Genomic DNA, 57,671 nt, shown 5'->3' with positions numbered 1-57,671 from the left:
TACTTGTTCCCTTTTACTTCCCTCCGTACGAGTTTTGAGACCCTAATCCTTTCTCTAACATCCAGATAACTGCTTGGCTCATCGAAAATATAGACATCTACGTCTTTGCTTAGTACTGCTGCTATCAACAGCTTCTGGAGTTCTCCCCCACTAATTTTCCTTATATTTCTGTCCCAGATAGGCTTAAAACCAAGTTCTTGGGCTAAATCTTGCGATATTCCCCTCTCATCAGCTTTTCGGAGTAGCTGACCAACTGTTCCCTTCAGATATTTCGCTAGAAGATCAACATACTGTATCTTGTGAGCAACCCTCAGTTTTCCTTCTGAAATTCTCTCAAGATAGTTTTGGAGTTCAGAGCCTCTAAACCTTTTTATAACTTCATCCCAATCAGGCGGATTCTCCACCCGGCCTAGGTTAGGCTTGATTTCACCAGCAAGTATTTTTATGGCTGTTGTTTTACCTGTCCCGTTCTTGCCTATGAGTCCTAGAACCTGACCTGCTTTAGGTACAGGTAGTTTGAACAGTTTGAAGCTGTTTACATCATACCTATGAACAGCATCTTCTTCGAGTTCAGCAGGTAGGTTGATTATGGATATAGCCTTAAAAGGACATTTTCTAACACATATACCGCATCCTATACAAGTGTCTTCATATATTACAGGTTTATTCTTCAGCTCCGGCTTAGCTTCGATAGCTTTGGTCTTCCCTGTTCTGTTTATAGGACAAAACGCTATGCACTCCTGGTGACATTTAGTGGGTTTACATGAATCATAATCCACAACTGCTATTCTGGCTGTTTTTCCCGGCATTATCCTTATACCTCTGTCCTTCTAGATTGGAGTCGTGGGGAAAATAACTGGTTTTTTGTCAGTTGGTTTATTACTCACATTTATCTATAAACTTGTGTGAGGCGATGAAATGTGGTGACGGCACTGAAGGATGTGATGAGAGGACATGATCCTGAGCCTCGTTATTTATATTGTTGATAAGTAATTAGCAGTAACGGACTCTAGCTTATTTAGAACATCACCTATTAGTTCAAGCTCATTACATTTCAATGGTTCCCCAGGAGGTTCTGGAAGATACTCAGGACCCGGATGCTTTTGTTCATATAATATACAAATATTATATGAACCTACTTTCATTACTTCGTTTCTTAATCGAGAGAGAAGCCTTCCTATTTGCTTGTCTCCATAGATAATGATAAGTGCTTCTAGATCTAGTGTTCTAGCTTTGTTTCTTGACAACCTAAAAGCATCTAAAGTGTGAATGTAGGTTGCATAACATACTAAAGGATCTATTTTTTCAGGTGTAACAACTACTAATGTATCATTTCTTCTTTTCAATCTCCTTAACTTCTTGGTAAACACATCGTAGTCTTCTCGACTAAGATTCACTACCCACCGTATAATATATATAGGATGTTGAAACGAGTCTATCTTTGTACATTCCGCTTTCATTTTATTTCCCTTTCCACCTCATTCTTTTCCCAAGGAAATACAATCCACTTTGTAGCACTTGTACCATAATAGTCTGGAATAAATGTTGTCCAAGGTTTAATATACAATGCCGCTGTCTTTATTTGGGATGGTCCGTAGAGCGTTATAGCGCTTAGAGCTACTTGTAGGCTTTTACCCGTATCCGAAACGTCATCTACTATTAAAACGTTTTTATCTGATATGTCAAGTGTTAGCGGTTGCCGTATGACAGGTTTATGTCTGGTTTCACCTGGGCGCTGATAGAACATAACTTCTATTGTACCCAAATTTCTTACTCCAAGATAATCCGCTATTATTCTTGCTGGAACTATTCCTCCCCTCATTATCCCTATTATAGCATCGGCTCTATACCCGTCATTATACACTTTTCCAGCTATCATCCTAGAATAATTCTCTATATCTTTCCATGCTACATAGTAGAGCTCTACTCCGCCGTGACTTATAGGTATAAATGTCATTTCTACGGTATCCGATAACAGGTGATCCTCCGTATAGACTCTATAGTCTCTGCCGTTAACGAATAAAATTATATCATACCTAGGGCCCTTCCCATTAAAATACTGAGATAATTCTCGTGTTTTACTTACAGTGTTAATAAGATCTAAGAGTGTTATTCTAGAATTCTCAATCTCCAGAGTTAATTCCTCTCTTCCAGCTGAATGTTTAAGTTGACCTAATAACTTGACTTTTATGTGCATAAGTGCACCCCAATACTCGAAGAATTAATTGCTTGTTTATTGTTGATTTGTATAGGAAACTAGTGGTAATTAATTATTCTGATCTACTGTTCTTTCTTCCTTATAACCTTAATTAAATGAGTTATATACCCAGCAACCCTGTTTCTAACTCTCTTGGATTGGTACTCAATTAACTGATCCACTATTTTCTTGTTCTCCTCAAAATTATCTGTAAATACACTAGGATACCTTAAGAGAAGCTTCCTTGCAGTCCTCTTAACTATCGTAGGCCTTACTTTGCCCATCACCTACACCTCATTGTCCGCCTATTGACGTATGTGGTTTTTATTTATTAGTGTCTGATTCTTAGGGCAGTTATCTGTTATCATTATGGGAAAACTTTATATAGAAGCCATTTTACATGGTTTTACGTGAAGCACAAGTAGGAAGGGGTGACAGAATATGGCAACAGAACCAACCGGAATACCGGTAATTATCCTTAAAGAAGGAACCCAGAGAACAGCTGGAAAAGATGCTTTAAGAGCAAACATTATGGCAGTTAGAGCGATCTCCGAAATGCTGAAAACAACATATGGGCCCAAAGGCATGGACAAAATGCTTGTAGACAGCCTAGGAGATATAACTATAACTAACGATGGCGCTACAATACTTGATAAAATGGACATACAGCATCCTGCAGCTAAGATGATAGTTCAAATATCAAAGGGCCAAGATGAAGAGGCAGGAGACGGTACTAAAACGGCTGTTATATTAGCCGGAGAGCTACTTAAGCAAGGCGAACTCCTCCTAGAGAAAGGAATTCACCCTACTGTAATAGTTTCCGGGTACAAGAAAGCTCTAGAAGAAGCTGTTAAGGCTATCAACGAAACAGCTGAGAAAATAGGTTTTGAAGACGATGAAAAACTACTTCTCATAGCTAAAACAAGCCTTAACAGTAAAGCTGTTCACGGTGCAAGGGAACACCTAGCCAAGATAGCACTTGAAGCTGTCAAGAAAGTAGCTGAGAAGAGAGGGGAAGATGGATACTGGTATGTTGATCTCGATAACATACAGATAATTAAGAAGCATGGAGGAGGAATACTAGACACCGAACTTATTCACGGAATAGTCATAGATAAAGAAGTAGTACATCCTGGCATGCCTAGAAGAGTAGAGAAAGCTAAGATAGCACTGCTTGACGCTCCTTTAGAGGTAGAAAAACCTGAAATTGATGCTGAGATAAGAATCAACGACCCTACGCTCTTCGATAAGTTCTTTGAGGAAGAAGAGAAAATACTAAAGGAAATGGTTGACAAAATAGCTGCAACAGGTGCAAATGTAGTTATAACCCAGAAGGGTATTGATGATGTTGCACAGCACTTCCTAGCCAAGAAGGGCGTTATGGCCGTAAGAAGAGTTAAGAGAAGCGATATAGAAAAGATAGCAAGAGCAACTGGTGCAAGGATAGTAAGCAATATAGAAGACTTGAAACCGGAGGATCTGGGGGAAGCAGAGCTCGTAGAGGAAAAGAAGATCGGGGACGATAAGATGATATTCGTAGAAGATGCAAAGAACCCCAAGAGTGTAACGATACTTATAAGAGCGGGTCTTGAGAGAATGGTTGAAGAAGCCCACAGAGCTATTCACGACGCTTTAAGCTCAGTAGCAGACGCCATAAGGGACGGTAAAATAGTAGCTGGTGCTGGTGCAATAGAAATAGAAATAGCTAAGAGGCTCAGGGAGCTAGCTCCTAAGATCGGCGGTAAAGAACAGCTAGCCATTGAATACTTCGCCAGAGCCGTGGAGTCACTCCCAGCAGTTCTAGCAGAGAATGCTGGTCTTGATCCGATAGAAACACTGATGAAACTGAGGGCAGCCCATGAAGATCCGTCAAAGAAGTTCTATGGAATAGACATAAAGTCCGGAGAAATCATAGATGTTGCCAATACAGGCATAATAGAGCCCGCTAGAATAAAAGCCAATGCATTGAAAGCAGCTACTGAAGCATCTACACTTGTCACGAGAATAGACGATGTGATCGCTGCTAGTAGAACTAAAGAAGAAGAAAGCAAGAAACCGAGGGGAAGCGGTGAAGAAGAAGAGTAACCAGCTTAATCCCTCCTGTAAATTCTTTAACTCCATTATCAAACCCAAGTTTTTAACTTACCTAACCAATTCTTTACAACAAGTTGGGAATTCTAAGCAATTACCGGGTTTATATTATGATCATAATAATAACTGGTACACCAGGAACGGGGAAAACAAGTATATCCACCCTAGTCTCAGGGGAACTAGAGTGTATACACATTGATGTATCACAACTCGTTAACCAAATGAAACTAGGTAAAAACGATCCCACCGGCAGGCAAACATTGGTTTTATCAAGTCCTCAAAAAGTGATTCAACACATAGAGGAAGTTCATAAAAAAAGTAAATGCATTATAATAGACACACACTATCCTAGCATATTTTCCTCGCTGGCAAGGGATGTTATTGCAGTCTTTGTTCTAAGAACTCATCCTAAGACTATAATCAAGAGATTAGCAAGAAGAGGATGGATTAAAAATAAGGTTATTGAGAATGCTGAGGCGGAATTAATAGGAGTTATTGATAATGAGGCGAGAGAGCAATTTGATTGTGTTTTCTCCATAGACACTACTAGTAAAACTGTATCAGAAACGGCCTTGCTCATAAAGAAATTGATAGATAAAATTGGTCAAGAACCTTGCCTCGGGCAAGGAAGATTTATAGACTGGCTAGATGATGAGTCTGCTATTGCTGCTGTTTTAAGTATAGAAACGGGTCAATCTTAACTAGTATCGGTTTTCTATATAAGTGTGATTGCAAGAGAACTTCACCATTCCCTAACTTGTCTAAGATTTGAATATATTCACGTGGAAGACTCATGGATTCCTGGATAACTTTTTTATCGACCCCAGATCTTATAGCATGTACTATTTTGGTGTTCATATTTGCAGTTATTTCCTTGGGAAGCATGGAAGGATTCTGTGTTGACACTATCAATCCTAAACCGAATTTCCTTCCCTCAACAACAATAGTATTAACCAGGTTTGAGGGAGAATTCCCAATAAGGCTCTGAGCTTCATCTAATAATAGAATAATGCCCATCTCTTTTTCTCTAGCAATATAATACAGATTTGATATAACTGTGAAGGCAATAAGTCTTCGTAGATTCGTATTTTTAATTCTAAATAGATCAAAAATCAATACATTTTCCTGCGACGTCCTTAATAGATGTTCGAGATTTCCACAGGGAGCTGTAAATAATTTATCATATTTTGACTGATGGATAAAGTATAACTTACGGAGAACCGCCTGTTTTATTTCTCTAGACCAATAGCCTTCAGTAAAAGAGTTATCCAAATATTCTATAAGATTTTTTATACTAGTAGGCTTTTGCTCATGAATTACCTTTGTTAGAAACACGACCTGAGGATCACTTAAAGATAGCGCCTCTGATAAAAGTTCAGCTACACCTTCGAAACCCATTCTAGGATAACAAAAAACACCTAAATGAAGGTCTCGACTGGAGAAATCTATTATTCTATAACTCCTAAATCCCATGCTACCTAAAAGACTAGGATACTCAGAATGCCAGTCTATAACAATTATTTTGAAGCGATGTTTAATATGACTTAATGAAAGGCCTGTAATTATTAATGCTGCTGTAGTAGATTTACCGGTACCGGTAGAACCAAAAATACCTATTCTATTAATTATATCACTATACGTCAAGATAACTTTACGGGGTTCGTTGCTATTCAACGAGTAACCTATATCGATAAGAGCTTCCTCCTGGTATGCATTGAATTCTCCATTACCATCATCCCTGCTTATAGGATAGGGATAATACTTAGGCAAAACAAAGTCAAATTCTCTTGAGCCCCAGATTTTTAACTTATTAAAGGGAGCACTAACACCTACTATTCTCTCAAGGAAAGAAACTATTTTCGGTGAGTAATCAATATTCCGCACAGAGACCCTAAACCCTGTACATGCAGCATTTAACGTCGTTCTAATAACTTCTTTCTCTATCTCAACCCTGTCACTTCTTCCACCTAAAACAACAGTGACCGAGGAATAACCATTTGGAGAAGATGAAACTATATAATAATACTGAACATTTGGAGAAGCCATTCTTTCTTTTAATATTCGCCTAACACACTCCCATGCCTCTTCATTTGCTTGAAGATCGAATGCGATAATATTTTCATTTCCAGTAAAATTCAATGATTTGAATCTATAGGATATACTATAGATTAGTATGACAATAAATGAAAATGCTACCATCAGCCAAAACAAAACTAATCTATTAAACACCAGTTCTCCTTCCATCGTGTAAACTATGAGTAAAATGCTGATGATTATACCAATTATTCCCGGTGAATAATTTCTATGCAATATGTGCCCTGAAAATCAAGCATGATTTTAAAGAGGGAGGAAACATACTATTCCTATGTTTTTATACACATGTAAAATTCCTGAGGAACCCTATCCTTACCTAGCACCTCATTAGGTTCTATTATTTTCACCATAAATCCTCCAATAGAGTATATCATAGAACCGTCATTGCTTCTATCGACAAATCTAGCTTTCCCGCAGAAAGGGAATGATTCCAAATCCCCAGGCTTTTCATCAGTTACTAGGACGTTAATCTTTCTTCCAGTACCTAGATAAATAACATCCTCAAGCATATCAAATGTTATATAAGCGTTCTTTAAACCTGTTATTTTACATCTATATATCCTAGTTCTCGGAAGTTCTGATTTTTCAACCCTAGATACCCTACACTCAAAGCTTCTAGCAACAGCCATCTAGTCCACCCTTATTCACGATATACTCGAACTCCCCTTTAAAACAATATTTAAGGGAAGCCGTAATACTTATTGACAAAATGGTAATCAGGTGGTTAGGATGAGTGTAATCGACGCTCAAAGAAAACTTGTCACAAAACTAAACACGCTTCTTGGTAGAAAGATAAGCATACGGCTCATCAACGAGCAATCATATACAGGAACCTTGGAAGGATTCGATCACCCGCATTTCAACTTACTCATAACCGATGCAGTAGATAAAGATGGGAATTCCTTTTCTTCAGTAATTATCAGAGGAGAGGTTGTCTCTGAAATAGTAGAAGTCGAGCAAAAACTATTTGACCCTATAGAGTTCAAGGAGTTCTTGATAAAGAGACTCAACCTTAAGCCTTATGATGTTACAGTAATAGAAGAAGCAGGTTCTGTTGTTGTACTGAAAAAGATCACAGTTTCTGAGAAAGGTGTAGAAGGAGTCGGCCCTATGGTTAACAGTATTCATGCAGTCTTCCAAGATTATATGAAGTCTAAAAAGAAAAGATAACTTCATTATGTTCCTGTGGGAACCTTTCTTAATTACCTTATAAACCCATTGTTATTTTATTAAGGTCGATAAGATTGTTTGAAATAAAATACACCGACCTAGGTGGTAGAATAGGTGTATTAGAGACAAAGCATGGTAAAATAGAGACCCCTACATTATTTCCGGTTATAGATATACATAGGCAAGAGCTAAGTATAGATGATATAAAGAAAGCGGGATTCAATCAAATAATAACCAATTCATACTTGATCTATAAGAGATATGGTTCTAAGATAGAGTCTATACATAAGTTATTGGATTTCAACGGAGTGGTTATGACTGATTCCGGTGCATATCAACTCCTTCAATACGGGGACATAGGCGTCGATCAAGAAACTATTCTAAACTACCAGAAACAGTTGAATGTTGATATCGGAGTTATACTTGATGTTCCAACAGGAAATTCCAATCGCATAGAAGCAATGAAAACTGTAGACATGACCTTACACCGAGCTCAGAAGGCTTTAGATGTTATAGATCCTGTTTCAGATAAAACTATATGGGTTCTACCAATACAAGGAGGACGATATCTTGGTTTAATAGAAGAATCCTGTAGAACTGCAGTGAAATTGCCTTATAGAATGTACAGCATAGGCAGCCCTACTGTTTTCCTCGAAAAATATAAGTATGACATAATTGGGGACATGGTTTATACTGCGAGAAAAATGCTTCCTTGGGGGAGGCCTCTTCATTTATTTGGTGCAGGGCACCCACTTATAATACCATTTATGACAGCATTAGGAGTAGATACTTTCGATTCAGCATCATATATTCTATATGCTAGAGATAACAGAATAATGACAGATAAGGGAGCTTATAAATTAGACTCCTTAGATTACATGCCATGTAATACAGATATTTGCAATAAATTTACACCCAGAGATCTCCTTGAGCTTCCTATAAATGAAAGAACTCGGTTATTAGCGCTCCATAATTTGCAGGTACTGGCATCAACCATCAGAGAGACTAAACAAGCTATAAAGGAAGGCAGGCTTTGGGAGCTGTTGCTTGCCTACTCTAGAAATCATAAATCTACATGGGACATATTCCGTAAGTTCAGAAAATATCATGGATTAATAGAAGCCCATACGCCTATCACTATTGCTAATCCTAAAGGACACAGACTTTTAGGCTCAGAGAACTTTTGGAACCCGATAATAGTAAGACACTTGAAATACTTATTTACCCAGCACAAGTCTGGAGTTAAAGAAATAAAACTATATCCACTGGAATATGAGCTTTGTGGAAGTATAGGAAGCGTGGGAGATTATATAGTCACCCCATTTTTCGGTTTGATACCACTAGCATTATGCAGATCCTATCCATATTCCCAACATGCTATTGGAAGCATTGTAGAAGACGAGGTATGTAGAAAAACAGCAATGATTGTAGAGACCTTTGCTTTGAAGAACAACATTAACCGCATAACTATCTACTATCCGAGTAGGATAGCTTGCTATGATTACATATACATGAAAATAAGTAAACTTAGAAATCTGAAAATACTCCAAGTAGATTAACGGGCTTTTACTCTAACTCTAACAGCTTCTCCTTTTAAACTAGTTTTCATAGCAGCACAAGACATTCTGGCTTTACCAACGCCTACTAATTTCCCTTCTACGTCAACAATAACTACTTCATTGCCTGGACGGATGTTATCATCGCAATCAACTACACCAGGGACTAGAAGAGAGCCCTTCAAGTCTACGTCTTTTTCGCTGATCACTTTATGCTTTTTCCCTTCACACAAGTTAATGATAGCATTAGCAAAATCTAGTGAAACCGTAAACCATCCGTCGCTAGCTCTTAGTGTAAGTATTCGTTTGCCATCGGCGAAAACATATCTTATCCTACCAGTTTTAGGTGATAACTGTATTTCAAGGGAGCTTATATTAGCTACATAGTCAGCTAGCCTTTCGCCAAATTGTCTCTCTATCATTATCCTTATTGCTTCACGTACATTATCATCTGCTGGAATCCTGTGAACATGTTTAACCATGCCTTTTCCCTAGAAATAAGACTGTTAGATAAGCATCTTAAAACAATAAATACCTACCGAATAGAATAGAGTTTAGAGTATGCTAAATCCTTGTTCCTTATCATCATCTCCGATACCACGGGATTCGAATGCACTACTCTTTTTAACAAAGTCTATAGCGTCTATAAAATCCTTCATCCTAACAGACCTCCTATTAGCTCTCAATGCATTATAGCCAGCCTCTGTACACGCCGCCTTAATATCAGCTCCAGTGAATCCTTCTGTTATCTCAGCAAGTTTCCTATAATCAACATCTTTAGACAATTTCATCTTCCTTGTGTGTATCCTAAATATTTCTATTCTACCATCCAGGTTAGGAGAGGGGATCTCTATTACTCTATCAAACCTTCCAGGCCTCAGTAAAGCTGGATCTAGAATGTCTATCCTATTAGTTGCTGCTATTATTCTAACATCATAAAGCTCGTTAAAACCATCCATTTCAGCTAGTAGCTGCATTAGCGTCCTCTGTACCTCTCGCTCACCACTGGTCCCTATATCGAGCCTTTTCGCTCCAATAGCATCCAACTCGTCAATGAATATTATCGCAGGTACCTTTTTACGAGCTAACCGGAATACCTCTCGAACTATTCTTGCTCCTTCTCCAATGAACTTCTGAACAAACTCTGATGCTACTACCCGGATAAACGTTGCATTGGATTCTCGAGCTACTGCTTTAGCTAGAAGTGTTTTACCTGTCCCGGGAGGTCCATACAGTAGTATTCCTTTAGGTGGTTCAATTCCCAGTTCCTTAAATAACTCTGGTTTAGTCAAGGGCAATTCTACCACTTCTTTAATCAAACGGATCTCCCGGGACAAACCTCCAATATCCTTATATGATACCAAGGGACGCTCTATTACTTCCATAGCTTGAGCTACAGGGTCTTCACGTTCATTTAATATTTCAACAACCGTTGATCCACGCTGATTTAATGCAACTCTAAGACCAGGCTTGAGGCTCTTCCTGTCAATTTTGCTGTCAATCTTAACTACCAAATTAGGGCCTGTAGTACTTTTCACGACTGCTCTCTCTCCTTCGTCAAGAACTTCTAGTACTATAGCTTCTATGAGAGGAGGTGACACCAGTTTTTCCACTTCTTTTTTATAGTATTGGAGTTCAGCTGATAAATTAGCATTTTGTCTCATCAATATTTCCAGTTGAGATCTGAGACTAGCATTCTCTGCTTCTAGTTCCTTCATCTGCCTAATTATAGTACTTTCAGTTATCGTTACTTCATCATCATTAGTCATTGACAAGCACTGCTCACCAATGGATTCTTTATCCTTCGAGCTTTATTAAAGGGTCGACCTGTTAATGATTAAGTATAACTGCTGTATCAATAGGGTGTTAATAACTTAATACCACCGGATAAACTTCATCCATTAACGGAGGAGGGCCCATGGTTAAAAGCTTTCAAACCTGTGAGCTCTGTGGTAGGCCTATCTACGGTAAAGCATACAAAGTAGTGGTGGAAGGCGTGGAACTCACAGTCTGTGCTTCCTGTTATCTCAAGCTTTTGAAGGATAAGGGCCTAGTTAAAAAAGCCAAGAGGAATGGTCAAAATAAAGGAGAACCGGCTAGGCCTAGGAAGAGTATAAGCGTGCTTAATAAGAGGAGGCTTGTTGAAAATTATGATGTAGTAGAAGATTATGCTAGAATAATAAGAGATGCTAGAGAGCAGGCAGGGTTAACTAGAGCTGAATTAGCAAGAAGAGTACAGGAAAGAGAGGTTACTTTGGGTAAAATAGAAACTGGCAGGTTGATGCCAACAATAGATCTTGCCCGTAGACTTGAAAGAGTATTAAAGATAAGGTTACTTGAGCCTGTTGTGGATAACGAGGAAGAGCAAGAGATTACGGGGAAAACACCCGGCAAATCCGTTCTAACACTGGGAGATATTGCTGTATTAAAGAAAGATGAAGAAAGATGAAGAAAGCCCTTCTACTAATTACTAGGGAAGAGAAGAAAAATATAGAAGAAACCTTATGTTTACTTGAAACAGCTGGATATGAGCCTACTATTATAATCCCGGTTAGATCAGACCGTTATTTATCAAGGATTAAACTAAATGAGATCGAGTACAATATAGAGGAAAACGCAGCTGACATAATAATATTCTTCGGTAACCCTAAGCCTTCTATTGTTTCTAGAATTATGAAAACTACAGGAAAGGAAGTAATGGACAGAACACTCCTCATCCTAGAAATATTCGATCAACATGCTGGTTCAAAGGAAGCTCGGCTTCAAATAGAGCTGGCTAGGCTAAAGCACATAACCCCTCTAGTTAGAGAAATGGTAAGACGTAAAAGAATGGGAGAAATGCCAGGGTTCATGGGACCGGGAATGTACGGTGTCGAACGATACTACAGGCATATAAAAAGTAGAACATCCCGTCTTCGAAGAGAACTAGAATATATAAAGAAAAGGAGGGGGAATATGAGGAAAACCCGCAGTGGGATTCCTCACACATCTATAGTTGGCTATGCGAGCGCCGGGAAAACTAGTCTTTTCAATAAAATAACAGGAGAATCCAAACCAGTAGGAGAAGAATATTTCACAACACTGCAACCCAAGCACAAAGCAATTCTCTACAGGAGAGAGAAAATAGTCTTTATAGACACAGTAGGTTTCATAAGAGATATCCCCCCTGAAATTATAGAGGCCTTTCATGCGACACTAGAAGAAACAGTGTTTTCTGATCTCATAATTTTCGTTTTAGATGTCTCGGAGAACTATGAAATAGTCATGCAGAAGCTAGATGCAGGCCTCTCGATTCTTTCTAGGATAGAAGCAGATGTTAATCCTATAGTACTGGCTTTGAATAAGATAGATAAGGCTCGTGAAAATGTTGTGAGTAGGATAGAGGAAGAAGTAGCTAGCAACCTATATAGCGATATATATAACATAAGAGGTATAGTTAGAGTATCTGCTGTAACAGGTTATAACATACCGCGTCTGATCGAAGTTGTACACAATCTCATATCCTCATCCGAGAATCCTTCAGAGGATGAAGCTCTTGTCACTGAGCTATAGGGTTTGTATTCTTAAACTTGATCATCGACCTGAACGTGACAAAAGAGTAACAACTCATGCTGCATTAGTAGCTAGAGCATTCGGGGCGGATGGCTTCTATTTATCAGGTATTTGTGATAGAAATATTCGATTAAACTTATTTGACATAGCAAGACGGTGGGGTGGAGAAATAGAATTCTCTTGCATTAATAACCCAGTTAAATTCAGTAAGAAATGGAGGGAAGAAGGTGGAGAACTTATTCATCTTACTATGTATGGCTTACAGGTTGATGATGTCATAGATAGCATTAGAGCAAGTCTGAAAGATAAGTTGGTAATCATAGGAGGATCGAAAGTAGATCCCGTCTATTATGAGTTAGCTGATTATAATGTTGCAATAGGAAACCAGCCTCATTCTGAAATAGCGGCCCTTGCTGTTTTTCTCGACAGGCTATTTAAGGGTAGAGAGCTATATCTAGAATTTAGTGGAGGGACAACGAGAATAATACCCTCACCGAGGGGCAAACGTGTTGGATGGAAAAAGTAGCAAGAACAAAGTTGATGAAAAGGAAATACTGAAGGAATTAGATGTTCTCATAAAATTATTGTTCTACAAGGAGAAAGTTTATAAACGATCGCCCATCCTAGCCAATATAACGCCTGAAGAAGCTTCTCTTATATTTAGAATATTATACGAGAAAGCTGAAACCAAAGGCTTGAGCGATGAAGAGTTAGAGCAAATTACTGGAATGAGAGAAACCCAAATAAGGAGAATACTACTCTTACTATTGGAAAACAAACTTGTTACCTATCAGCGTGGTAGAACAAAAACAGGAGAAACAAGGTTCTTCTGGAGGATCAATAAAAGCACACTAAACCTCATATTACTAAGCCGCAAAAAGAATGTTCTAGGAAAACTAAAAACTCGATATCAGTTCGAGGAAGAAAATGAAATCTACGTGTGCCCTAAATGTGGTGCACGATATACTTTTCCAGAAGCATTTGAGTATGAGTTTGTATGTCCTAGATGTGGTGGAGAACTTGAACTGGATGAGGACAGAGAGATCAACCTAAAGATATTGAAAAGAATAATTGAGAACCTTCAGAGGGAAATTAAGCGGGATGAAACTCAACTATAGACTTATTGACCTGTTTTCGGGAGCAGGAGGTTTCTCCCGAGGATTCGAAGAAGCTGGGTTCAAGAGTGTATTAGCAGTAGAAAATCACCCAGCTGCTTCTAAAACATACAAGGAAAATTTCCCTCATTCCATAGTTCTATCAGAAGATATTAAGAAAATAACCTTCGATACTATTTTAGAATACGTTGGATGCCGTGACAATACAGATGTAATAATAGCTAGCCCACCTTGTGAACCGTTTACTGGAGCAAATCCTAAAAGGCAGAAGCACCCTATTGATAGACTGTATCGTGACCCTTCCGGCCAGTTATTCCTTCACGCTATACGAATAATAGGTGAGGTACAGCCCAAAATCTTCTTCATAGAAAATGTTAAAGGTATCCTAGTAAATGAAATTAAAGACTCCATAAGGAGAGAACTCGTCAGATACGGCTACAAGAACGTGTATTTTAACATTATCAAAGCAGAGGATTACGGTGTTCCGAGCAGAAGAACACGCGTCTTCATATCTAATATAAGAATAGAACTAGGAAAAAACCCTCATATAACGGTTGAAGAAGCTCTGCAAGGACTACCCCCTCCAAGCTCTCCATACCCGCCTAACCACGAATACACTACCCTATCACCAAGCAAATTGAAGAAACTCAAATATCTTAAATGGGGTAAAGGCTTAATCAAATATACAGGTGCTGGAGGAAGAAAGCTTCCTAATTTAATTAGGCTGAATCCCAAGCACATAGCACCTACAGTTCTAGGATCCTCGCAATTTATACATCCATATGAGAACAGACTTTTAACTGTCCGAGAGCAAGCCAGGCTAATGGGTTTCCCAGATTATCATATATTTCTTGGAAGCAAAGACGTTCAATACAATCAGATCGGAGAAGCAGTGCCTCCTCCTCTATCATTTAGAATAGCATTAAAAACCATTAATTTCCTAGAGGAGCAAATTCCAAACCCTTTAAACTCTCCTTATCAGAGATGATCATTCGGATCGGTGGTAGTGGTGTTACCTAAAAACGTGATGCTTGTACTGAACAATACATCGAGTCCGAGCCGCGTTATGGACTTCATTAAAATAGGTTCAACTATGGGGGTAAAAGAGATTGTTTACACTAAGATTTACGGGGCGGCTGCTCAGACGGGTATACCTGACGCGTTTAAATACGCTTACAAAAACGGTTTATCCCTATTAGTCATGCCTACCCTCGAGGATTTTGTTGAGACTGTTAAACCAAGTTTAACCATACTGTTTACAGGAACTGGACAAGAGCTCGGTGAGATTCTAGGAAAACATAACACCTCTGAATCATCGACAGCTCTCGTTTTCGACGGCTCAGATGCAGGTTTTGATCCCTTGGAGAAAAAACTGGGAGTTCAAACATACCTAAAAGATGTTCCCGGAAAACTTCCCGTAGTAGCGGAAGTGTCCCTTTCCCTGTATATACTTGGCAAAAACGGTGAAAATTACATTGAAGACTGACACCATACGTGATATACTGCAGGAAGCCAAAGATTATTCAAGCATAGCACTAGACCTATCCTTCTACAGTCTAATATGGAATGATAAACGTGCAGCGCTAGAAGTTTCTAACATAGAGAAAATAATAGATAAAATGTGGAGAAAGCTCCTCTATAAAACAATGCTTGCAGCTAGATCTCCCTCACAAGCAAAGTACATGGTCTCCCTAGCCAATCTCGGAGTAGCATTCGATAGAATAAGTAATGCTGCAGGAGATATTGCAGGAGTAGTTCTTCAAGGATTAAGTATTAGCCAAGCAGTTAAAAACTCCCTTTTACGTGGAGAAGAAACTGTAGCACTTATAAAAGCAATGAAAATGGTGAGAGAAGAAATCTCCATATCAGATATAGAGGAGAATGTTTCACGTATCGATGCTTTAATTGTGAGAAGGGACAATGACTACAATATTGCCCCTGATCCCTCATTTGTAATTAAAAAAGGTGATATACTCATAGTTAGAGGTACCCTTGATGAGATAGAAGATCTAGCAAGATTCCTAGGTGATAATGGAACATTAAGGTTAGTTACCAGTATAGAAAAGACCGTGGAAGAGGATCCTCTAGCAGAACAAGCCTTAGAGACTTACAATCTAGCCTCTCTCATGATGGATCTTGCATTCCATTCTATATTCAACATGGACAAGACTGCAGCAGTAGAAATTGTTAACATGGAAGAGGATATTGACCAGATGTATGTTGACCTGCTCTCTACATCATACAAGGAATACAGAAACAAGCCCGAATACGGGCCAGCCATAGCTATTCTAGCTAAAAGCCTTGAGAGTTTGGGGGATGCAGCCAAACTGCTGGCGTTAACAGTCCTAGAAGGCGCTGTTCACTTTATAGTCGAGGAGGCTGGGGAGGAAAGTAGAGAAACGGTTATTAGAGTGAGATATGAAGGAGGAGAGAAACCTCTCGAGGAGCTATCATTATCTGATATGGGCGGACTAGTCCTAGCAGTTAATAGATCAAGGAAATGGATACCTCTACCCCCAGACACGTTTCTTCTCAAAGAGGGAGATGAATTACTAGTAAAGTTCTATATATTAACAGATGAAACTGAAGATAAAATATATAGCGAACTCGAATCTAAGTCACTTAAACTAATAGAGGACTAGGGGTGACTAGGATAAACCCCTCATTATGCGCTAAATGCAAGGGGTATAAACGGCTTTGCGGCCTCCCATACTGCCCGCTTCTAGAGAGATATAAATGGCAGGTTCATGGAGTTCAGTTAATTAAAGACAACGATGTGGAGGCACCTACCCCGCCATCAGTGCTAGTAGGAGAACACGGTTACCCATATGTAAGACTTTACTATACAACTACTCCGGGATCCACTAATCCATCCATCCACGATGACCCCCTAACATGGGCTAATAAAGAGTACTCACTGCGAAGAATAATCGCTTTACGATCTCAAACCATATCAGGCATTATTAGGATAGAAGCAATACATCCTTGGGAATTGTATAACAAAGAGCTCTCCCTAGCAGCTGTCTCTATTAAACCTGTATCCTCGGAGGTCATATTAGAGAGAAAACCCAAGCCTTCCCTTGTATTTAACGGAACAACTAAACCCATGGGTCCAGCATCTCCGGCAAGAAAGGTTACTATTGAAGAAAACCCCTGTATTCCAAAGCCTATCGAGAAGATTCTTACAGACGACATAAAATCCAGTAAAGCAGTTTGGTATCTATATAGGCATGGCATCAATATTTACAATATTATCAAGGCATTCACTCTAGGAATGACCGGTACATTGAGGAATAGGAAAATAGTTCCTACTAGATGGGGAATAACTGCCGTAGACTCTATCATAGCCGATAGAATGATACGTGAAATAAGATCATATTCCATTATCAATGAAGCCCAGCTATACTATAGATATTACATTGGAAACTCCTATACGATTATTTTCCTACCAGAATTATATGAAGCGGAATGGATAGAAATATGGTACCCCTCAACGCCATGGGTTCCAAGCTATGATAAGCCAGCCATAGTTAAGGTCCAAGAAGATCATAGAGGTAAATTTGATAAAATTGATGGAGGCTATCTGGCTGCTAGATTATCAGTAGTAGAGAAACTATACAGTCTTCATCGCCAAGCTGCTGTTTTGATTATAAGAGAAGTATTCCCCTCATACTATGCTCCTGTTGGTAACTGGCAAATCCGTGAGACTGTGAGAAAAGCGCTTGTTCACCCTCCAGTTAACAAACCAAGAACTATACAAGAACTTATAGAAGCCTTAAACAAATATGTTAGATATGATGTTAAGAAACTAGTTAAGGAAAGCTATCTTATCAGAAAGGCATGCCTACAATCCAGACTAGATAAATGGTTACCCTGAAGATTAACTGGGGAGTTAACGAAGACAATAAAAGACAAAGTAATACCGAGAAGATCCTCATATTCTTGTCTCAAATCCAATATACTTCAAGGGGTAGATGTGAACGACTACAGGAATTTGCTTGAATACATTGCAGAAGAGGTAGCTAAGTCAACAAAGACCCGGGGAGGTCCTAGGAGCAAAATTATAGAAGCTGCACTAGTCCTCCTACTATCCAAACCCATGAGAGCTGCTGAGATCGCTCAGGTTGTTGGGGTTGAAACAAAATACGTATCAAGCTACCTATCGTACTGGAGAACTAGAGGATACCTAGAATATAGTAACGGTTTGTGGTATCTGACTCCAAAGGGGGAAGACTATGCTAAAAGCATTGTGGAAAGAACCCTTGCAACTAGATTCAGTGAGTATGTAGCTATAGCCAAACAGCTTCTAGGAGAAAATAAACATCAGACAAAAAACCACAAGAAAAAACCTTTAAGATCCCAGGAAACAAGTGAATTGTTGTCATTCATTGTTAATCAAACCAAACAATCAGACAATAAACCACAAAAAATTCGGGTACAATTAGGAAACATTGACCCTCAATGCGTATTTAACATACTAAAACAGAGGTTAAATGAAGAAGAACTAGAAGTGCTTCAAATATTAGTAGACAACTTAGCCAATTGGGGATCATCATATATGTATCTAGATCAAATCCAGGAAAAGCTTCATGCAGAACTACCGTTTATCCTCAAGGTTACAAGGGATTTGCAAACAAAGCAGATCGTTTATATATATAATGATCGTAGGCTAGGCATCCGAGTAGGATTTACCCGTAGAGTAAAGGCATACATAGAGGATATGTGCAGAAAAGAGAATTCTACTATAGCATAATCCACTACATCTACCTCAGTAGATATTATCGTAACTATCAATATAATCTGATATATGCCTTTATATGAGTATTACGACAGGTTTTTGTATAATGATCAAATTTCATCTTACAATAATACTTGATGTATTACACTTTTTATAATTATTTCATCTTACAATAATTAGAGCTCTTTGGAAGTAGTAGGTTATACTTTTAAACTAATAGTTTGTTAACTCCCCGGTTAACATTTTTGAGTTAACATAAAGACAAGAAGAATGAAAATATTCCGTCTAGGCACTTAGAGAGGCTATCCCTCGGGAAAAACACAAAAACTCCTTGATCATTATATAGTCCTAGATTAGATGATTCCTCAATACATTTTCTGATACTATTAAGATAACGTATGTCTACACCAGGGGCGTACAGTTTCTTTGGAGTGTAACCTCCTATAAGGGATATATTACATCCTGATCTAACTAGATAGTCTCTTACAACATAGACTTCTACCATTTCTTTTGGAGGAGGTATACTTGGTATAAGTGTTAGGAGATCATTCTCACTAGTTGGATTACAGGTAGCCCTGTATATTCTTATTTGGGACACTAGCTTCGTGGCAATTCGCATTCCTTTCTCTGTTACCATGGACCCTGAGTGTTTGCTAGTTTCGATCAAACCTTCCTCTTTTAACCGTTTGATCAGTGTTTTAACAGATGCTTCGCCGATATCTAGATTTTTCTCTAGGAAAAGCCTGCTTTTAGGAGACTGCGAGACCCATGTTATGGCTAGGAAGACGTGTGCCTTATTAAAGCCTGGGTAAATGTTTCTCCGAGGTTCAGCTATCTTGGCTAGGTTTCGGATTAGTTGACAGACCTCTTCTAGGCTGGACATCCCAAGCCCCTTCATTTGGTTGTATATCATGGTCCATTAATAGTATGGCCATATCTTGCGGTTTGATATCCGTTGATTTCAGGGTTGCTCTTTTTAGGTTACTCCATTTTTTCCGTCCAGCATGCACTCCGAAGTCCTCATATAACCATTCAACCACGTCATCTATGGGGATATTCTCTTCCACTTGTTGGAATAAAGCTTCCTTGACAGATCTATCAGCCATTTTTCTAGCATATGACAATATCTTCCACCGTGGAGGAATTGCTTGGTAGAGTGTTAATAAATGCAAGCAGGTCCACATACAAATGCGGGTGTAGACTATGTCATTATATGACTTGGAAGGCAAAGACTTCCTATGTTTGAGGGATTTCCAGGGAGAAGAGATCTTTCAGTTAATACAGCTGGGATTAGACCTTAAGAGAAGATCTTATATGGGCGAGAGGAAGCTTAGGGTGCTTGAAGGTAGAAGTATAGGTCTCTTGTTCCAGAAGCCTAGTACTAGGACTAGGATAAGCTTCGACATTGCTGCTTATCAATTAGGTGCCCATCCACTCTATCTAGGCTGGAATGAACTTCAGTTAGGACGGGGAGAGACGATAGCTGATACTGCCAGGGTATTGTCAAGGTATCTAGATGGTATTGTAGCAAGAGTGAATTCCCATAAAGACCTTGAAGAACTGGCAGCCTATTCTGATTCACCCGTAATTAATGCTTTGAGTGATCTCTCGCATCCGGCTCAGATAATGGCTGATCTAATGACTATATACGAGAAACTTGGGAGACTGAAGGGCGTTAAGATCACGTTTGTAGGTGATGGAACTGATAATGTATTAAATAGTCTTATGATAGCAGCATCTAAGCTTGGCATGGTATTAATGATAGCATCTCCGAAGGAGCTTTATCCAAATAGGGAACTCCTAGGATATTCTCTCTCTACTGCTGAAGAGACTGGCGGATTCATTGATGTTATTGAGGATCCTGTTGAGGCGGTGAGAGGAGCTGATGTGGTCTATACTGATGTTTGGGTTAGTATGGGACAAGAGGAAAAGGCTGAAGAGAAAGAGGCTATCTTGAGAAACTATCAGGTTAATGCTTCTCTAATGAGGCATGCTTCTAGAGCTTTATTCATGCATTGTCTTCCAGCCCATAGAGGTGAAGAGGTTACTGACGACGTAATTGATGGGCCAATGAGTATTGTATGGGATCAGGCTGAGAATAGGCTTCACGCACAAAAGGCTATACTTTCGGTTTTCATTAAGTAGCTGGAAGTAGCCTTATATATCAGCCATTGTTTCTGGTGCAGGTAACGGGAATCCTGCCGGGCCAAGTACACTTTTCCCCTTTATTACGTCAAAGATGGCATTAATCAGTTCATCAACCCCAGGTATTCTGCCTTCTACTAAGATTTCACCATTTACAGCTACTTTTGGAAGCCTGTTATACTCAATTGTTGGGACCTCTATGACATCTAGTTTTATATCCAACTCGTATTCTTTGCTAATTGTGATGATTAGATCCTTAACTAACCTCCATGTAATAGTGCTGTTTGAGTCTAAGCCTTTATATACGGTTATTTCGATCAAGTAGTTGTGCACCCATAGAAATGTTTAGTGTTTTTATGTCATTGTAATAAGGATGGCTTGGTATTACGGTAATAATACTCCTTTTCTGAGGATTTTAAGAGTGTTATCTTCTATCATAACTACTGTCGAAGCAGGGCCGAATCTTGGACCCGCATCTATATATAGTTCTATGGTATCTCTAAAGATTTCATATATCTTCCTTACTGTAGAAGGAGTAGGACTACCGGAAACATTTGCTGATGTACCTATAATATAGCCGCCGGCAAGCCTGGCGAGTTCTCTTGCAATACAACTATCAGGTAGACGGACTCCGATATAACCCCAATCTTTTAAGGGATCAGGCGCATTTTCAGATGCTTTTGCAACTATAGTCAATGGGCCGGGCCAGTATTTTACTGCTAAATCCCAAAGGAGATCGCTAGGTTCAACTAGTTTGAGGGCTATATGTGTTTCGCTTATCAATATGGGAGGTTTCGTATTTCCAGGACGTAGCTTAACTGTAAATACATTCCTTAGCCCTGTGCTAGTGATTCTCGTTCCAAGACCGTACAGAGTATCTGTAGGGTATACTAAGAGCCCATCTTTGGCTAGTATTTGATTAGCAAGTTTCTTGACAGCGGCTGGTAAGCAAGTGTCTTCTGATATTGATACTATTTGTGCCATGACACTCATCCTTCTAATTAAAAAACAGGGTATACCTCACTTAACTTTAAACATGGTTTTATAGATATTGAAATAATAGGGTGTGCGGTTTGGAGAAGGTTGAAACTAGGCTTCAAGCAACTAAAAGGGATTTACAAGACATTATAAGAGAATTGAAGAAATGGAAAGAACCAGCAACAGTATTATTAAGTCTTTACATCCCTCCCGGGAGACCGTTAAGTGATGTAATGAACATGCTTAGACAAGAGTTGTCGATAACTGATAATATTAAGCTTAAGAGAACACGTGATGCGGTTCAACGAGCATTGTCTGCTGCCATGGATCGTTTGTCGAAGATACCTAAGGTACCACCTAACGGGCTGGCGCTCTTTTGCGGAGAAAACATGGAGACAGGTGATTTTATCTGTTACGTGTTCTCTCCACCGGGCAAGGTTCCAGTATACTTCTATAGGACAGATAAAGAATTCCACTTAGAGTTTCTAGAGGATATGCTAGAGGAGAAAGATGTTATAGGTATCATTATAGTTGAAAGAGATGAAGCAACTCTAGGTATACTTCAAGGGTCTAGTTTGGAGGTTATAGAGGAGGTCTCTGACTATATTCCAGGGAAACATAAGATGGGAGGCCAAAGTCAGAGGAGATATGATAGGATTATCGAACAAATGGTCTCTGAGTTCTTTAAACGGGTAGCTGAGAGGGCTAACAAGTATTTCCTCCCATATCTTGACCAGGGAAGACTTAAGGGATTGATTATTGCTGGGCCAGGATATGCTAAGGCAGACTTTTTGGAGACTGGTAATCTTGACTATCGTTTAAGGAAGCTGATATCAAAGCAATTGATTGATGTTGCATATCAGGGCATTCAAGGGTTAAAGGAGACTGTTTTGAAAGCGGAAGGTGTTATAGAGACGCAGAGATATAGAGACGCGATCAACGCTCTAGAGGAATTTAAACTCCATCTAGCTAAAGATACTGGTATGGCTGTTTATGGAGAAAAAGAAGTTATAGTGGCATTGAATAATGGCATGCTTAAATATCTATTAATTCACGAAGAGAGGGAGGATATTGATTCACTGGTTGAGAAGGCTAATAGCATGAGTACTAAGCCTGTGATTATACCTAAGAGCATTCCTGAGGCAGAATGGTTAAAGATGACATTTAATGGTTTGGCTGGAGTTTTACGGTTTAAGACTAAGTAATGATTAGTCTTCCATTGTTATCTCTCTTATCCTCTGGACTCCCCCAATCTCCTCTATATATTCAGGTATTCCAGGCGGTACTAGTTTTTTCCATAGTAAGTTACCTTTTGCTATCAATTCCCGTATATATGTCCCCCGATACTCTTGTCTATTGAAAAGCGGGGGATACTCTACCTTATAGCCAGCGTCTTTGAATATTCTTGTTATTATAGGGTTCCTTGTTATTATAGCGTCTATTTTAGGCACATAGCTGAGTACATAGTAGGTACACCCTATGTTCGTCTCAAGTGTGGGAACAGCTGATGTAACGATTCTTTCTAATCCTATGTCAGTGGTTTCTGCAGCTATACGTATCATTTCAAGTCTTTCTCCAGCTGTAAACGGGTTTCTCGGAGTATAATTCTCGGAAGCCATTCCGATAAGGAGGACAACTTCATTGTATCCCAGTTTTAAAGCCCATTTAATCAGTTCTAGATGGCCGTTGTGTAATGGTTGGAATCTCCCGAAAATCATCGCTCTTCGTTTCAATGGAATTTGCACCACACATGAACTCTCTACATGAAGTATATAGGATTAGCATGGTTGATTATTAATTATATAGGGATACCTGGTGAGAATAGGATTTCTAATTAACCCTATATCAGGAACAGGGGGACTTGTTGGATTAAGAGGTACTGACGGGTTTTTCATGGAAGCAGTTAAAAGAGGGGGAGTTCCCATTTCCTATAGAAAAGCCCTCTCTTTTCTGAGGAGTTTCACTTTACTGGAATGCGGAGGATCCAGGTATATAGAGATAATAACGCCTCCTAGATATATGGGTTATAGTATTGCTCAATATGCTCTTGGCAAATGTGATAATATTATTTTACGGAGGATCTCATCTATAAGGTTAAATTCTTTCCCTTCGACAAGAAATCATACTATCCGTGCTGTTAGAGAGATGCTTAAGAGAGGTGTAGATTTACTAGCCTTTGTAGGAGGTGATGGAACTGCTAGGGATATTCTCAAAGCGGTGGGAGAAAAAAGCATTCCGGTACTAGGGATACCTGCCGGAGTTAAGGTTTACAGCGCAGTCTTTGCATATACACCTAGAGATGCTGCAGAGGTTCTAAGCGAGTTCGTGAAGAGCTCTAGCACTGTTAAGATGGACTTAAGGGAAGTAGTCGACTGGGTCTCCTTGGAAAATACAAGGTTTAAGGTCTTCGGCTATCTTCCTGTAGTATATTCTGACGGGTTAATACAGCCATCAAAAACTCTGAGCTGTTATAGTGGTTTAGAAGGGGCGGTAGAATATATCGTTGAGATAATGGGAATGAAACCCGACGCATTATTCCTTACAGGTCCTGGTAGGACAGTGAAGTATATTCACGAGTATCTTCATTTACCTTATACTCTGCTTGGAGTAGACGCTATCTATAGTGGTGGAATAGTTGGACTGAATTTAAGTTACCAGCAACTATTAAGAATGGTAAGTTCCTATGAAGATTACTCGATAATAATTACACCTATAGGAGGCCAAGGTGTCTTATTCGGTAGAGGGAATCATCAATTTGGAAGGAAGATCTTAGAAAAACTTGACCCGGGGAACTTATTTATTATCGCGAGTGAATGTAAGATGCAGAATATTAAAAAAATGAGAGTCGACACAGGATATCCAGAGATTGATGATAAATTCAAGGGTTATAGAAGGGTTATAGTTGGTTATATGGAGGAGAGGGTGATATCTGTTGAATGAAACATACTATGAAGTAGACTATTCCAAGAGCTCGAAGAGGAGTATAATAAATAAAATATACAGTGAGCCAGGGTCTTGGTTCCTGGGAATATTCTCTATAGCTTTTGCATTCCTAGGAATCAATATGTTCAGAATGGGGACTTATCTAAATCTTTACAATGATGGTCTTTTAATGGGTCTTATAGTAGGGATGGTTATTCACGAGTCTGCTCATAAATACGCAGGAAGAAGAAATGGGTGTCTATCAATGTATGTGACTACTGCGTGGGGTGTTTTAGTGACAATTGCATCAGGTTTTTCTCCAATCAAACTATTGATACCTGGATTTACTAGTTTAATATGTTTCAGCAGGGTCAGTAGTGAAGGGGAATTCGAGATATCCAGCTGGGGCCCACTAACTAATATTGTTCTAGCAATAGTCGCGATAGCGATTTATTACGCAGGAATTCACTCGGTTTTCCTACAGGGATTTCTAGTTATTAATGTGTGGCTTGCAGTGTTTAATTTACTTCCTATCCCTCCTCTTGACGGATGGAAGATGGTGAAAATAAGCCCTCTAAAGTGGGGAGTAATATTCACGGTTAGCATATTATTATTCTTCACTCCACTTTAGAGATTTTAAACAAATATTATTGAACTACTCAATATTTCCGGTTTTTAGGGGTTATTCGAGGTTTAACTTCTAGGGGTTCATATTTTATAATATCGTCACTGTTTTTGAGGTTCTCTTCTATTGGATCATTCGAAGGGATAAGTTTCCTCAGTTTGGCATATTCGATCAGTATATATGGCGGTAGAGACTTTGTAGAGGGGACTTCCATGGAATCGAACCTTTCCCGGTACCATTTAATGAAGTCTTCAATTAATCCTGCGGAGGCTATGATGTCGACTAGTTCCGAAGTATTAAAATCCTTGGCCAACATGGCCACCTCGTTCTAGGTGATTTATTACAGAAATAGTGGGTTGACCACCTTCTGTATATTTATACCGTTGGTAGTTTAAAAGGGTTAGTGATACGTTTAATCAATTATTTAGTCCTTTTGGCCTATATGATTATATCTTAGAAGGATCTCAGGAGGTGTTGAATTTTTGCCAAAAATTAACGATTTCGATTCTATGATTTCAGGGGAAACTGGGGAAAAAGAGCTAGACGCCAAGAATAGATGGGTTAATAAGATGCTAAATAATGCAAAAAGAAAACACAGACTATGCCCATACTATGACAAGAAAACTCAAGCATGCTTTCTTATGCTTACTCTCAAAGGTACCGAGGGGAAATGTGATAGAGATGGGCGTTTCGATAACTGCCCTATATTTATAGAATACCTAGAGAAAGCATATCAACACTATGTTGAGAAAAAGAAACCGCTACCTGCGGATTTCCAAGATCTAGTTAATCCATGGCTAGTCATATAGATTTGAGGTACCACCTACCTCTTCTAGGTACATGGAACCTTTGAAGTCTTCTTCATCAATATATTCAGCAAGAAAATATCTACCTTGTTTGTCATAGTCGACTTTCCTCTCTTCAATAAGAGTGTTCAAGGCTCTTCTGATCTTATCCTCGCTAGCTAGGCCTGATAAATAGGAATGCAACTGACGGATCGTTTGTGGGCCTTCTTTTAGGAGCCTCAAAAGAATGTCACGTAGCTCGTCTTCATTGGGAGCAGTCATAACAACCAAATCTGTATCTTCATATAAAATTGAGAGGTTTATATCCTCTTGTTCCACATTATTTCTGAACTCCATACCTTAACACCTACTTACGCTATAGGATACTGTGCTTATAGAGGTGTATGCCGATATGGATAAACTTTTTGTCTCAAAAATATCTTGGACTAACCTCTTAAATAAGCCTTTACAGGAATAAAGACATCGCTTTCCCCAAAGTCGCGGGGGTATCTATATGTGTATTACAGGCCTACAGAAAAACAAAATTAGTGTAATAAAGAAAATGCTTGTAGATCTTCTTATGAGGTACTCGGTTTTATTGAACAGCGGACGACTTTCCGAGGAGGGGAAACTAAAAATCCTTAGATACATTGACATAGTAAACAATATTATGCAAGAGGTTAACAAGTTTACTATTACTATCAAAAGTAATAATAATAAACTGATTTGCAGTGATTCTATATTATTACTAGAAAAAACGAGGCATATATATATAGATTTATCTTATGATGAGCCTGCCTTGCTGCTACGGGCTTATATTTACCAGTTCATAGATAGTCTGAAAGAAATAAATTCAGAGTGTTGCGTAAAGCTTCCAGAAATTGCTAAGTAAGAGAATAATGATCTCGGCGATTTCAGGTAAATAAATCCTTTAGAAAATCTCCGTACCGCTTGAAGGGGCATTTCTCCCAGTACTCCTCGCATAATCTCGCTTCATGCCTAGTAAGAGCTCTTCCCTGAACTCTACATATAGCTATATAACCGTCTCCTTCTTCATGCACTTCGAAAAAAGGGCACTCAGATTCGGGTTTTATCTCAAGTAAGTTTGCTATTCTAGTATGTTTTACATCTGTCTTCCTTTGGTAAGGAGATGCGTCTTTTGTAAAACTCAAATTAATACACCCTAAGGTCTAACTGTTATAAAAGTACTGGTAAAAAGAGTTAAAAGATGTTTATCAGTCACTAAAAGCCAAGTTTGCTTTTTGTTTGAGAAAGGAAGTCTTCTACGATATCCTTTATTGTAGGTCCCTCAACAACTTCTATGCGATATGTTACTTTCACAGTAGTCTTGTCTATGTTGATTAACCTAGTAATGTCTGCGGGCGTTCCTAGTATAACAGTGTCTGCGGGCGTTTTCCTTATCGTTTCTTCTAGATCTCTAAGTTGCTCGGGAGAATATCCGGTGCTTGGTAATACGGGTCCCATGTGGGTATATTTCCCGTACATCTTCTTTATTACACCTACAGCATAAGGCCTAGGATCTACTATTTCTTTTGCCCCATACTTCTTTGCCGCTACATATCCTGCTGCATATGGTAATCCTCCATGAGTTACTGTGGGGGAGTCTTCAACTACTATTACTTGTTTTCCTTCGACTAGTTCTGGAGCATCTAGTTCTACAACGCTTTTTGCAACGGTTATCGTTGCATTAGGATTAGCTTTCTTAGCGTTCTCCTTTATCATGGAGAGAGCTTCAGGCTTTGCTTGATCAGCTTTGTTTATTACGATATGATCAGCTATCCTGAAGTTTACTTCTCCAGGGAAGCTTTCTAATTCGTGCCCGGGTCTCATAGCATCTGTTACGACTATTAGTTTATCTGGCTGATAAAACGGCCAGTCATTGTTGCCTCCATCCCAGTGAATTATATCAGCTTCTCTTTCAGCAAGCTCTAGTATTTTCCCATAGTCAACTCCTGCGTATACTGTTTGGCCCATACGTATGTATTGCTCGTATTCTTCTCTTTCCTCTACTGTTACATTGTATTTCTCTAAGTCTTCTTCTGTTAAGAATTTTTGAACAGTCATTCTTTCCAAGTCTCCATAGGCCATAGGGTGTCTTATTACTGCGGTCTTATAGCCTTTGCTTGTCAAGTACTCGACTATGGCTTTTGAAACAGTACTTTTACCAGCACCAGTTCTGATGGCTGTTACAGCTATTACTGGTTTGGAGCTGGGAATCATAGTGTCTCTAGGCCCTAGTATTTTGAAAGACGCTCCACTTGCCAGTGCTCTGCTTATTTTCTCCCCAACGTCTTTGTATAAGAGATCACTGTACGCTAGGACCACAAGGTCTACACTGTTTTTCTTTACTATATCCTCCAGGTCATCTTCTGGTAGTATAGGTATCCCAGAAGGGTATAGTTTGCCTGCCAGTGTTGCAGGATATCGCCTGCCAATTATTCCTGGTATTTGGGCTGCAGTGAATGCCACAACCTCATACTTGGGGTTGTCACGAAAATACAAGTTATAGTTGTGGAAATCTCTTCCACCAGCACCCATTATAACTACTTTAACTCTATCCGCCATAGGATTTCACCTTGATGGATTCATATTTTATAGTAGGTTAAATTACTATCCGTAGAGTGAAGTGAATAACAATGAATAAGCCTGTTATACTTGTATCAAACGATGATGGGGTCTACTCACCTGGACTGAAGGTATTGTACGAAGCTGTGAACGATCTAGGTGAGACTTATGTTATTGCCCCAGAAACTCCGAAAAGCTCGAGTGGGTTGGGATTAACACTTCATAAACCTTTGAGAATCGAAGAGATGCACGTATGGGGGGTTAATGTATATGCAATAAATGGTACACCTAGTGATGTTATTCATCTAGCTTCGAATGTTTTAACAAATAAAATAGATTTAGCGGTATCTGGAGTTAACATCGGAGACAATACTAGTGTACAGGTAATTTTATCTAGTGGAACAATCGGGGTTGCTGCACAAGCGGGTTTACTTGGTATTCCATCTATAGCATTCTCGGCTGCCGTGGATAACCATGAAGCTTTTGAAGATGATATATATGTATCTATTATACGCAAGGTTGTCAGAGAATTTTCATGGCGTGTAATTAAAAACGGATTACCTGTGGGAGTTGATGTATTGAACATTAATTTTCCATGTGAAGTGACTTTGGAGACGGAAATAAAACTGGCTCGACCTGCTAGAATGAGATTCTTAGAATATATGGAGGAAAGGGGAGATCCTAGGGGTAAGAAGTACTACTGGTTGTATGGTAAACCTGTTGAACCTGAAGAAGGAACGGACGTGTATGTTGTAATTAAAGAAGGGAACATAGCAGTTACTCCTATTTCATTTAACCTTTATCCAAAGAGAACTGAATCTATCGAGGAGACAGTAAAGCTTATTGACGCGGTTAGTTGGAGAATTAAGCAAAGGTTTAAACATCTGCGGTAATACATTCAAGTTGATGGGTTGAAGGGGTAGTCCTAAATGGCGAAGTCTTCTAGGGACAGAAAGTCTAAAGCCAGAAAAAAGAAGAGTAAAGGCTCACACGAAATGGGCAGTATCTCTATTAAAATTCTAGATGTCATAGTTGGCTATAGGAAAATTCTAACAGTTTTAACTTTAACAGTTGTAACAATACTAGCATTCTATGTTAGATATTTACCCGCGACTAAGTATGGACTGGAACTAGATGCCAACGACCCTTGGATAGCATACTGGATATCAGAATATTTCCATCAACATGGACTGTTTGCATTTAAGGGACTAGAACATGTAACCGAGTTCTGGTGGCCTTGGGGGAGGAACTTTCTAAGCACTGAGTACATAGGCGTGTCATGGTTTGCCGCGGCAACCTACCCTATAGCAGTTGCTTTAGGCTTGTCTCTCAAAGGCTGGGTAGCTCTAATGCCAGTTTTAGCTGGAACTACAGCAGTAGTGATAGGATTCTACCTAGTATATAGGCTTACAAATAGCATGTTGGGCGGTCTAGTGTCAGCAATGCTCTTTGCAATGCTACCTGGTGCAATTACTAGAACTATAGTCGGGTTCGTTGAGAAAACCGGTATAGCGATACCGAACCTACTCTTATTCTTATTATTTGCTCATATGATGTTCGAGGCAAAAAACGAGAAGAGAAGCATAACATACGGTATATTAGCTGGCGTCTTTGGTGGTAGCATAGGATGGATATGGGGCGGTGTACATTTCATTACAGCGTTATTCGCGTTAATAGTAATTGTTACACCAATTGTTAGGAGGCAAATGGAGGAATGGAAATTCAAAGCTCTTCTAGCAAGCTATTTAACATACGGTATAATAGCCTCAATATACCCTAAGGTAGGATTATTCTATTTCGTTAAAGGAGTGGGAGCTGTCGTCACACTATCTATTATCCTCTATTATATAGCGTACTGGTTGTACAAGAAGGGATACACTATTGAGCACTACCTAGTAGTTTTGTCAGCAGTAATATTGGTCGGAGGAGTAGCAGTTTTCTCTGGGTATTTACCAGTGGGAGGGAGAATTCTGGCAGCACTAGGTGTCAATAAACTTTCACCGCTATTAACATCTGTCCAAGAGAATCAGGGTGCTAGTATTAACTATATAGTGAATCAGTATGGGATAGCGCTAATAGTGGCGGTTATTGGTGTTTTCTACGAGCTTTACCTGATAATGGCAAAGAAGAAGCAGAACCCGGTAACAGCTACCATTTTCCTGGCAGTTATACTATTACTATATGGAAACATGAATTTATCCTATCTAACGCAGATGTCGGCAACAATATCTTCTATAGCAGCAGGAATATTTGTTGGGGACATCGTTAAGTTCGCATTCCTGTCTGAAGGAGGATCTCTAGGTAAACTGAACCTCAAAAAGAGCTCTGCTTCACTAGATCCTCTTCCCGTGATAATAGCTGGAACTCTTGTTATAATAGTAGTTTCAGGGGCTCTATTACAGTTCTCTGACTCACTTACAATGGCTAAATTCCATGCTCCGCAAATAGAAACATCAGGTCTTTCACCTTTCAAAATAAACAATACAGTAGTTGTACCTATAAATAATGCATGGAAGGAAGCATTACAATACATAAACCAGTCGACCCCTAAGGATGCTCTAATAGTAGCATGGTGGGATTATGGATATTGGATAACAGTTAACACGGGAAGAAGGACTGTTGCGGACGGTGCTACGTTGAACTCCACACAGATTATGTTATTGGCTAGAATAATGACAGGTACTGACGGTGAAGCATCAGCGCTTCTCAGGCAACTTGGCGCCAAGCCTAATGAAACATATATACTTGCATATGAAGTATTCTACTTCTTCAAAAATAATAATACTTTGATTGTGATGCCAGCTTATAATATGCCTTCATCGGATATTGAAGAGGCTATTTATAGACAGAAGGGTTATTATGTGATAAGTCAAGGACAGGCGGATTGGGCTAAGAGCTTCCAAATGCTAAGAATAGGTAGAAGAGTGAACATTGATCCAAGGCTTACACCTTTTGATACTAACTATAGTAGTGTATATTACGCGTGGAAGAACTTCCCAGGCCTGGTAGGGGTTCCAGTATCAGTAGTTGATAAAGTAAGGAATACCTTGATATACCAGTTGATGATTGATGGAGCCTACAACCTTTTAGATCATAGGATAGGATGTAATGATCCATTATTCAGTAATGTGACTGGCGTTCAGTTCATAGTACGAGCGATGGGTTCAGGATTGGGAGGACAAGGATTTGTACCAGTTCCAAAACCAGCTACAGTCATGGGTTTCGCTCCGGAAAAAGTTTTTGTTGGATGCCCATATGTAACACCTGACCATACACAAGCGACTGCTGTGATGATAATACTTTATAAGTGGACAGGATGAAGTTACATAGAATTATATTCTTAAATCCTAATTTTTACCAAATGCTAGGGTGATTCGAAGATTTTATGGTTTCTATATAATAATTTTATAGACCGCGTTAGAGGGAGCGGTAGTGGATAAAAATAGCCAGAGAAAGTTATACAATGCTATTTCAGCAATAAGGAAGACGCAGATGAAAATAAGACTGCATATAAACAGGTTAGAACGAAGGCTTCACTCGAAAAGAACTACAAGAGAAGAGAAAGGTATTCTGTTAAACATGCTTAGAACACTATACTATATTGACTATGTTTTGGAATGGATGATAACCCGGGCGGAAACACTGTTGATCACTGGTTTAATGTCCAGTAGAGACTTAGAGTTGGTTAAGGAGGTATTTAACAGGGCACATAGCGAATTTAGTGGTATTGAACAGGATCTAATAGTTTCCCTCTCAGAGATAGAGGATTTAATTGCTTCCATACATATAGAGACATCTGCTCCTGTAGAAACCTTGGAATCCACTGATTTATCATTTACTACACTGGATAAAGAAAAGGAGGTTAATATCATATTAAATGAAGCTCACCACTATGCAGATGATAAAATAAAAACGTTCATGGAGAAAGGAGTAACGTGATAGTAGAAGGTAGGTTACGATGAGTGACGAGAAGCTGAAGGAAAAGCTCACTATATTTTTGGATCAAGACCCGAGAAAGTGGGTTAAATCAGCATTCTATTCTGATCCTGCTGTGGTGCAAATGATAGACAATTTATATTGTAGATGGGAAGACACTGGAAGGCAAGGTTTACCTGTTGACTATGCCTCACATGAAGAACTTGTCTTGCTATGGAATACGGCTTCCAAATATTTAGGTATGAGTGATAATATGGCCCGAGCTTTAGTATTCAATAGAATGAACGGAATAGATGATAAGACCCTGGTAAGAAAGAAGGGGGTGTTCTCTAGGTTATTTGGGAGGGCTTAGCCTGTTGTTTTCTTTTTTACCTTAGGTGAAGTGATTTTTTTAGCGGGATGAATATAATCTTTAGGAGCGGCTTTATATGCCTCCAGATATTTCCTGAGGACCTGAGGTATAGTAATAGTTCCATCTTTATTTTGGTAGTTCTCTAATATAGCTGTAATAGTTCTAGTTGATGCTATTGCTGTACTGTTTAAGGTATGTACATAAGACCTTTCCATGCCCTTCCTACGTATAAGCCGTATTTTTAGCCTATATGCTTGCCAGTCAGTACAGTTGCTAGCACTTACCATTTCACGGAACTTTCCTTGCGCAGGCATCCATACTTCAAGGTCATATTTCTTTACGGCACATGCGCCGAGGTCTCCTGAAGCGATATTAATTATTCTATAAGGTAAACCTAGCCCTTGAAAGATATCCTCTGCATTTTTGATTATTTCTTCATGTATCCCCTTGCTCTCTTCAGGTAGAGAGTAAACGAACTGTTCAACCTTGTGGAACTGGTGAACACGGAATATTCCTTTTAAATCTCTGTTTCCTGCTCCAGCTTCTTTCCTGAAACATGGACTTATACCTACAAGCTTGAGAGGAAGCTCGCCATCGTATAATTCTTCCTCTGAGTATAAAGCTGCTAACGGGTGCTCAGCTGTCGCAATGAGGTACAGGTCTTCATTTTCTATCTTATAAATGGCGTCTTTGAATGTTTCCAAGTCTATAACTCTTTTAATTATTTTCCCACGTAGCATATAGGGCGGCATTACTAAAGTGTATCCTTTAGATGTCATCTTATCTATAGCATATGCAAGTAACGCTGTTTCTAGCCAGATTATGTCCTGGAATAAGTAGAAAAACCTAGATCCCGCTACTTCACCTGCTTTCAAGGTATCTCCGAGTTTTAGAACCTGTTCTAACATATCAGCATGTCCGGTTGGTTTCTCTTCAAGCGCGTCATAATCAACAGCAAACCCGTATTTTTTTGTCTGTTCTAGGAAGATATTGATATATCCTATCCATACCTTTGGCTTGCCCCAAAACCGGATGGGTATACTGGCATCCTCCTCTCCTATGGGAACATCATCTTCGACTATGTTAGGTAGTGCAAGAAGTAATTCTCTCCTCTTCTCTTCAATAACCTGCAACTTTTCTTCTTCTCTCTTAATACTATTTGCCAGCTCTCTAGCTTGTTGTATAAGCAGTTGCCTCTCAGAGGAATCCTGAACCTCTTTCAAAGATCTACTCAGTTTATTATGTTGGCTACGCATATTGTTCAAACCAGTTAAAGCTTTTCTCCATGCTTCATCTATTTTCTTAGCTTCATCTACTAGCTTTGAATCCATAAGTCGCCGTTTTACTTGTTCCTTGAGTAGCTCAGGGTTTTCTCTCAGCAATGCAAGAATAGACCAGCTCAACACTAACACCTGTCATTAACATGGAATAGACAAGGGTTATATAACGGATTGGTGGCATAGAAGGGGCTCTGAAGTTCGTGGTCCGCTCTTCATTAAGTCTGACTGGCTAGGATTCATCACTGCCCCCGTATGATAGGAGTTCACTATTTTGTATAAAATTAAAGATTTTCAAGCAGTGGTAGGTTGTTGCTCCATACGCTTCTTCCATTCTTCGACAACGTCGTATCCGAACATGGCTTTGAGTAATTCTCTTCCTTCAGGTGTTACTCTATCAGGAGTCCAAGGCGGATCCCAAGTAATCTCTATTTCAACATTCTTATCTCTTAACTCGGCTATACCGTCCTTAAGAGCCTCTTCTACATAATGAACTATTAACCCTGCTACAGGGCATCCTATTGCTGTCATAGTCATCAATATATGCACATTACCTTCATCATCTATGTCTATATCATATATCAATCCTAGGTTCCATACATCGATAGGAATTTCAGGATCATACACTTCTTTGAGTACTTCTATTATATTCTTTCTCAGTTCCTCTTTTTCCTTCACGGTTAGTGCCATTCACTCCACCTTCTTCAAAAATAAACATGGATAGTTTATAATTATTTGATATTACTGGTCTTATATCGTTTCAGTGTAATATAAAATGATATGAGGGGCGATATTGTTACCAGTGCTAAACCTAAGATCACTATAGCATTTACAGTTTCTCTTCCAAGAAGGTATCCTAGCATAGATATTACTAACCCGGAAATGATAATTTTTATAGTCAATAGAAACTGTATTCTAAATAGTTCTTCCGCTTTCGACAATTGTCCCCCCCAATCTTTTTACATTTTCAATAATTTTGTTAGCTACTGATTGGGCTTTTTCTTCCGCGTCAATTAATGATTTCTTGCTTGGTGCAAATACACGTATATCTAGGATAGGATTGCTTGTTTCATGTCCCTTAGGGTGCGATTTTAAGTATATATTCTTGTGTTCCTTTGACAACTGATTTATTACTGGGGCTAGACTGGATTCTGGAACACCTTTAACAATTACATAGTATTCTACTAGGTATATGTGAGATGCATACTTTTCTCTAAGATACTTCTCAACATATGTTTCAAAGATCTCTTTCATTTCGTTTGGTACCCCTGGTAGAACGACGATAGTTTTCCCCCCAATCTCTATGATATATGCCGGAGCAGCACCAACAGGATTTTCTATTATAGTAGCATCTTCAGGTACATATGCCATTTTTACTCTCTCGGGAGTTAGCTCCATGTTTTTGTTATTGTAGAATTTTTCGACAAGTTTAAGAGCTCTATTGTCTAACACTATTTTCCTGTTGACTGCATGGGCGACAGCATCTGTAGTCATGTCATCATATGTAGGTCCTAAACCTCCTGTTGTTATAGTGACTTCAGCCTTTGAAAGCGATCTTCTCAGTTCTTCAATTATATCATCCTTGTTGTCTGGTACAACTATTATTCTTTCTACATTGAACCCTAGGAATACTAGTTTTTTAGCTAGCCATGAGGCATTGGTGTTAACTATCCTACCTATAAGCAATTCATTTCCGATAGATATTATCCAGGCTTTCATGGGGGTCAATCTCCTCTAAAAAGAATGGCTTGTTGTTTATTGTTATTACATTTTTAGGCTGTATTATGCAGCATCATATGTCTAGCGTTGTAAGAGGTGTGTAAAAAGATGATAGTTCCGATCTTCATCCCAAGGGCCGGACGGCCCAGTCAGACCAGTCGGCGCGCTATATTGTAATTATTATTCAGAGATTTTATTATTTGATCAGATCAATGACAGTGTTGTTAAATGCTATCTCTTCGCTATCAAATGAGAATCTAACGTGAGTAAATCCTGTTCTAAATTCCGTAACCTCTCTGGCTATGTTCTTCGGATCAGCTTTATCTACCAAGACTTTCTTGAAGAATAGAGCTATTTGTTCCATATCATCTTCTGTCATACCGAACCTAGTCATTTCTTGTACTCCTAGCCGTAGTCCGCTTGGATCCTTTATTGCTGATGGAGGGTCATATGGGAGAAGGTTCTTATTCACAATAATGTTTGCTTCTTGAAGTGTTTTTGCTACCTTAAGCCCTCCTCCTTGCTTCCTCACGTCAAGTACAACTTGATGACTCTGAGTATATCCAAGATGCTCTCCTAGAACCTTAAAACCCCTCTCTGCTAGGGATTCAGCCAATTTCCTTGCATTCCTTACAATTTGAAGTGCATATTGTCTGCCATAGGCTTCCATTTCTGATGCAGTTACTATTAATGCGGGTATATGGTGGAGATGATGGTTACTTAGGAAATATGGGAATATGGTTTTATATATGGCTTTGTATATCTCCTCATCATCTCTTACGCCATAGAACCCTCCCTGAGGACCTGGGAAAGTTTTGTGCGTGGATGCAGTTATTATATCAGCACCGTAATCAAGTGGATTTCTCCAAACCCCTCCAATAATTAATCCTAGAACGTGAGCTGCATCATACACTATTTTCGAATCTACAGTTTTAGCGGCTTCGGACAGTTCTTTTACTGGATGAGGGAAAAGGTATACACTCCCACCCATGACTATGAATTTTGGTTTAACTTCTTCTATCATTTTGAAGGCCTTGTCTATATCAATATTCATAGCATCACTATCATAGGGCATCTCTACTTGCTGGATGCCTAGAGCTCCTAGGGTTCCGAATTTAGTATGGCTAACGTGAGCTCCCGCCTGTACAGGAGCGATAAGTGCTTTATCATTAATACCACCTAATACTCTAAATACACCTGCGTTTGATATTGTACCGCTTGTAGGTCTTACATCAGCATATTTAGCATGTACCAGTTTTGCCATCAACTCATTAGCCCATGACTCCAATATGTCGATAAACTTAGTTCCTTCATAGTAACGTTTTCCTGGTTTGCCCTCTGCATACCTATGCTCGAAATCTGAAATATATGCGAGCCATGCAATTCTACTCATAACGTTTTCACTTGCTATTAGATTGACTGTTTCTTTAAGCCTCCATTTATTATGCTCAGAAATTATGTCAAATAGTTCGCTTATTCCTCCTAATGACATGGATAATCATCCCGTTTATTGTTCCACATCTATTTATTAGTATAGAGAATTTATATTAAGTGAGATGATTAGAGTTCTTCAAAGATTTATGGCCAGTTCTTGTAAATTCTTTGAAAATTTTCCATTATGTGGCATTAAGTTGGTAGTTAATAATTTTGAGATCCTCAGCGTATTTAGGGCTTAATGGTTATAGGCAATACTCGGTAACTCTTTAAGCGGTATTTGTTTCAGTTTACGAACTGAAATTTTCGATAAGGGGTGTCTAGTAAGTGGGAGATCTAACAATAACAATTTACAGTCCAACACCACTGGGATTCTCATGCAGATACGAGGAAGATTTCATAGCAGCTGCTCAAATAGCTGTTGATACACTCAGAACTTCTCACGGAATAGTGGCCTACTATTATGTAGAAACTAATCTTGGAGGATTAGCAGGTGACAATTCAACCAAGCTTGTAATAAATGGACGTGAAATTTGTGACGGAGATGAATATGAAGAACGTTTCGGAGACCCTCATATATTAGCTGGCTACTTGGTAGAAGAGGCTCTAAGACTGTTTGGTAAGAAAGACTACTTCTATCATATTGCTACAAGTACAAGTAATCAGACTATTTTATCAACAGCAATGGAGGTCTAACATAAAAATACCTAGATATAATATAGCAATTAGTTCTCTAATGATACCGTTTAGGTTGTTTCCTTCGTTTTTCCAACAGGCCTTTGGCATGAGCTACTAAATGGAAAAACAAGTCTCTTTCACTTGTAAAGCTGGGTTTGTGAATGTCAAGTCCACATATAGGGCATGCATATACTATGGGGTTATCTTTAAGGAAGGTTTTAATAACACTACCCTTATACTCTATGATGACTTCCTTCCATTTTGCTTCCTTTAGTATTCTCTCTCTACTCATCTCTCTGACCGTCTTGATTTTATAGTGTTCATTAATATATAGCTTCAACTGTAACAATCCCTTAAACAGGCAAAATTTGTTGGACGGGATTGATTAAAATGTCGATGAGTGGTAAGGTAATAAAGAAAGAGATTGCTGATACTATTTGCAATCTTCTACGTAACATAGGCTTCGACGTTGAACGGGATGCTCCCAAGGAAGGAAAATCGGGAATGACGTATAACTTTGATATTATAGGTAAAAGTTTTTGTAAGATATTTAATATAGAAGTGGGAGTCCTGATTAAGGTAGGTCATACGCTGACAGTTAGTGATATAATTAACTTCCATGGAATAAGAGAAGATACTAGAGTTGATAAGATGATTGTAGTAACTGACAAATCTGTTTCACCCCAGGTAAAAGGCTTAGCAGAATATTTCAATATAGGGCTTCTTGACATAGAGAGGTTATCTAGTGTAGGTGCTGCTTTTAGCATATCAGAAATGAAGGTTCTTAAGCATTATTATGTAGAACCTAAATTAACTATAGAAGAGGTTAGAAAAAGAGCTAAATGCGATAAGGGACTTTTCGGATCATGTAAAGGAAAGCACATAGCAACAGTATTGGGTCATCTCCCACTATACGAGTATAAGGTATCGTTAGAATCTCCTCCCAAGGGGGAGAGTCAAATAGAGTTTAGAGAAATAGCTCTTGATTTCGAGTCTATAAGAGGGTCAATGGTTTCGATAGATGAAAATGGCACCCTTAGACTTGAAAATTTACTGGTTAATATAGGAGACATACCATTCGAGGTGGTTGAAGTCGCGAGATACATTGCAGAACATGGCCCACTCACAAAGGAAGAGTTATCGGAGATCGTCTCGATAGATGAGAGGAAACTTGAACGGATAGTTCTTGTCCTTATGGATAAGATGGTAATAGATGTATATGGAGACACCTATGCTATTAAGCCATTATCTCTTTCAAAAAACTATAGGAGCGTTTCACAAGTATACTCTGTAGAAAAGGGAATACCTAGTGAAGGAGAGACGCTTCATCCGTATGTGTCTCCTGAAAAACTGGAATATCTACTAGAAGCATTTGGTACTGTTCATAACGTCAAAGTGGTGTACTATCCTGTTTACATAAACATATATGAGAAGAGTGAAGGAATCTATAGAGTTAAGATGGTCGACGGTAACACTGGGAAGCGTCTGGACGATTTTGAGGAACTGTTGGAACATACAGATGATATTAGGAGAATAGTATCAAAAATAGGCGCGCTCTAATATTCCCACCGAAAAACTCTTTCATAGCAAGGTTCTTATTCTATTCGGTTGTCCTCTTTTACGTTCCCAGCGAGCTAGGAATATTCGCCTAATTATCATATTGTTTTATACCCCGCCTTACCGATCCGCCGCCATCTTCATCCTCTTTACAGAGTCTCGGCAGACGTGAGACCAGCGGGGCTATTAAACAATATATAACACTCTGAGAGCTTTAACTTTATCAACGGATGGTGGATGGTCTTGGTGAAGTATGTTTACATGACTATGAGGGAGATAGTGGATTTTATCTCACAGGCGATGGAATCGATAGATCCGGGGCAAGTCGAGAAATTTGTGTCTAAGCTAATAGAAGTTGTACAGACGAATGGTAATAGAAAAGTCTTAGTTATGGGTGCAGGACGAAGTGGTCTAGTTGGGAAGGCTTTCGCTATGAGATTGATGCATATAGGATTGAACGTGTATGTCCTAGGGGACACTATAGTTCCGAGCGTATCAAGTCAAGATGTTGTAGTAGCTATATCGGGTTCCGGTTCCACCAAGCTTATAGTTACAGCGGCAGAGGCCGCGAAAAATGTAGGCGCTACTGTCATAGCACTCACAACATATCCTGAATCGAAGCTTGGATCTCTAGCAGATATAGTGGTAAAGATCCCGGGAAGAACGAAAATGGCTAGAATGGACGACTACTTTGCTAGACAAATACTAGGCATACATGAACCATTAGCTCCGCTAGGCACTCTATTTGAGGATACGGTCATGGTTTTCCTCGATGGTATAGCAGTAGAATTAATGCATCGCTTGGGTAAAAATGAGGAAGAGTTGAGGCAAAGGCATGCGAACATTGAGATTTAGAGAAGGTGAACTTATACGGTTATTTGATCCTTGGAGCAATCCTCTTTGCACATGCCCCAGAAAATATACATTGAACCCATATACTGGTTGCAGTTTCTTCTGTGTTTATTGCTATGCGACAGCTTATGTTGGAAGGAAGCCCAGTACACCAAAGAAAAACTATTTTCACAGGTTGCTTAAGGATTTAAGGAAAATAGACCCTGAACTTCCAATAAACATGTCAACAAGTAGTGATCCTTATCCTCCAATTGAAAAGAACCTCATGATAACCCGACGAACTCTACAACTACTTATTAAAAAAGGTTTGCGTGTTTTGATAACAACAAAGGGTACTCTCTATACTAGAGATGTAGATATAATGAAAATGGGTGTAACAGCTATCACACCTACAATAACAACACTGGATGACTCAGTAAGTTCTAAACTAGAGCCAAGAGCTCCGTCGCCGAAAGAAAGGATAAAGGCGTTAGAGAGAATATCTGATACTGGTATACCAGCAGGAGTCAGAATAGACCCTATCCTGCCCTATATTAACGATGATCCGCAAGATATTGAAGAACTAGTTGCAATACTATCCCAGATAGATAACGTAGATTTCATAGTGACATCAACTTATAAAGCAAAGCCAGACAATCTAAAAAGGGTAATAAGCGCTTTTCCTGAACTAGCCGAGAAATATAGGCAGCTTTACTTGAAAGAAGGTATTAGAGTACGTGGATACTGGTATCTAAAAAAGAAGCTTAGACTGAAGCTACTTAAGCCCATCTTTATTTACGCAAGAAAATATGGGCTTAGATATGCTCATTGCAGAGAAGGATTACAAGGTAAGGAATACTTTAATTCGCCGTCCTGTGATGGTACTCACCTACTATATCCGCCTTATTACCCCGCTAAAATAAGGTGAACACCATGGTTATAGAAGGATTCTATATTGAAACATCGAGTCTGATATACGCTGTTAAGGGAGTATGTGATTATGGGGATTTCATACCAGTCGTACCCAAATATCTTAAAACTGGATGTGAAAAAGTGAGAAACATTTTTACCCAATGTCCTATTGAGTATTTGCCATCCATTGGAATACGAGCCTGCGTTGTTAATAAAGAAGATATTTCAATAGTTTATAACCCATTTGAATATAGCAACATCCGCCTCCCATCCAAGATTAATAGTTTTATTAAAATGATAGAGAAAACAATAGGTTATGCTGAGGTAGGTATCACAGGGTCATATCTGTTAGGATGCCCGAGAGATGGAAGTGACATAGATCTTATTATTCATGGTAAACTGTTGCGTGACGAGTATGCAATAATGCGTGATGTACTAGGCGGGTTAAGAAAATGTAATGGTTCCTTGGTAGAGAAAAACTATATTGAGAAGATATCAGCAGATAACAGCATGGATCTTAGCAATTACAGGGAAATATTTAAAGACAAGATCCTAGAAGGCTGTTATGAGAATAAATTGTATTCTATAAGGATTGTAGAAGAAGATGCAGCGAATATTGTTTGCAGGAACACATACTATTACAAGGATCATATTGTTATTGTAGGAAGGTTAATTCATGTTAAACCTTATACAACTCCTGCTATCTATATCATACAAAATGATGAGCCGGATTACTCATATAATGTTATGACATGGAGAATTAGATATACTGAATTACCAGAAGGGTTCTATTTAATAGAAGGTGAGTCGTTTGTCGATAGTGCCGGTGGATCATGGATTATACCAGATCACGGAGGAAGAATCAAAAAACTCCGCAATATTTCACGGAAGTTTATTGCTAGACAGAGCAGGTAGCATATACAGTGTTATTGGAATTCCACCTCCTCCAGGCAATGTTATAGCTTTCAAGAAGTATCATTTATGCAATGATCTTGAAAGCATTTGGAAAAGAGGTAATAGAAGATACTGCAGACTAGTACAGGATTATACGCAATACTCCATACTAACCCACACTTTGACCGTTATGGATCCACGTTTCAATACAGAGGTACCTGTTATTTCAACTATGAATATTGAAAGAACTCTAGATCCATTCAACGGGTTGCATAGGATACTAACCCATCCGGAGGACACTTTACAATATACACTCATCGACTTCTTAAGTGAAATAAACCGTGAAACAGGTATAAGGCTGGATTCCTGGGGAGTCACGGGCAGTATTTTGGCCGGCATACACAATCCTGATAAATCGGATATAGATCTAATTCTTATCGGAGAGGAACCTTCCAAGGCTGTATTCGAATATATGAAAAAACGCCAGTTTCCAAGGATAGTAAACTGGGCAAGCATTCAATCTAGGTATGAAATGGATCCACGGATCTTGAAACTCATTTCTAAGGGAAGAAGTAGGTTTATGTGGAAAAACCATAAGATCAGTATAATTTTTATAGAAGGAGACATTTATCATCCTAAATACTGTGAGACTTTCCACGGGTTTCTCACATGGAATGCCATAGTCCTCAAGGAAGCTAAACGATTCAAAGGTATAGTTAAAATAGACTCTAATAAAGGAGCATTAACCTACCCACCATGCGTTGATACGGGTAATTATTTACTTATGTCGTTCGATCATGCATTAGCTCCAATATTAGAAGAATCTAGATGTTTAAGCATAGACACTCTTTCGGGGAGAACTGTTGACGGGATTGATATAGTTTTCTTAGGAGTAAAAGAAAGACGATTGACTAAAATTAAATCCTGCTAGGACTCGAGTATACTCTCCGCCTCCTTTATTAGAGCTTTCTTTGATTCTTCATCGTCTAGTGCAAAATATTTAACTAGAATCGACAATATCCTATAAATCCTTGTAATTTCATTGCCTTGCAGCCTAAGTTTATCCTCAACGTCCTTCATTTTAACGTTAAGCGAGTCTATCAAAAGCTCAACTATAGCTATTATTTCATCCAGTTCTCCATGAGCATGGTGATGGTGCTCATGTCTCTCTCTCTCCTCAATCTCCTTTACAACTTTTTCTATGTCTTGCTGTTTCTTTGGTAAAGTCATTCTCTTCTTTTTCTTACTACCTTTACCTTCTTCACTCACAGCAATCCGCCCTAAGCAATGCATGATAATAAGGGGCAATAAAGAACTATCGTATAAGGTTAAATGAATCGTGTTTAATACGTCTTCCACGAATAACATTAATATTGCTTATAATGATTTATCTGCTAATGACTTAGTAGTGGTGTATAGATTATGGAAAAGGGCCTTGATCTAATTAGAATTGAAGGGTTGACTATGAGCGGTTTGGTTAAGGAGGTTGGAATGTTAAATTGTGATAATGGAAGGGCTAAACTAGTAGTATCGACAGTGGGTGGAGAGAGAATAGAAACGGCTTGTATCGAAAAAGACGCAGCACGAAGAAATTATGCTGTTATAAAGCTTTATCTTAAGTGGTCCAAACATATAAACAGAGATTTGAATTGAATTATCTCCTGGAATGATGACTGGTATTACCATTGACGCGTCATAGGCGGATGATAACCCCCCAGTCCTGACCTATAATTAGCCCGGTGATAATTATGTCAGGAACCAATGACTTGGTTAAAAGAATAGTTTCAAGCCTGACAAGTGATCTTGAAGCATTTGTATTCCATGAAGACCTGATTAAGCCTAACGAGGTCAGTTTGTTCTTAAGAAGGTATGGGTTGGGGGATGTTTTAGTATTAAAGAACGTAGGAAGGGGAATTTATGTCTTGTTGTTCAATGAACGAAAAATAGAAAGTGAGTGTCTTTATAGTAGTTGTAGTAGTCTTAGGTCTAGGGAAAAAGATATATGTATTGCAAAATGTAAGAGAAAAGGGATCAATACGTTAAAAACAAAATTATTAAAAATGTTAGAGTAAGAAAAAATATTAATGGGTGAAACTTTTTGGCACCTCTTGAAAGCCTGAGAACGCCGGCTGGTAGAAAGCTGGATTTCAGAATGCTAATGGAATTCTGTTATAATCTAACCGAAACCGATGTTATGATACTCGAGTGGATGTTAAAGCAAGGTAAAGGTAAAGAGTATTCTGTAGATGATATAAGAGACGTGTTTAATCTAAGTAGGGCTACAGTCAATAGGGTACTCTCTAAGCTTGCAGATATGGAGTTAATTGATAAAAAGAAGAAGAGGAGAAATGAAACTGGTAGACCAAGATATGTCTATTCTATTGATTCAGATAAAATGTATGAAAAACTAGTGAGAGATATATCAAACTGCTCATCTGAAGTAGAACAGTATGTTAAAAATATGTTAGGGAAATAAGAAGTGTTTATTCTACCTTTACTTCAACACCTTCGTCCTTTTGCCTGGTCTCCTTAGCTTTTAGTCTTACTTCCAGGACACCATTCTTATACGAGGCCTTAGCCTTCTCTGGTATAACCTCCTTCGGCAGATCTATAGTCTTATAATATTTTTTATCCTTCCCCTTCGCTCTGATTATGAGTTCTCTGGAGGTTACCTTGAGCTCAATGTCCTCTTTTGAAACACCAGGAACCTCCGCTACTACAATGATTTCTCCATTATCCTCGAAAACATCCACTAAGGGTTCTATTTCGTTTGTAACTACTGGTTTATCTCCTTCTCTCTTCACATTGCCAAACTCTTCAACCTTGGGAACACCATCAGGACCTATTGTGACTCTAACACCATAAACATAAGGTCCTTTTACATAGCCTTTTTTCACCATGTCTTCTAGTTCTTTCTCTATGTCAGTGAAGTCAGTAGTAAATTCTTTCATAAATTCATTCATCATTTCATCCATTAAGTCGAATATAGATTTTCTTTTCTTCTTGAAATCCATTTAAACCACCTCTCCGTGTTTAGTATTCTATTTGTATGGTGTTATTAGATATTTTTGTACTCTAGTTATAAGAAGCTTCTAAAGAGGTCTAATAACCGTATTTTACGTTAGTTCGGTTGCTTAAACGCTTATGATTCCTTACACTTTACATTGCTAACATTTAAAGGATTGGGAGATTCCACTATCCATATCGGTTTCATCCGTGACTGGTGAGGCTAAATGGAATACAGTTATGATGTATTAATAATTGGTTTAGGACCTGCTGGGTCAAGTTTGGCTTACTTATTATCGGGAAGTGGATTAAGTATCGCAGGTATTGACATGGTAGATTGGGGCAAAGTTTGGGGCAAACCCTGTGGAGACGCCATTGGAGAACATCACTTTGATGAAACAGGGATTCCAAAGCCTTCAGGCAAAGAGATCAAGCAGATAGTTAGCGGGATTCTGGTGTTTAGTCCATCTGAGAAGTATTACTATAGGGTTAAAGGATCTGGCTATATTATAGATAGAAATGAACTTGGAAAACGCCTCATTAAGGAAGCAGTGAATAGAAATGCCAATGTCTTTCTAAAAACCAGGGCTAGAAAACCTGTAATTGAAAATGGGAAACTTGCAGGTGTAGAGGCTGTAACCCCTTCAGGTGAAAAAGCTCTATTTAAAGCTAAAATTATAGTAGATGCTACTGGTAACACTATGTCGTTAAGGCTTAAATTACCTAAGGAATGGCCAGTTAACGAACCCTTGAAACCTGTTGATGCTAACATAGCCTATAGAGAAATCCGTGAACTGGACTACGAGATAGATGAACCCGATTACATTAGAATATATGTAAACCAGGATGTTGCACCTGGAGGCTATTGGTGGTTTTTCCCAGAAAGTAAAACGACAGCCAATATAGGACTAGGAGTTCAAGGTGGTAGAGGGCATCCTAATCCAATGTTCATCTTTAGAGAGAAGTTAGATAAAAGAGAAGAGGTGGGCCGCTATAATAATGTTTATGACGCGTCGGGTTCAATAGTTCCAACTCGTCGTCCTGCTAATACACTTGTATGGCACAATTTTATTGGAATAGGTGATAACGCCTTTACAGTAAACCCTGTTCATGGCGGTGGTATGGGTTATGCTATGTTTGCAGCGTACAATGCTAGTATAGCAATAAAAGAGGCCTTCGAGAATGGAGATTTCTCAGCTGAAGGACTCTGGTATACTAATATTGGTTACATGAAAACATTGGGAGCAAAGCAAGCTTCACTAGATATCTTCAGGATGTTCCTTCAGATGATGAGCAATGATGACATTGAGTTTGGATTAAAGAATAGAATAATGAGAGAAGAAGACATGTATGAGACTAGTGTATCTGGAGACCTGAAAGCCGACCTGAGCATACTCGATAAACTTTCAATAATCTTAAAAACTATAGGTAGACCAAGCTTGCTTATGAAACTAAGAACTGTAGGTAGATATATGAGCCAAGCAAAAGCGCTTTATCACAAATACCCAGGGACCCCGGAGGATTTAAACGAATGGATCACAAAAGTAGAACAGCTTTACACTAACTTCAAATCAGAACTAGCTATAAACTGGTAAATTTGATTAATCATTACTATTTTCTAATTCCTTTTCCATAAGGTAAGCATCTTCACCATCTCTGTAATAGTGTGGGATTACATTCTTGATCTTGAAGTCAAACTTATTATAAAGTCTTATAGCACCCTCATTACTAACTCTAACTTCCAAGTATACTTTCTTGGTTCCATAATTCTTTTCCATTAGCTCAATAGCTTTGGTAAGCAGTGCAGAACCAATTCCCCGGTTTCTACATTCTGGTAGAACCGCTATGGAAATAATGTGTCCTACCTTATACGTTTTCCAGAGGAAAAGACCATTTCTATCTATTTTAGTTTCTATTCTATTCATAATGTAACCGGTTATTTGTCCGTTACATACTGCAACGAGAAATATATCCCCCCAATTCCTGTAAACATCATAATAGAAGAATGTAGGATAATTTTCGGGTAAAACAGCCTCATTTACTCCCTTTACGACAATGAGCTCCGAAGGCATTACAGGCCTCACTAAACAATTCGTCTTTAAAGCATTTGCCAACGTTGTTATCACCCATTGTTCCCCGTGTTTCCTTACATATAGTAATACAAGATTTTTGATTCCCATATAAACTAAAATATGCATATAGGATGAGGGGGAGGAAGTGGATTACCATCCAGTAAGAGACATCAGGTCTATAGTTTCAAGCGAATTAAAGGGCAAATGTATCTTACTAGGTGTGACTGGCAGCATCGCGCTTTATAAGTCAGTAGATTATGCAAGAAACCTCATTAAAAGAGGGGCAGACATTCACATCATGATGACTCCGGAAGCATTGAAAATGATATCACCAAGCCTCTTTGAATGGGCTACAGGAAACCCCGTTATAACTGGACTAACTGGTAAAACAGAACATATATATATGGCAAGAAGATGCGATGCCATGGTCATAGTCCCTGCTACTCTTAACACTATATCCAAGATGGCACAAGGGATAACTGATGAAAATGTATCACTTACAGCAGTATCGTTTATAGGTTACAAGAAGAATGTACTTTTAGTGCCAGCTATGCATTTAAACATGTATAAAACCAGCTATCTTTCCGGGTCACTTACTAAGCTTCAGGATCTAGGCTATGTGTATTCATTATCTCCCCGCATTGTGGAAGGATCACTGAAAATTCACGAGGTAGATGACATCGTAAGATGGAGCATTCCACTGATTCTACGTGGACGAGACTTAAAGGGAGTTAAAATGCTAGTTACTGCTGGATCTACACGCGAATACTTGGATAAGGTGCGTTTCATAACAAATCCAGGAACCGGTAGAATGGGTGTTGAAATAGCTTCAGAAGCTTATGCGAGGGGAGCTGATGTCGTTCTTTTGACTGGGCACTTAGAAGTTAGAGTTCCCAAATTCCTCGATAAAGTTGTGAGGGTCGAGACGACGGAGGAGATGGCTTATAAAATGGAGGAGTTAACTTCATTAACTCGATTCGACGTTATAATATCTGCTGCTTCTCCAGTGGACTTTAAACCTTCAGAGTTTCACGATAGAAAACTAAGAAGTGGACAAGAAATAACGGTAAATCTTGTTCCGACACCGAAAGTTATATCTGGTATTCAAAAAAGGCCTAAGGTTATGGTTGCATTTGTTGCCGATCTCGCTGGAAGCATTGACGAGCTTAAAGAGATGGCTTTCAATAAACTGAAAAAACATGATGCTGAGCTAACTATAGCAAATAACGTTGGAAGAAAGGACATAGGATTTGCCTCGGAGTACAATGAAATTCTTATGGCATATAAAAATGGGAATTATGAGATTTCACCTAAAATGAGGAAAGAAGAGGTATCAAGGTTTATACTAGATAGAATTAGAAAGAAACTGTTCATGGGTGAATAAAGAATGGAGAAATTCAGCAGTGTGGAAGAAATCGTAGAATTTCTTGTAGATAGGGATTGGAATAAAATAATAGATAATGTAATTGGGTTTGTTCGTTCAAGAATCTCTGAGTCAAAGGCTAATGGCGTAGTGGTTGGCTTAAGCGGAGGAGTAGATTCAGCGGCTTCATTTGCATTAGCAATAAAAGCCTTGGGAACCGGGCGGGTTAGAACACTCGTAATGCCTGATCAAAGGGTTACACCTAAGGAGGATATCAGTGATGCAATAGAACTCTCTAAAAAGTTTGGTGTTTCACCACATTTAATAGAAATATCTCCTATAGTTGATGTTTATACTTCAACTGTACCTGTCTATGAAGAGAGCGATGTTATGTCTGTTGGCAATCTAAGAGCACGCATCAGAATGAGCCTACTCTACTATTATGCTAATAAATATAATCTAATGGTACTTGGGACAGGTGATAGGAGCGAGATACTAATAGGCTATTTTACAAAATACGGTGACGGTGGAGTTGACATATTACCAATAGGATGCTTCTATAAATCACAGGTAAGAAAAATTGCTGAAGTACTCAGTGTGCCTAAGAGAATAGCTTATAAACCTAGTTCTCCAAGACTAGTTCCCGGCCATCTAGCAGAAAGAGAGTTGGGGATAACTTATGACATTGTTGACGCTATTTTACATCTATACTTTGATAGACACTTGAGTAAAGAAGAAACATGCTCAATAGAAGGCATTGAATGTAGTCATTTTGACAAGGTGCTTGAGCGATATGAAGCAACTCGCCATAAGCGTTCAATGCCACCTTCCCCAGGTATTGACATATGGTTCTAATTCTATTACTTGGTGCTCAAAGACATGGGTAACAGGAATTTTTCCAGGCAAGGCTGTGTAGAAATACCTCACCATATAACATCCATCTGGGTCCCCTATATAAGAGCAGATTACTCAAGAAGCGGATCAAAAGGCCTCGGCTTAATAGTTTCCCCCAAATTAAGGGCATGCTTGTTTAGACAAAAGATGTCATTCCCCTATAAACCTGCTGATGAATTACCTTTTATTAGAAAACAATATGGAAATAACATATAGGAGTCAAAACAACTTTGCCACCTGGCTATGGTTATGCTGTTAGCGCAGCGACATTCTTAGGGTACTTTTTGATTTCAGGTTTTCTATCAGGATCTAAAAGCTATCTTGATTCTCTCGAGGATGCACATATTGCCGAGATCCTTGAAAAAACCGGCTTAGGAGACGTTCTAGCAATCTCTTATGGAAAGGGAATAGCTTTTAGAGTGAAAGAGGGGTCCCCTTCTAAAGGTAAGGTCGAAGGTTTTTATATGCCTAATTCGATTAGTGTGTTATCGGTATATAAAGAAAGGATGCATACCAACAAGCTACTTAGCATGTATAGTTATAAAACTAGAAAACTTGCCTTGAAACTCTTAACGAGATTTAGTGAGCAACCGGGATTTGAAAAATTTTTGGAGGTTTCGGAGGAATTTACGTTCAAAGCTAGAATGCACTCTTTCTCGAGTGATGAGCTTTGTTCTATGAAATCAATCCCAGGTGTAGTTGGGAGTTATGCCAAAAAATCAGTTGCCGTGGTGTTCGTCGAAAAAGATAGGCTATTAGATGCTGTCAATAGAATAAAAGAATTACCTTCAGGAGCTAGGATTCTTAGACTGGAACCAGAGTATAATGGAATAATATTTACTGTGATCTAAGAGGATTATAGAGGTGTAATCTTTGACAGAAATCCCTCGATCTCACCCGAGATACGAGTCGTTATTGATAAGGGAGAAAATAATAGAAGGATATAAGAGAGGCATGGTTGCTCTTGCAGGATTAATAGCGCACGGTAGAGGAGAAGCTTTTGATTATATAATTGGTGAGAAAACCAGAGAGTTTGCTATAAGAGCCATAGAAGCAGGAGCTGCATTAATGCTTCTAGGACGAAGGACTGTTATTAGCGTTAACGGCAATACTGCAGTTCTCGTCCCCGAGTCACTAGTCGAATACTCGAGGCTAACAGGTATTCCGTTGGAAGTAAACTTGTTTTATCGGACAAGGGAAAGAGAAGAAGCCATCTACGATTGGCTAAAGGATCATGGAGCTCCAGAAGTGCTAGGGGTATATGATACAAAAACGAAGCTAGAAGGACTGGAAAGTTGGAGAAGAGTTGTAAGTGTTAAAGGAATATACTCAGCAGATGTAGTATTGGTTCCACTAGAAGATGGTGATAGAACTGAAGCGCTTAAGAAACTTGGTAAAAAAGTAGTTACCATAGATTTGAACCCGTTCTCTCGCACATCTCAATTTGCTGATATAACTATAGTCGACAATATATGTAGAGCGTTTCCTCTACTTATCAATTATACCAAGAAGCTAATGAATGAACCCAAACAGTATTTGGAGGAGATAGTTAGCAAGTATAATAATAGGAAAATACTATCAGAAGCGGTAGCGTTCATCAGGAATAGGCTCTCCACCCTTTCCGATTCCTTGCATCCCCTTGAATAGGGAACGTCGTCCAGCACTATTAACTGATCCTGACAGTTTGAAAGATACTGTTTCCGCTAAATCTAATATTTGACTAGAAACCTCTCGTTCTATGGATAGCTCCTCTTCATATTCTTCTGTTTCTTCGAGGAATTTGACTATAACAGGTAGAACATCGAAAACTACTGATCTGAATCTTCTTTTATCACTGTCTAATAGCCTCTTTTTTCTAGAAACCTTCTTAAGATACTCGAGGACACCTAGGGGATCTATGCTATAGAACTGTATTCTAAGTAACCGTACTCTAGGGTCATCATCGTATGCTCTATCCTCTACTATTCTTTTCAGTAAATTCAAATTAGTTACTTTCCACCAGTGCTGATTGGAGCTCTTATAAGAGGTTTCTATGAACCCAACTTCTCTCTCTAAAATTCGCAGAAGGGGGGAAGGGTTATAGTTTAAACCATAATTTACTAATCTCCTCTTGAGAGACTTGAAATTGAAATCACCTAGCTTAGTATCGCTACTTGGGTAAACTGCTTCTTCATATATGGCTTTAAGAATAATCTTCCCCCTTTCTCCGTATTCCGCTACAAAATCCTCGATATCCATCAACTAACTCTAGCACCCATTCTCTTTTCATAGGAAACCCTACAGGATTCTTTATAATCTTCGTTGTCTCTAATAACAGTAACTCGTTGAACTCTAAATCTAGAATTTCCAGTAATTCCTATGAACAAGAAACTACAATAATCACAGGGGTTTTACTGTGATTTGTTTAAATATCCAGTGTATTTATTGTAAAGCGGCTTTAGGAAGAAGAAAATTATCACTATAGACTGGAATAATACTTCGATTATAGCCCATATAAACCCTTTTTTCTTATAAACAACGATCACTCTATCCCAGTCCATTTTAACAACAACGTATGTTATAATAAGTGTTACAATTATTGTTGCTAGTATAATTTCAGGGGACATTATACTTGTTTCGCCTGTGAGGATTGAAAGTGACGAGCCAAAAGCTACTGACATACCAGTGATTACTGTTTTGCCTAAAGTGACAGCTATGAAGAATCGCAGTATGCTGTATCCAGTAACGCTTAGTGGAATGTAGAATACATCATCCGGTAGTGGGGTAGCTGCAAATAGCAGTAAGGCTAGAAAAATTCCCCTTTGGAACATGTCGGCAAATTTTGTTAACTGCTCCCTCTTCTCTGTTGATATGAGTTTTCTACCAGTTCTAATGAAGAAGAAAAGAATCGTTTTTCCTAAGCCAGCGCCTATTCCTCCTGCTAATCCTATAGCTATCTTGTCAATAGCATTGCCAGTGGAGGCTGCATATAATGATATTATTACAAGATATGGTACCGTAAGATAAGGAAGAATGTTACTGAGGAAGGCTACTATGAATATCCCTAAGATACCTAGGTTTTCCATGTTATGGAAGATACTTGAAATTGTACCTATATCCAAATGAAATATCCCCTTCGATCTATCACAATGAAAATAAGGGTATTTTAAAGCTATATTAGATAAGTTTGACTAGGTAATTGGGGATGACGAGGCTCGAAAGGGCTTAGCCGGAATAACTGGCTTTGATGACCCCGCGCAGGGCCGACCCGGTGTCTAAGATGAAATCAATTACATGCTTGAAGGATCCCTATGTTATAGAGTTACGGGATGAGCATGTTAGGCTGATTAGGGCTTCAGATATCCTTCTTATTCAGTTATCAGACGGTTTGAAGCCTTTCGCGTATAAGGTGATGGATTGTCTAAGGAAAATTAACTCGGATGTAAGGATAGTAGTTGAAATATCATCTATATATGGTGCATGTGATCTCCATCTAGAAACAATATCCGCACTAAACCCTAGCTTAATCATACATATAGGTCATAATAAGTATCCAAGCAATTTAGGCTCAGTTCTAGGTTTAGAGAAAGTACTAAGTAAAACAATTTTCATACCGGCGTATAGTACTCGCAGAATACCAAACTACACTATAGAAAACCTTGCTGGGATCCTCAGAGATATAGGTGCCAAAAAGGTATCCATAGTTGGGACCATACAACACGTCAAGGAGCTTCCAAGAACTGCTAGCCAACTTGTGAAAAAGGGGATAGACGCTGTAATTCCTGAACCTAGATTTAATGAAATGGAAAAAGGACAAATATTAGGTTGTGATTATTCTGCCATTAGTAGAATAGAAAACCTAGTTGATGCCCACGTTCTCATGTCGGGAGGTGATTTCCACTATATAGGTGCACTGCTTTCATCTTCTAAGCCTGTGATAAAGATTGACCCATATACTGGAGAAGTACTTTATGACAGATGGGCAAGGGATAAGATACTAAGGAGACGGTACTATAGAATCCTTCAGGCAATGAATGCTGATAGTTTTGGACTAATAATAGGATCAAAAACAGGGCAGTATAGACCATGGCTAATAAATGCTTTAAAGAATATCTTGGAGGATCGTGGGAAATCGTACAGGGAATTCATAATTGCAGATCTATCTAAAAATGCGCTATTGAACATAGATTCCACCTATATTGATGCATATATAGTTACATCTTGTCCTAGATTGCCCATAGACGACTTAAACGATTTTCATAAACCAGTTCTAACTCCTGGCGAGGCCACTATGGCTATAAAACAATGTTCTAACGAGTATAAATTCCCCTGGTTATAAGAGGGGTATTGTGGTTTGTTGTGTGGTTTGTTGTCATGTAGTCAAAAATCACTCGAGAACGCGTTCTACTATTCCAAGTATTTTTGCTTTGCCTCCCGTAGGAACGACTAATTGTTCGCCGCATGACAAGCATCTCACAGGGAATGTGGCGTGATCGAATATTATTTGCTTGTAACCACAGTTAGGGCATACTACTTGTATGAACCTGCTTTTGGGTTTTGGTATTAAAACCCTTCTTTTAGGAACGAAGGGCATTAGTCTCACCTCATCACATCTATTAGCTCTATTTTCTTAAGTCTAATACCTAGCCGGTATGTTGTATACCCACATTTCGTGCATCTTACCTTGAGTAGAACTTTCTTAGTTACCTTGGCGAACCGTTTCTGTTCCGGCTTCCTTTGGCTTCCATAACCTTCTTTCTTCCTCTTGTATCTTCTTTCTCCCTCAGACAACTTACGTCTCTTACCATGCTTGTAAATACTAACAGTATGAACAGTATGCGTGCCGCATTTTGGGCAATACGTTCTTATTTTCTTTGGAAACTTCATTCTACCACCCCATAGCCTAGAACAAAAAGGGTGTTATCCTTGAGCATTAAATATTTGCCCTTCACTAAGCTGAATATTAATTATACTAGATGTTACAGGCTCTACTAATCCTAAGGCTGTGAATGTAATAGAATCCGAAAACGACAGGAATGTATAGTCTCCCTCTAACAGCTGTATGTTCTCAGACGGATGATAGAAGCTTTTCTTGATTCTCACTACTACATTACCAGAATCCGTTACTAGATACCTTCCAGCAATATGGTATGCATAAACTTCGACTAGTCCTTTTATAAACGCAAACACTTTTTTATCAAGTCCCTCGTAATCTTCGAGGCAGTTTTTCCCGGATAAACCCATATCTCTAAGCCTTATACGAGAAATGAGTTCAGAGGAGCTTTCCAACTCCCTAACAAGCTCATTACAGAATTCATTGTTAGATCTATTTCCACAATATGACGACATCATATCCGTTATCTTTTTTACATGCTCCCTGCTCAGAGCCTCTATTACACCCATAGCAGCCTTGAATGGTCCTCCAGCAGGTAGACTAGACAATTAAATCACCTGAGTAAACTAGTCTTGCTAAACCTTTAAAAAGAAGGAACACACCAATGCTTCCCTCCACTTTATAAGCTATATTCTTGGAAAACACTAGCTTCTTCCCTCCGAAGAAAACTTCCATATTACAGAGTGGAGTTATTTTCAACGTCCCGTTAAAGGGAGAGAATTCGTCTAGATAGATTTCCATATTTGGGGTCTTTTTTATATCAGAGACTAAAAGCCCTGACTTACCATTTACAGAGCCAGGAATTCTAATCAATCTGGTAGTGTCAATCGTGACCTGGGCGTCTGTTTCAATGCTTGTGACTTGGATAATTTTTTCAAGGTTATTCCAGAAGTACTCCTCAAAACCATTATCTACTTGTCCTTTTTTATTTTTATATAAGTTTATAGCCCATCTTGCTAATCGTCCTCTCCACCCAGGTTCTTCGGGGGTTGGTATTTGACTTGTCAAACCTCTCCTCTTCGGGATAACAGTGTTTAAAGCTAAACCTGTGCCGTTTAAGTAGTCTGCTAATTCCCTTCGTTCATCTCCTTCCAGTAAAAGAACCCCCCGATCCCTGACTAGGACATGAAACCCTCTGTTTCCAGAAAAATGTATTTCGATATGTTTAAGGCCAAAATCTCTTTCCAGGATGATCTTTGCTTCATACGCTTTCAGAAACCCTGTTTCTAAACAGTTTTCCTTGAATAATTTTATATCCATGGAGGAGTCTTTACATGGGTTGTATATATCATTTTTGCACTCAGCTAGATGATCAACATCTATATCTAATTGAAGCTCTGCACCAGTCCAACCCTTCTCCTTCATGTTAGGAGCGTCTGGAATCTCATATATAGCGGAACTATAGAAGACAGAGTGTGGAAGCTTGGTTATAATCCACCTTATTAGTTCTTCTTTTGATCCGAATGATAGGTGTCGAATATATCTTTTTGCACTAAATAATTGAAAGGCAAATTCGCGTGACCTGAAGTTATATGGGAGGACTAAATCATCTCCTTTTGTCCTATAATATTTTGCAACAATAAATTCACGAGAGTCACGTGATAAGTGGCGAGACATAGAATGTCAGCCTTCCACCGCCAATATATTCTAGGTCTGCTTTTAACGGCGCATCTTCACTATAATGTATGGTAACAGACTCTGCAACTTTCGTGGCCTTAACCATGTTAGATAAATATACTACCGAATAGGAAGTAGTGTCCTCTGACTCTATCTCCAGTTCTATCAGGTTCTGTTTCTCTATAGAAAGCTCAACCTCTGCCTCCTCTATATCACCTAGTGAGGATAAGTATAGTTTGTTTTGTTTGGCAGTAAATGTAACAGAGCTTCCCGCGAGTTCTATGTCCTTGATTATATCGCTGAAAATACTGCCCATCATTTTCGCATGAACAGTAAATCCTACTTTCGGTTCAGGGAGTTTCTCATAGGGTAGTTGAATTTGAGGCAGTTTAAAGCTTCTAATACCTTTTCCCTGCAGTGTTATATAGATATGAGATTCATCGAAGTCCAGTTCTAGAACATCATTTTTTAATGCTCTCCTAAACATTTTTATTACATCTTCAAAGTTTACAGCTAGAGCAGTTTCATTCTCTATATTATAAAAACTAAAAGCCTCTTTAGGATAAAACAAGTCTACCATCATAATCTTTGAGGGATCAATTGCCCTCAATTTCAAGCCTTCTCCATCGAGTACAAATACACCTTCGGCTATAACTTTTTCTATAGACTCTATCATAAATCTCCATAGCCTTGCGTTCATAAACTGTAGTTTCGCCAAAAACACTACACCCCAATTATTCTAAAGTCTTTGTCTTGGATATATTATATTACTAACCATTGGTTTTACAATATGTTTCCAGCAATTCTTTTATAATATTCGAAGATCCTTTAGTTAACTCACTCAATGAAACAAGTCTAGGATACGAGGTAATAGTAGCAGGTGTTCTTGCAATGGCTTCCTCTAATATTTTATTAGCTTTGACTAGAGATTTATGTAGTGCCTCAATTTGTAAGCAGGTATCATTCATATTCACGCCAGGTATATCCACATTTCTTGCACCTGTAAAACCTAGTCATTGGTTCATCAGCAGATCTTGTTTGAACCATCCAGTAATAAACCTCATCTGATCCGCATTTTGGGCATCTAATAACTCCCTTTAAGAGAGATGCAGTAGGAGGCATATCGTCCTCGATGACAATAAGCTTATCTCTCGGACTGTGTTTAGTCTTGCTTTTAATGACTACTCTGTCTTTATTTGTAGCTTCTACTTTGTAGCCGCATTTTGGGCATATCCATACAGTTTTGCCACCCTCCTTTCTAGGAATCATTATAGATCCGCATTTAGGGCAAAACTTCACCATGAACCACCACCTCGGCCTTAACAGCTACTCTTTTGGCAAAAACGTTAATTACTATTAGTCTCTCGTTTTCGACAATTATATCATTACACCGAACCACTGGCACATCTAGATAACAGTTTTCATCGTTTTCCTCGCAGACATATCTGACTTGGTTTATGAAGCTGAACTCCATAATCCTAGAGCATAACGATTCTCGAGGAAGAATAACAGCATTATCTATTGTTAGTCCGCGGGATACTAGAATAGTGCAAATAGATTTTGCACATTTGACATGTAGAAACCTTGCTTCTCGTTTTATTTCTCTATCCCTCAAGGGCTTTACTATATTTTTCTTTAAACAATCGAAGATCATTTAATATAGATTTCACCGCCGTTTCGATTACTTGGGGAGAGCTGTTAG

Annotated in this window: 73 protein-coding genes and 1 pseudogene (2 of these 74 running past the window's edge); 37 read left to right on the top strand and 37 right to left on the bottom strand. The window is 38.8% G+C overall.

What is annotated here, in order from left to right; genetic code table 11:
* The 4 genes from F7B60_07685 to F7B60_07670 all read right to left on the bottom strand — a co-directional run.
* Positions 1-809, bottom strand: the 5' portion of a protein-coding gene (locus tag F7B60_07685; protein MCE4615390.1) for a ribosome biogenesis/translation initiation ATPase RLI. Its footprint begins 1,000 nt before the window's first position; the window shows 809 of its 1,809 coding nt (coding positions 1-809); it begins with the start codon at positions 807-809; its stop codon lies off the left edge, out of view.
* Between the two features lie 165 nt (positions 810-974).
* A complete protein-coding gene (locus F7B60_07680; protein ID MCE4615389.1) occupies positions 975-1,397 on the bottom strand; it encodes a hypothetical protein in 423 nt (140 codons plus the stop codon).
* Positions 1,398-1,456: 59 nt separating this feature from the next.
* A complete protein-coding gene (locus tag F7B60_07675) occupies positions 1,457-2,197 on the bottom strand; it encodes a hypothetical protein (protein MCE4615388.1) in 741 nt (246 codons plus the stop codon).
* Between the two features lie 83 nt (positions 2,198-2,280).
* Entirely contained in the window at positions 2,281-2,481 is a 201-nt protein-coding gene (locus tag F7B60_07670; protein ID MCE4615387.1) for a 30S ribosomal protein S17e, read from the bottom strand.
* A 157-nt stretch (positions 2,482-2,638) separates the two neighbouring features.
* Here F7B60_07670 and F7B60_07665 point away from each other — a divergent pair, with 157 nt between their 5' ends.
* Together F7B60_07665 and F7B60_07660 are read left to right on the top strand one after the other, a co-directional pair.
* Entirely contained in the window at positions 2,639-4,282 is a 1,644-nt protein-coding gene (locus tag F7B60_07665; protein MCE4615386.1) for a TCP-1/cpn60 chaperonin family protein, read from the top strand.
* A gap of 116 nt (positions 4,283-4,398) precedes the next feature.
* Positions 4,399-4,989 carry an adenylate kinase family protein gene (locus tag F7B60_07660; GenBank protein ID MCE4615385.1) on the top strand — a complete coding sequence of 197 codons (591 nt, stop codon included), beginning with the start codon at positions 4,399-4,401 and terminating at the stop codon, positions 4,987-4,989.
* On the opposite strand, the gene F7B60_07655 is transcribed toward F7B60_07660, so the two are convergent.
* Together F7B60_07655 and F7B60_07650 are read right to left on the bottom strand one after the other, a co-directional pair.
* Positions 4,949-6,598, bottom strand: coding sequence for an ATP-binding protein (locus F7B60_07655; GenBank protein ID MCE4615384.1), 1,650 nt, complete (start codon positions 6,596-6,598; stop codon positions 4,949-4,951). The genes F7B60_07660 and F7B60_07655 overlap by 41 nt on opposite strands.
* A gap of 53 nt (positions 6,599-6,651) precedes the next feature.
* A complete protein-coding gene (locus F7B60_07650; GenBank protein MCE4615383.1) occupies positions 6,652-7,011 on the bottom strand; it encodes a DNA-directed RNA polymerase subunit G in 360 nt (119 codons plus the stop codon).
* A gap of 100 nt (positions 7,012-7,111) precedes the next feature.
* Here F7B60_07650 and F7B60_07645 point away from each other — a divergent pair, with 100 nt between their 5' ends.
* Both F7B60_07645 and tgtA read left to right on the top strand, forming a co-directional pair.
* Positions 7,112-7,552, top strand: a complete 441-nt coding sequence (locus F7B60_07645) for an Lsm family RNA-binding protein (protein MCE4615382.1) — start codon at positions 7,112-7,114, stop codon at positions 7,550-7,552.
* A 74-nt stretch (positions 7,553-7,626) separates the two neighbouring features.
* The gene (gene tgtA / locus F7B60_07640; GenBank protein ID MCE4615381.1) at positions 7,627-9,111 is read left to right on the top strand and encodes a tRNA guanosine(15) transglycosylase TgtA; all 1,485 of its coding nucleotides are present in this window, start codon (positions 7,627-7,629) and stop codon (positions 9,109-9,111) included.
* Here the strand turns inward: tgtA and F7B60_07635 are convergent.
* Both F7B60_07635 and F7B60_07630 read right to left on the bottom strand, forming a co-directional pair.
* A complete protein-coding gene (locus F7B60_07635) occupies positions 9,108-9,590 on the bottom strand; it encodes a hypothetical protein (protein ID MCE4615380.1) in 483 nt (160 codons plus the stop codon). The two genes, tgtA and F7B60_07635, sit on opposite strands and share 4 nt — an antisense overlap.
* A gap of 72 nt (positions 9,591-9,662) precedes the next feature.
* Positions 9,663-10,877 (bottom strand): proteasome-activating nucleotidase, encoded by a 1,215-nt coding sequence (locus F7B60_07630; protein ID MCE4615379.1) that lies wholly within the window; start codon positions 10,875-10,877, stop codon positions 9,663-9,665.
* Between the two features lie 149 nt (positions 10,878-11,026).
* Here F7B60_07630 and F7B60_07625 point away from each other — a divergent pair, with 149 nt between their 5' ends.
* The 9 genes from F7B60_07625 to F7B60_07585 all read left to right on the top strand — a co-directional run bounded on the left by F7B60_07625 (position 11,027) and on the right by F7B60_07585 (position 18,528).
* Complete coding sequence (locus F7B60_07625; protein MCE4615378.1) at positions 11,027-11,557, top strand: multiprotein bridging factor aMBF1; 531 nt, start codon at positions 11,027-11,029, stop codon at positions 11,555-11,557.
* Complete coding sequence (gene hflX / locus F7B60_07620; GenBank protein MCE4615377.1) at positions 11,554-12,660, top strand: GTPase HflX; 1,107 nt, start codon at positions 11,554-11,556, stop codon at positions 12,658-12,660. Before F7B60_07625 ends, hflX begins: the two co-directional genes overlap by 4 nt.
* Positions 12,644-13,186: a tRNA (cytidine(56)-2'-O)-methyltransferase gene (locus tag F7B60_07615; GenBank protein MCE4615376.1), complete on the top strand. Its 543-nt coding sequence runs from the start codon at positions 12,644-12,646 to the stop codon at positions 13,184-13,186. Before hflX ends, F7B60_07615 begins: the two co-directional genes overlap by 17 nt.
* On the top strand, positions 13,170-13,778 hold the full coding sequence (locus F7B60_07610) for a transcription factor (GenBank protein ID MCE4615375.1): 609 nt from the start codon (positions 13,170-13,172) through the stop codon (positions 13,776-13,778). The genes F7B60_07615 and F7B60_07610 overlap by 17 nt, the downstream gene beginning before the upstream one ends.
* Positions 13,762-14,763 (top strand): DNA cytosine methyltransferase, encoded by a 1,002-nt coding sequence (locus F7B60_07605; protein MCE4615374.1) that lies wholly within the window; start codon positions 13,762-13,764, stop codon positions 14,761-14,763. Before F7B60_07610 ends, F7B60_07605 begins: the two co-directional genes overlap by 17 nt.
* Positions 14,764-14,784: 21 nt before the next feature.
* Positions 14,785-15,261 (top strand): RecB-family nuclease, encoded by a 477-nt coding sequence (locus tag F7B60_07600; GenBank protein MCE4615373.1) that lies wholly within the window; start codon positions 14,785-14,787, stop codon positions 15,259-15,261.
* Complete coding sequence (locus tag F7B60_07595; protein MCE4615372.1) at positions 15,251-16,417, top strand: hypothetical protein; 1,167 nt, start codon at positions 15,251-15,253, stop codon at positions 16,415-16,417. The genes F7B60_07600 and F7B60_07595 overlap by 11 nt, the downstream gene beginning before the upstream one ends.
* A gap of 2 nt (positions 16,418-16,419) precedes the next feature.
* Positions 16,420-17,652, top strand: coding sequence for an Nre family DNA repair protein (locus F7B60_07590; protein ID MCE4615371.1), 1,233 nt, complete (start codon positions 16,420-16,422; stop codon positions 17,650-17,652).
* A 99-nt stretch (positions 17,653-17,751) separates the two neighbouring features.
* On the top strand, positions 17,752-18,528 hold the full coding sequence (locus tag F7B60_07585) for a replication initiator protein WhiP (GenBank protein MCE4615370.1): 777 nt from the start codon (positions 17,752-17,754) through the stop codon (positions 18,526-18,528).
* Positions 18,529-18,763: 235 nt separating this feature from the next.
* Here the strand turns inward: F7B60_07585 and F7B60_07580 are convergent, their stop codons facing one another.
* On the bottom strand, positions 18,764-19,396 hold the full coding sequence (locus F7B60_07580) for a hypothetical protein (GenBank protein ID MCE4615369.1): 633 nt from the start codon (positions 19,394-19,396) through the stop codon (positions 18,764-18,766).
* A complete protein-coding gene (locus F7B60_07575; GenBank protein ID MCE4615368.1) occupies positions 19,341-19,637 on the bottom strand; it encodes a hypothetical protein in 297 nt (98 codons plus the stop codon). The genes F7B60_07580 and F7B60_07575 overlap by 56 nt, the downstream gene beginning before the upstream one ends.
* A gap of 79 nt (positions 19,638-19,716) precedes the next feature.
* Between F7B60_07575 and argF the strand changes: the two genes are divergently transcribed.
* Positions 19,717-20,658: an ornithine carbamoyltransferase gene (argF, locus tag F7B60_07570; GenBank protein MCE4615367.1), complete on the top strand. Its 942-nt coding sequence runs from the start codon at positions 19,717-19,719 to the stop codon at positions 20,656-20,658.
* A gap of 12 nt (positions 20,659-20,670) precedes the next feature.
* Here argF and F7B60_07565 read toward each other — a convergent pair whose 3' ends face one another.
* Both F7B60_07565 and F7B60_07560 read right to left on the bottom strand, forming a co-directional pair.
* Positions 20,671-20,979 carry a hypothetical protein gene (locus F7B60_07565; protein ID MCE4615366.1) on the bottom strand — a complete coding sequence of 103 codons (309 nt, stop codon included), beginning with the start codon at positions 20,977-20,979 and terminating at the stop codon, positions 20,671-20,673.
* Between the two features lie 63 nt (positions 20,980-21,042).
* Positions 21,043-21,642, bottom strand: coding sequence for an L-threonylcarbamoyladenylate synthase (locus F7B60_07560; GenBank protein ID MCE4615365.1), 600 nt, complete (start codon positions 21,640-21,642; stop codon positions 21,043-21,045).
* 89 nt (positions 21,643-21,731) lie between these two features.
* Here F7B60_07560 and prf1 point away from each other — a divergent pair, with 89 nt between their 5' ends.
* A complete protein-coding gene (prf1, locus tag F7B60_07555) occupies positions 21,732-22,841 on the top strand; it encodes a peptide chain release factor aRF-1 (GenBank protein ID MCE4615364.1) in 1,110 nt (369 codons plus the stop codon).
* 3 nt (positions 22,842-22,844) lie between these two features.
* Here the strand turns inward: prf1 and F7B60_07550 are convergent, their stop codons facing one another.
* On the bottom strand, positions 22,845-23,369 hold the full coding sequence (locus F7B60_07550; GenBank protein MCE4615363.1) for a nicotinamide-nucleotide adenylyltransferase: 525 nt from the start codon (positions 23,367-23,369) through the stop codon (positions 22,845-22,847).
* A gap of 82 nt (positions 23,370-23,451) precedes the next feature.
* On the opposite strand from F7B60_07550, the gene F7B60_07545 reads away from it, so the two are divergent.
* Together F7B60_07545 and F7B60_07540 are read left to right on the top strand one after the other, a co-directional pair.
* Positions 23,452-24,576: an ATP-NAD kinase family protein gene (locus tag F7B60_07545; GenBank protein ID MCE4615362.1), complete on the top strand. Its 1,125-nt coding sequence runs from the start codon at positions 23,452-23,454 to the stop codon at positions 24,574-24,576.
* Positions 24,569-25,189 carry a hypothetical protein gene (locus tag F7B60_07540; GenBank protein MCE4615361.1) on the top strand — a complete coding sequence of 207 codons (621 nt, stop codon included), beginning with the start codon at positions 24,569-24,571 and terminating at the stop codon, positions 25,187-25,189. The genes F7B60_07545 and F7B60_07540 overlap by 8 nt, the downstream gene beginning before the upstream one ends.
* A 28-nt stretch (positions 25,190-25,217) precedes the next feature.
* Here the strand turns inward: F7B60_07540 and F7B60_07535 are convergent, their stop codons facing one another.
* Positions 25,218-25,496: a hypothetical protein gene (locus tag F7B60_07535; protein MCE4615360.1), complete on the bottom strand. Its 279-nt coding sequence runs from the start codon at positions 25,494-25,496 to the stop codon at positions 25,218-25,220.
* A 169-nt stretch (positions 25,497-25,665) separates the two neighbouring features.
* Between F7B60_07535 and F7B60_07530 the strand changes: the two genes are divergently transcribed.
* Positions 25,666-25,992 (top strand): hypothetical protein, encoded by a 327-nt coding sequence (locus F7B60_07530; GenBank protein ID MCE4615359.1) that lies wholly within the window; start codon positions 25,666-25,668, stop codon positions 25,990-25,992.
* Positions 25,993-26,103: 111 nt separating this feature from the next.
* Here the strand turns inward: F7B60_07530 and F7B60_07525 are convergent.
* The 3 genes and pseudogenes from F7B60_07525 to F7B60_07515 all read right to left on the bottom strand — a co-directional run bounded on the left by F7B60_07525 (position 26,104) and on the right by F7B60_07515 (position 28,554).
* Positions 26,104-26,325 (bottom strand): annotated as a pseudogene (locus F7B60_07525) (ArsR family transcriptional regulator).
* Between the two features lie 557 nt (positions 26,326-26,882).
* A complete protein-coding gene (locus F7B60_07520; protein MCE4615358.1) occupies positions 26,883-27,140 on the bottom strand; it encodes a hypothetical protein in 258 nt (85 codons plus the stop codon).
* Between the two features lie 70 nt (positions 27,141-27,210).
* The gene (locus F7B60_07515; protein MCE4615357.1) at positions 27,211-28,554 is read right to left on the bottom strand and encodes a cyclic 2,3-diphosphoglycerate synthase; all 1,344 of its coding nucleotides are present in this window, start codon (positions 28,552-28,554) and stop codon (positions 27,211-27,213) included.
* Positions 28,555-28,625: 71 nt separating this feature from the next.
* On the opposite strand from F7B60_07515, the gene surE reads away from it, so the two are divergent.
* From surE to F7B60_07495, 4 genes are all read left to right on the top strand, one after another.
* Positions 28,626-29,447 (top strand): 5'/3'-nucleotidase SurE, encoded by an 822-nt coding sequence (gene surE / locus F7B60_07510; protein MCE4615356.1) that lies wholly within the window; start codon positions 28,626-28,628, stop codon positions 29,445-29,447.
* A gap of 36 nt (positions 29,448-29,483) precedes the next feature.
* Complete coding sequence (locus F7B60_07505; GenBank protein ID MCE4615355.1) at positions 29,484-31,874, top strand: hypothetical protein; 2,391 nt, start codon at positions 29,484-29,486, stop codon at positions 31,872-31,874.
* A gap of 112 nt (positions 31,875-31,986) precedes the next feature.
* On the top strand, positions 31,987-32,493 hold the full coding sequence (locus tag F7B60_07500) for a hypothetical protein (protein MCE4615354.1): 507 nt from the start codon (positions 31,987-31,989) through the stop codon (positions 32,491-32,493).
* 19 nt (positions 32,494-32,512) lie between these two features.
* A complete protein-coding gene (locus F7B60_07495; protein ID MCE4615353.1) occupies positions 32,513-32,842 on the top strand; it encodes a hypothetical protein in 330 nt (109 codons plus the stop codon).
* Here the strand turns inward: F7B60_07495 and serS are convergent.
* The 5 genes from serS to F7B60_07470 all read right to left on the bottom strand — a co-directional run bounded on the left by serS (position 32,839) and on the right by F7B60_07470 (position 37,330).
* Complete coding sequence (serS, locus tag F7B60_07490) at positions 32,839-34,245, bottom strand: serine--tRNA ligase (protein MCE4615352.1); 1,407 nt, start codon at positions 34,243-34,245, stop codon at positions 32,839-32,841. The genes F7B60_07495 and serS overlap by 4 nt on opposite strands.
* A 168-nt stretch (positions 34,246-34,413) precedes the next feature.
* On the bottom strand, positions 34,414-34,809 hold the full coding sequence (locus F7B60_07485) for an iron-sulfur cluster assembly protein (GenBank protein ID MCE4615351.1): 396 nt from the start codon (positions 34,807-34,809) through the stop codon (positions 34,414-34,416).
* A 41-nt stretch (positions 34,810-34,850) separates the two neighbouring features.
* Complete coding sequence (locus F7B60_07480; protein MCE4615350.1) at positions 34,851-35,060, bottom strand: hypothetical protein; 210 nt, start codon at positions 35,058-35,060, stop codon at positions 34,851-34,853.
* Complete coding sequence (locus tag F7B60_07475; protein ID MCE4615349.1) at positions 35,035-35,838, bottom strand: nicotinamide mononucleotide deamidase-related protein; 804 nt, start codon at positions 35,836-35,838, stop codon at positions 35,035-35,037. The genes F7B60_07480 and F7B60_07475 overlap by 26 nt, the downstream gene beginning before the upstream one ends.
* A gap of 196 nt (positions 35,839-36,034) precedes the next feature.
* Positions 36,035-37,330, bottom strand: a complete 1,296-nt coding sequence (locus F7B60_07470) for a serine hydroxymethyltransferase (protein MCE4615348.1) — start codon at positions 37,328-37,330, stop codon at positions 36,035-36,037.
* Positions 37,331-37,599: 269 nt separating this feature from the next.
* On the opposite strand from F7B60_07470, the gene F7B60_07465 reads away from it, so the two are divergent.
* Positions 37,600-37,968: a hypothetical protein gene (locus F7B60_07465; GenBank protein MCE4615347.1), complete on the top strand. Its 369-nt coding sequence runs from the start codon at positions 37,600-37,602 to the stop codon at positions 37,966-37,968.
* 37 nt (positions 37,969-38,005) lie between these two features.
* Here F7B60_07465 and F7B60_07460 read toward each other — a convergent pair whose 3' ends face one another.
* Positions 38,006-38,290, bottom strand: coding sequence for a hypothetical protein (locus F7B60_07460; protein ID MCE4615346.1), 285 nt, complete (start codon positions 38,288-38,290; stop codon positions 38,006-38,008).
* A gap of 41 nt (positions 38,291-38,331) precedes the next feature.
* Here F7B60_07460 and F7B60_07455 point away from each other — a divergent pair, with 41 nt between their 5' ends.
* The 5 genes from F7B60_07455 (at position 38,332) to F7B60_07435 (ending at position 43,075) form a co-directional block, all read left to right on the top strand.
* A complete protein-coding gene (locus F7B60_07455; GenBank protein ID MCE4615345.1) occupies positions 38,332-39,510 on the top strand; it encodes a hypothetical protein in 1,179 nt (392 codons plus the stop codon).
* A gap of 234 nt (positions 39,511-39,744) precedes the next feature.
* Positions 39,745-40,362: a 6-phospho-3-hexuloisomerase gene (hxlB, locus tag F7B60_07450; GenBank protein MCE4615344.1), complete on the top strand. Its 618-nt coding sequence runs from the start codon at positions 39,745-39,747 to the stop codon at positions 40,360-40,362.
* Positions 40,352-41,266 (top strand): radical SAM protein, encoded by a 915-nt coding sequence (locus F7B60_07445; protein MCE4615343.1) that lies wholly within the window; start codon positions 40,352-40,354, stop codon positions 41,264-41,266. Before hxlB ends, F7B60_07445 begins: the two co-directional genes overlap by 11 nt.
* A gap of 5 nt (positions 41,267-41,271) precedes the next feature.
* Positions 41,272-42,165 carry a nucleotidyltransferase domain-containing protein gene (locus F7B60_07440; GenBank protein MCE4615342.1) on the top strand — a complete coding sequence of 298 codons (894 nt, stop codon included), beginning with the start codon at positions 41,272-41,274 and terminating at the stop codon, positions 42,163-42,165.
* Positions 42,062-43,075 carry a hypothetical protein gene (locus F7B60_07435; protein ID MCE4615341.1) on the top strand — a complete coding sequence of 338 codons (1,014 nt, stop codon included), beginning with the start codon at positions 42,062-42,064 and terminating at the stop codon, positions 43,073-43,075. The genes F7B60_07440 and F7B60_07435 overlap by 104 nt, the downstream gene beginning before the upstream one ends.
* On the opposite strand, the gene F7B60_07430 is transcribed toward F7B60_07435, so the two are convergent.
* The gene (locus tag F7B60_07430) at positions 43,072-43,413 is read right to left on the bottom strand and encodes a hypothetical protein (protein ID MCE4615340.1); all 342 of its coding nucleotides are present in this window, start codon (positions 43,411-43,413) and stop codon (positions 43,072-43,074) included. The genes F7B60_07435 and F7B60_07430 overlap by 4 nt on opposite strands.
* A 153-nt stretch (positions 43,414-43,566) precedes the next feature.
* On the opposite strand from F7B60_07430, the gene F7B60_07425 reads away from it, so the two are divergent.
* The 3 genes from F7B60_07425 (at position 43,567) to F7B60_07415 (ending at position 44,620) form a co-directional block, all read left to right on the top strand.
* Positions 43,567-43,797, top strand: a complete 231-nt coding sequence (locus F7B60_07425) for a hypothetical protein (GenBank protein ID MCE4615339.1) — start codon at positions 43,567-43,569, stop codon at positions 43,795-43,797.
* 95 nt (positions 43,798-43,892) lie between these two features.
* Positions 43,893-44,216, top strand: a complete 324-nt coding sequence (locus tag F7B60_07420) for a hypothetical protein (protein MCE4615338.1) — start codon at positions 43,893-43,895, stop codon at positions 44,214-44,216.
* 26 nt (positions 44,217-44,242) lie between these two features.
* Positions 44,243-44,620: a hypothetical protein gene (locus tag F7B60_07415; protein MCE4615337.1), complete on the top strand. Its 378-nt coding sequence runs from the start codon at positions 44,243-44,245 to the stop codon at positions 44,618-44,620.
* A 7-nt stretch (positions 44,621-44,627) separates the two neighbouring features.
* Here F7B60_07415 and F7B60_07410 read toward each other — a convergent pair whose 3' ends face one another.
* Positions 44,628-45,158, bottom strand: coding sequence for an Hsp20/alpha crystallin family protein (locus tag F7B60_07410; protein MCE4615336.1), 531 nt, complete (start codon positions 45,156-45,158; stop codon positions 44,628-44,630).
* A 219-nt stretch (positions 45,159-45,377) separates the two neighbouring features.
* Here F7B60_07410 and F7B60_07405 point away from each other — a divergent pair, with 219 nt between their 5' ends.
* Positions 45,378-46,745, top strand: coding sequence for a geranylgeranyl reductase family protein (locus F7B60_07405; protein MCE4615335.1), 1,368 nt, complete (start codon positions 45,378-45,380; stop codon positions 46,743-46,745).
* 6 nt (positions 46,746-46,751) lie between these two features.
* Here F7B60_07405 and rimI read toward each other — a convergent pair whose 3' ends face one another.
* Positions 46,752-47,264, bottom strand: coding sequence for a ribosomal protein S18-alanine N-acetyltransferase (gene rimI / locus F7B60_07400; GenBank protein MCE4615334.1), 513 nt, complete (start codon positions 47,262-47,264; stop codon positions 46,752-46,754).
* 103 nt (positions 47,265-47,367) lie between these two features.
* Between rimI and coaBC the strand changes: the two genes are divergently transcribed.
* From coaBC to F7B60_07380, 4 genes are all read left to right on the top strand, one after another.
* Positions 47,368-48,606: a bifunctional phosphopantothenoylcysteine decarboxylase/phosphopantothenate--cysteine ligase CoaBC gene (coaBC, locus tag F7B60_07395; GenBank protein MCE4615333.1), complete on the top strand. Its 1,239-nt coding sequence runs from the start codon at positions 47,368-47,370 to the stop codon at positions 48,604-48,606.
* Positions 48,607-48,609: 3 nt separating this feature from the next.
* Positions 48,610-49,440 (top strand): NAD+ synthase, encoded by an 831-nt coding sequence (locus F7B60_07390; GenBank protein MCE4615332.1) that lies wholly within the window; start codon positions 48,610-48,612, stop codon positions 49,438-49,440.
* Between the two features lie 269 nt (positions 49,441-49,709).
* On the top strand, positions 49,710-50,330 hold the full coding sequence (locus F7B60_07385) for a hypothetical protein (protein ID MCE4615331.1): 621 nt from the start codon (positions 49,710-49,712) through the stop codon (positions 50,328-50,330).
* Between the two features lie 22 nt (positions 50,331-50,352).
* Positions 50,353-51,126: a phosphopantothenate/pantothenate synthetase gene (locus F7B60_07380; protein MCE4615330.1), complete on the top strand. Its 774-nt coding sequence runs from the start codon at positions 50,353-50,355 to the stop codon at positions 51,124-51,126.
* On the opposite strand, the gene F7B60_07375 is transcribed toward F7B60_07380, so the two are convergent.
* Positions 51,058-51,720 carry a hypothetical protein gene (locus F7B60_07375; protein MCE4615329.1) on the bottom strand — a complete coding sequence of 221 codons (663 nt, stop codon included), beginning with the start codon at positions 51,718-51,720 and terminating at the stop codon, positions 51,058-51,060. The genes F7B60_07380 and F7B60_07375 overlap by 69 nt on opposite strands.
* A 149-nt stretch (positions 51,721-51,869) precedes the next feature.
* A complete protein-coding gene (locus F7B60_07370) occupies positions 51,870-52,580 on the bottom strand; it encodes a VTT domain-containing protein (GenBank protein MCE4615328.1) in 711 nt (236 codons plus the stop codon).
* Positions 52,581-52,738: 158 nt separating this feature from the next.
* On the opposite strand from F7B60_07370, the gene dph2 reads away from it, so the two are divergent.
* Positions 52,739-53,797, top strand: coding sequence for a diphthamide biosynthesis enzyme Dph2 (dph2, locus tag F7B60_07365; GenBank protein ID MCE4615327.1), 1,059 nt, complete (start codon positions 52,739-52,741; stop codon positions 53,795-53,797).
* A 48-nt stretch (positions 53,798-53,845) separates the two neighbouring features.
* On the opposite strand, the gene F7B60_07360 is transcribed toward dph2, so the two are convergent.
* The 9 genes in view from F7B60_07360 to F7B60_07320 are tightly spaced (at most 52 nt apart) and all read right to left on the bottom strand, a layout consistent with a single transcriptional unit that may run on beyond the window.
* A complete protein-coding gene (locus F7B60_07360; protein ID MCE4615326.1) occupies positions 53,846-54,052 on the bottom strand; it encodes a 30S ribosomal protein S27e in 207 nt (68 codons plus the stop codon).
* Positions 54,053-54,057: 5 nt separating this feature from the next.
* Positions 54,058-54,345 carry a 50S ribosomal protein L44e gene (locus F7B60_07355; GenBank protein MCE4615325.1) on the bottom strand — a complete coding sequence of 96 codons (288 nt, stop codon included), beginning with the start codon at positions 54,343-54,345 and terminating at the stop codon, positions 54,058-54,060.
* Positions 54,346-54,378: 33 nt separating this feature from the next.
* On the bottom strand, positions 54,379-54,900 hold the full coding sequence (locus tag F7B60_07350) for a hypothetical protein (protein MCE4615324.1): 522 nt from the start codon (positions 54,898-54,900) through the stop codon (positions 54,379-54,381).
* On the bottom strand, positions 54,893-55,969 hold the full coding sequence (locus tag F7B60_07345) for a hypothetical protein (GenBank protein ID MCE4615323.1): 1,077 nt from the start codon (positions 55,967-55,969) through the stop codon (positions 54,893-54,895). Before F7B60_07345 ends, F7B60_07350 begins: the two co-directional genes overlap by 8 nt.
* A complete protein-coding gene (gene pcn / locus F7B60_07340) occupies positions 55,947-56,687 on the bottom strand; it encodes a proliferating cell nuclear antigen (pcna) (GenBank protein ID MCE4615322.1) in 741 nt (246 codons plus the stop codon). The genes F7B60_07345 and pcn overlap by 23 nt, the downstream gene beginning before the upstream one ends.
* A gap of 52 nt (positions 56,688-56,739) precedes the next feature.
* Positions 56,740-56,958: a hypothetical protein gene (locus tag F7B60_07335; protein ID MCE4615321.1), complete on the bottom strand. Its 219-nt coding sequence runs from the start codon at positions 56,956-56,958 to the stop codon at positions 56,740-56,742.
* Positions 56,930-57,271 (bottom strand): transcription factor S, encoded by a 342-nt coding sequence (locus tag F7B60_07330; protein ID MCE4615320.1) that lies wholly within the window; start codon positions 57,269-57,271, stop codon positions 56,930-56,932. The genes F7B60_07335 and F7B60_07330 overlap by 29 nt, the downstream gene beginning before the upstream one ends.
* Positions 57,252-57,584, bottom strand: coding sequence for a hypothetical protein (locus F7B60_07325; protein MCE4615319.1), 333 nt, complete (start codon positions 57,582-57,584; stop codon positions 57,252-57,254). The genes F7B60_07330 and F7B60_07325 overlap by 20 nt, the downstream gene beginning before the upstream one ends.
* Positions 57,574-57,671, bottom strand: partial view of a DNA-directed RNA polymerase subunit L gene (locus F7B60_07320; protein MCE4615318.1) — the final stretch only. It continues 184 nt past the right edge of the window; 98 of the gene's 282 nt are visible here — the last part of the coding sequence; its start codon lies beyond the right edge, outside the window; it ends in the stop codon at positions 57,574-57,576. The genes F7B60_07325 and F7B60_07320 overlap by 11 nt, the downstream gene beginning before the upstream one ends.

The organism is Candidatus Tiamatella incendiivivens, assembly GCA_015522635.1.
GTDB classification, from domain to species: Archaea; Thermoproteota; Thermoprotei_A; order Sulfolobales; family Acidilobaceae; genus Tiamatella; species Tiamatella incendiivivens.
This window is presented reverse-complemented; position numbering and strand designations above follow the sequence as displayed.

Coding starts and splice junctions, on each gene's coding strand:
- F7B60_07675 (MCE4615388.1), bottom strand. CDS start 2,197: ATGCACATAAAAGTCAAGTTATTAGGTCAACTTAAACATTCAGCTGGA.
- F7B60_07670 (MCE4615387.1), bottom strand. CDS start 2,481: ATGGGCAAAGTAAGGCCTACGATAGTTAAGAGGACTGCAAGGAAGCTT.
- F7B60_07665 (MCE4615386.1), top strand. CDS start 2,639: ATGGCAACAGAACCAACCGGAATACCGGTAATTATCCTTAAAGAAGGA.
- F7B60_07660 (MCE4615385.1), top strand. CDS start 4,399: ATGATCATAATAATAACTGGTACACCAGGAACGGGGAAAACAAGTATA.
- F7B60_07650 (MCE4615383.1), bottom strand. CDS start 7,011: ATGGCTGTTGCTAGAAGCTTTGAGTGTAGGGTATCTAGGGTTGAAAAA.
- F7B60_07645 (MCE4615382.1), top strand. CDS start 7,112: ATGAGTGTAATCGACGCTCAAAGAAAACTTGTCACAAAACTAAACACG.
- F7B60_07635 (MCE4615380.1), bottom strand. CDS start 9,590: ATGGTTAAACATGTTCACAGGATTCCAGCAGATGATAATGTACGTGAA.
- F7B60_07630 (MCE4615379.1), bottom strand. CDS start 10,877: ATGACTAATGATGATGAAGTAACGATAACTGAAAGTACTATAATTAGG.
- F7B60_07625 (MCE4615378.1), top strand. CDS start 11,027: ATGGTTAAAAGCTTTCAAACCTGTGAGCTCTGTGGTAGGCCTATCTAC.
- hflX (MCE4615377.1), top strand. CDS start 11,554: ATGAAGAAAGCCCTTCTACTAATTACTAGGGAAGAGAAGAAAAATATA.
- F7B60_07605 (MCE4615374.1), top strand. CDS start 13,762: ATGAAACTCAACTATAGACTTATTGACCTGTTTTCGGGAGCAGGAGGT.
- F7B60_07580 (MCE4615369.1), bottom strand. CDS start 19,396: ATGTCCAGCCTAGAAGAGGTCTGTCAACTAATCCGAAACCTAGCCAAG.
- argF (MCE4615367.1), top strand. CDS start 19,717: ATGTCATTATATGACTTGGAAGGCAAAGACTTCCTATGTTTGAGGGAT.
- F7B60_07560 (MCE4615365.1), bottom strand. CDS start 21,642: ATGGCACAAATAGTATCAATATCAGAAGACACTTGCTTACCAGCCGCT.
- F7B60_07515 (MCE4615357.1), bottom strand. CDS start 28,554: ATGGCGGATAGAGTTAAAGTAGTTATAATGGGTGCTGGTGGAAGAGAT.
- surE (MCE4615356.1), top strand. CDS start 28,626: ATGAATAAGCCTGTTATACTTGTATCAAACGATGATGGGGTCTACTCA.
- F7B60_07505 (MCE4615355.1), top strand. CDS start 29,484: ATGGCGAAGTCTTCTAGGGACAGAAAGTCTAAAGCCAGAAAAAAGAAG.
- F7B60_07495 (MCE4615353.1), top strand. CDS start 32,513: ATGAGTGACGAGAAGCTGAAGGAAAAGCTCACTATATTTTTGGATCAA.
- F7B60_07485 (MCE4615351.1), bottom strand. CDS start 34,809: ATGGCACTAACCGTGAAGGAAAAAGAGGAACTGAGAAAGAATATAATA.
- F7B60_07475 (MCE4615349.1), bottom strand. CDS start 35,838: ATGAAAGCCTGGATAATATCTATCGGAAATGAATTGCTTATAGGTAGG.
- F7B60_07470 (MCE4615348.1), bottom strand. CDS start 37,330: ATGTCATTAGGAGGAATAAGCGAACTATTTGACATAATTTCTGAGCAT.
- hxlB (MCE4615344.1), top strand. CDS start 39,745: ATGGTCTTGGTGAAGTATGTTTACATGACTATGAGGGAGATAGTGGAT.
- F7B60_07440 (MCE4615342.1), top strand. CDS start 41,272: ATGGTTATAGAAGGATTCTATATTGAAACATCGAGTCTGATATACGCT.
- F7B60_07425 (MCE4615339.1), top strand. CDS start 43,567: ATGGAAAAGGGCCTTGATCTAATTAGAATTGAAGGGTTGACTATGAGC.
- F7B60_07420 (MCE4615338.1), top strand. CDS start 43,893: ATGTCAGGAACCAATGACTTGGTTAAAAGAATAGTTTCAAGCCTGACA.
- F7B60_07410 (MCE4615336.1), bottom strand. CDS start 45,158: ATGGATTTCAAGAAGAAAAGAAAATCTATATTCGACTTAATGGATGAA.
- F7B60_07405 (MCE4615335.1), top strand. CDS start 45,378: ATGGAATACAGTTATGATGTATTAATAATTGGTTTAGGACCTGCTGGG.
- F7B60_07390 (MCE4615332.1), top strand. CDS start 48,610: ATGGAGAAATTCAGCAGTGTGGAAGAAATCGTAGAATTTCTTGTAGAT.
- dph2 (MCE4615327.1), top strand. CDS start 52,739: ATGAAATCAATTACATGCTTGAAGGATCCCTATGTTATAGAGTTACGG.
- F7B60_07360 (MCE4615326.1), bottom strand. CDS start 54,052: ATGCCCTTCGTTCCTAAAAGAAGGGTTTTAATACCAAAACCCAAAAGC.
- F7B60_07355 (MCE4615325.1), bottom strand. CDS start 54,345: ATGAAGTTTCCAAAGAAAATAAGAACGTATTGCCCAAAATGCGGCACG.
- F7B60_07345 (MCE4615323.1), bottom strand. CDS start 55,969: ATGTCTCGCCACTTATCACGTGACTCTCGTGAATTTATTGTTGCAAAA.
- F7B60_07330 (MCE4615320.1), bottom strand. CDS start 57,271: ATGGTGAAGTTTTGCCCTAAATGCGGATCTATAATGATTCCTAGAAAG.